55 protein-coding genes and 1 pseudogene (2 of these 56 cut by a window edge) are annotated in these 55,238 nt (G+C 71.1%); 12 read left to right on the forward strand and 44 right to left on the reverse strand.

From position 1 onward, the window contains the following. Positions 1-33, forward strand: the end of a protein-coding gene (locus ACFYRY_RS02610; protein WP_389139236.1) for a serine hydrolase domain-containing protein. The gene continues 1,134 nt to the left of window position 1, outside the view; 33 of the gene's 1,167 nt are visible here — the last part of the coding sequence; the start codon falls outside the window, past its left edge; it ends in the stop codon at positions 31-33. A 90-nt stretch (positions 34-123) separates the two neighbouring features. Here the strand turns inward: ACFYRY_RS02610 and ACFYRY_RS02615 are convergent, their stop codons facing one another. Then, positions 124-849, reverse strand: coding sequence for a class I SAM-dependent methyltransferase (locus tag ACFYRY_RS02615; protein ID WP_389139238.1), 726 nt, complete (start codon positions 847-849; stop codon positions 124-126). Positions 850-854: 5 nt separating this feature from the next. After that, on the reverse strand, positions 855-1,415 hold the full coding sequence (locus ACFYRY_RS02620; RefSeq protein WP_389139240.1) for a PadR family transcriptional regulator: 561 nt from the start codon (positions 1,413-1,415) through the stop codon (positions 855-857). A gap of 69 nt (positions 1,416-1,484) precedes the next feature. Here ACFYRY_RS02620 and ACFYRY_RS02625 point away from each other — a divergent pair, with 69 nt between their 5' ends. The 3 genes and pseudogenes from ACFYRY_RS02625 to ACFYRY_RS02635 form a co-directional block, all read left to right on the forward strand. Beyond that, positions 1,485-1,883, forward strand: coding sequence for a nuclear transport factor 2 family protein (locus tag ACFYRY_RS02625; protein WP_389139241.1), 399 nt, complete (start codon positions 1,485-1,487; stop codon positions 1,881-1,883). Positions 1,884-2,288: 405 nt separating this feature from the next. Continuing rightward, positions 2,289-3,470, forward strand: a complete 1,182-nt coding sequence (gene rho / locus ACFYRY_RS02630; protein ID WP_389139242.1) for a transcription termination factor Rho — start codon at positions 2,289-2,291, stop codon at positions 3,468-3,470. A gap of 325 nt (positions 3,471-3,795) precedes the next feature. After that, positions 3,796-4,428, forward strand: a pseudogene (locus tag ACFYRY_RS02635) (D-alanyl-D-alanine carboxypeptidase family protein); the annotation flags it as partial. 59 nt (positions 4,429-4,487) lie between these two features. Here the strand turns inward: ACFYRY_RS02635 and ACFYRY_RS02640 are convergent. Continuing rightward, on the reverse strand, positions 4,488-5,879 hold the full coding sequence (locus ACFYRY_RS02640; protein ID WP_389139244.1) for a glycosyltransferase 87 family protein: 1,392 nt from the start codon (positions 5,877-5,879) through the stop codon (positions 4,488-4,490). Further along, a complete protein-coding gene (gene mptB, locus ACFYRY_RS02645) occupies positions 5,876-7,270 on the reverse strand; it encodes a polyprenol phosphomannose-dependent alpha 1,6 mannosyltransferase MptB (RefSeq protein ID WP_389139246.1) in 1,395 nt (464 codons plus the stop codon). Before mptB ends, ACFYRY_RS02640 begins: the two co-directional genes overlap by 4 nt. 166 nt (positions 7,271-7,436) lie before the next feature. Here mptB and ACFYRY_RS02650 point away from each other — a divergent pair, with 166 nt between their 5' ends. Beyond that, entirely contained in the window at positions 7,437-8,201 is a 765-nt protein-coding gene (locus ACFYRY_RS02650; protein ID WP_389139247.1) for an alpha/beta fold hydrolase, read from the forward strand. 9 nt (positions 8,202-8,210) lie between these two features. Here the strand turns inward: ACFYRY_RS02650 and ACFYRY_RS02655 are convergent, their stop codons facing one another. The 11 genes from ACFYRY_RS02655 to ACFYRY_RS02705 all read right to left on the reverse strand — a co-directional run bounded on the left by ACFYRY_RS02655 (position 8,211) and on the right by ACFYRY_RS02705 (position 17,694). Next, positions 8,211-9,143, reverse strand: a complete 933-nt coding sequence (locus tag ACFYRY_RS02655; protein WP_389139249.1) for a glutaminase — start codon at positions 9,141-9,143, stop codon at positions 8,211-8,213. 37 nt (positions 9,144-9,180) lie between these two features. Beyond that, positions 9,181-10,593, reverse strand: coding sequence for an aspartate ammonia-lyase (gene aspA / locus ACFYRY_RS02660; RefSeq protein ID WP_389139251.1), 1,413 nt, complete (start codon positions 10,591-10,593; stop codon positions 9,181-9,183). Between the two features lie 157 nt (positions 10,594-10,750). Beyond that, complete coding sequence (locus ACFYRY_RS02665; RefSeq protein WP_389139252.1) at positions 10,751-11,767, reverse strand: asparaginase; 1,017 nt, start codon at positions 11,765-11,767, stop codon at positions 10,751-10,753. 32 nt (positions 11,768-11,799) lie between these two features. Beyond that, positions 11,800-13,239, reverse strand: coding sequence for an amino acid permease (locus ACFYRY_RS02670; protein WP_389139254.1), 1,440 nt, complete (start codon positions 13,237-13,239; stop codon positions 11,800-11,802). Continuing rightward, entirely contained in the window at positions 13,236-13,913 is a 678-nt protein-coding gene (locus tag ACFYRY_RS02675; protein ID WP_389141028.1) for a FadR/GntR family transcriptional regulator, read from the reverse strand. The genes ACFYRY_RS02670 and ACFYRY_RS02675 overlap by 4 nt, the downstream gene beginning before the upstream one ends. A 165-nt stretch (positions 13,914-14,078) precedes the next feature. Then, positions 14,079-14,915, reverse strand: a complete 837-nt coding sequence (locus ACFYRY_RS02680) for an undecaprenyl-diphosphate phosphatase (RefSeq protein ID WP_389139256.1) — start codon at positions 14,913-14,915, stop codon at positions 14,079-14,081. A gap of 92 nt (positions 14,916-15,007) precedes the next feature. Further along, positions 15,008-15,382: a fluoride efflux transporter CrcB gene (gene crcB, locus ACFYRY_RS02685; protein WP_389139258.1), complete on the reverse strand. Its 375-nt coding sequence runs from the start codon at positions 15,380-15,382 to the stop codon at positions 15,008-15,010. Next, a complete protein-coding gene (locus ACFYRY_RS02690; RefSeq protein WP_389139260.1) occupies positions 15,379-15,759 on the reverse strand; it encodes a DUF190 domain-containing protein in 381 nt (126 codons plus the stop codon). Before ACFYRY_RS02690 ends, crcB (ACFYRY_RS02685) begins: the two co-directional genes overlap by 4 nt. Then, complete coding sequence (crcB, locus tag ACFYRY_RS02695; protein WP_389139262.1) at positions 15,756-16,217, reverse strand: fluoride efflux transporter CrcB; 462 nt, start codon at positions 16,215-16,217, stop codon at positions 15,756-15,758. Before crcB (ACFYRY_RS02695) ends, ACFYRY_RS02690 begins: the two co-directional genes overlap by 4 nt. A 165-nt stretch (positions 16,218-16,382) precedes the next feature. Beyond that, positions 16,383-17,345 carry an SMP-30/gluconolactonase/LRE family protein gene (locus ACFYRY_RS02700; RefSeq protein WP_389139264.1) on the reverse strand — a complete coding sequence of 321 codons (963 nt, stop codon included), beginning with the start codon at positions 17,343-17,345 and terminating at the stop codon, positions 16,383-16,385. A gap of 61 nt (positions 17,346-17,406) precedes the next feature. Then, positions 17,407-17,694 carry an ArsR family transcriptional regulator gene (locus tag ACFYRY_RS02705; RefSeq protein ID WP_389139266.1) on the reverse strand — a complete coding sequence of 96 codons (288 nt, stop codon included), beginning with the start codon at positions 17,692-17,694 and terminating at the stop codon, positions 17,407-17,409. Between the two features lie 317 nt (positions 17,695-18,011). On the opposite strand from ACFYRY_RS02705, the gene ACFYRY_RS02710 reads away from it, so the two are divergent. Next, the gene (locus tag ACFYRY_RS02710; RefSeq protein WP_389139268.1) at positions 18,012-18,362 is read left to right on the forward strand and encodes a VOC family protein; all 351 of its coding nucleotides are present in this window, start codon (positions 18,012-18,014) and stop codon (positions 18,360-18,362) included. 155 nt (positions 18,363-18,517) lie between these two features. Further along, a complete protein-coding gene (locus ACFYRY_RS02715) occupies positions 18,518-18,934 on the forward strand; it encodes a MarR family winged helix-turn-helix transcriptional regulator (RefSeq protein ID WP_389139269.1) in 417 nt (138 codons plus the stop codon). Between the two features lie 74 nt (positions 18,935-19,008). On the opposite strand, the gene ACFYRY_RS02720 is transcribed toward ACFYRY_RS02715, so the two are convergent. Continuing rightward, entirely contained in the window at positions 19,009-19,458 is a 450-nt protein-coding gene (locus ACFYRY_RS02720; RefSeq protein ID WP_389139271.1) for an SRPBCC domain-containing protein, read from the reverse strand. 102 nt (positions 19,459-19,560) lie between these two features. Continuing rightward, entirely contained in the window at positions 19,561-19,962 is a 402-nt protein-coding gene (locus tag ACFYRY_RS02725) for an SseB family protein (RefSeq protein WP_356774539.1), read from the reverse strand. A 307-nt stretch (positions 19,963-20,269) separates the two neighbouring features. On the opposite strand from ACFYRY_RS02725, the gene ACFYRY_RS02730 reads away from it, so the two are divergent. Beyond that, the gene (locus tag ACFYRY_RS02730) at positions 20,270-21,730 is read left to right on the forward strand and encodes a glyceraldehyde-3-phosphate dehydrogenase (protein WP_389139272.1); all 1,461 of its coding nucleotides are present in this window, start codon (positions 20,270-20,272) and stop codon (positions 21,728-21,730) included. Positions 21,731-21,829: 99 nt separating this feature from the next. Here the strand turns inward: ACFYRY_RS02730 and ACFYRY_RS02735 are convergent, their stop codons facing one another. Continuing rightward, on the reverse strand, positions 21,830-22,777 hold the full coding sequence (locus ACFYRY_RS02735; RefSeq protein WP_389139273.1) for a zinc-binding alcohol dehydrogenase family protein: 948 nt from the start codon (positions 22,775-22,777) through the stop codon (positions 21,830-21,832). 105 nt (positions 22,778-22,882) lie between these two features. Then, complete coding sequence (locus ACFYRY_RS02740) at positions 22,883-24,055, reverse strand: epoxide hydrolase family protein (RefSeq protein WP_389139275.1); 1,173 nt, start codon at positions 24,053-24,055, stop codon at positions 22,883-22,885. A gap of 103 nt (positions 24,056-24,158) precedes the next feature. On the opposite strand from ACFYRY_RS02740, the gene ACFYRY_RS02745 reads away from it, so the two are divergent. Next, entirely contained in the window at positions 24,159-24,734 is a 576-nt protein-coding gene (locus tag ACFYRY_RS02745; RefSeq protein WP_389139276.1) for a CGNR zinc finger domain-containing protein, read from the forward strand. Positions 24,735-24,761: 27 nt separating this feature from the next. Here ACFYRY_RS02745 and ACFYRY_RS02750 read toward each other — a convergent pair whose 3' ends face one another. The 4 genes from ACFYRY_RS02750 to ACFYRY_RS02765 all read right to left on the reverse strand — a co-directional run bounded on the left by ACFYRY_RS02750 (position 24,762) and on the right by ACFYRY_RS02765 (position 28,414). Next, on the reverse strand, positions 24,762-25,712 hold the full coding sequence (locus ACFYRY_RS02750) for a YihY/virulence factor BrkB family protein (protein ID WP_389139277.1): 951 nt from the start codon (positions 25,710-25,712) through the stop codon (positions 24,762-24,764). Between the two features lie 82 nt (positions 25,713-25,794). Continuing rightward, positions 25,795-26,049: a hypothetical protein gene (locus ACFYRY_RS02755; protein WP_389141030.1), complete on the reverse strand. Its 255-nt coding sequence runs from the start codon at positions 26,047-26,049 to the stop codon at positions 25,795-25,797. Between the two features lie 188 nt (positions 26,050-26,237). Then, entirely contained in the window at positions 26,238-26,855 is a 618-nt protein-coding gene (locus ACFYRY_RS02760) for a SigE family RNA polymerase sigma factor (protein ID WP_389139279.1), read from the reverse strand. After that, on the reverse strand, positions 26,852-28,414 hold the full coding sequence (locus ACFYRY_RS02765) for a sodium:solute symporter (RefSeq protein ID WP_389139281.1): 1,563 nt from the start codon (positions 28,412-28,414) through the stop codon (positions 26,852-26,854). The genes ACFYRY_RS02760 and ACFYRY_RS02765 overlap by 4 nt, the downstream gene beginning before the upstream one ends. Positions 28,415-28,581: 167 nt before the next feature. Here ACFYRY_RS02765 and ACFYRY_RS02770 point away from each other — a divergent pair, with 167 nt between their 5' ends. The 3 genes from ACFYRY_RS02770 to ACFYRY_RS02780 all read left to right on the forward strand — a co-directional run bounded on the left by ACFYRY_RS02770 (position 28,582) and on the right by ACFYRY_RS02780 (position 31,231). Beyond that, positions 28,582-28,803 (forward strand): DUF3311 domain-containing protein, encoded by a 222-nt coding sequence (locus tag ACFYRY_RS02770; protein ID WP_389139282.1) that lies wholly within the window; start codon positions 28,582-28,584, stop codon positions 28,801-28,803. 74 nt (positions 28,804-28,877) lie between these two features. Continuing rightward, a complete protein-coding gene (locus tag ACFYRY_RS02775) occupies positions 28,878-31,046 on the forward strand; it encodes a carbon starvation CstA family protein (protein ID WP_389141032.1) in 2,169 nt (722 codons plus the stop codon). After that, positions 31,043-31,231, forward strand: coding sequence for a YbdD/YjiX family protein (locus ACFYRY_RS02780; protein ID WP_389139284.1), 189 nt, complete (start codon positions 31,043-31,045; stop codon positions 31,229-31,231). Before ACFYRY_RS02775 ends, ACFYRY_RS02780 begins: the two co-directional genes overlap by 4 nt. An 87-nt stretch (positions 31,232-31,318) precedes the next feature. Here ACFYRY_RS02780 and ACFYRY_RS02785 read toward each other — a convergent pair whose 3' ends face one another. From ACFYRY_RS02785 to solA, 21 genes are all read right to left on the reverse strand, one after another. Then, positions 31,319-32,200 carry an endo alpha-1,4 polygalactosaminidase gene (locus ACFYRY_RS02785; protein WP_389139285.1) on the reverse strand — a complete coding sequence of 294 codons (882 nt, stop codon included), beginning with the start codon at positions 32,198-32,200 and terminating at the stop codon, positions 31,319-31,321. Beyond that, positions 32,197-32,859, reverse strand: a complete 663-nt coding sequence (locus tag ACFYRY_RS02790) for a spherulation-specific family 4 protein (RefSeq protein WP_389139287.1) — start codon at positions 32,857-32,859, stop codon at positions 32,197-32,199. The genes ACFYRY_RS02785 and ACFYRY_RS02790 overlap by 4 nt, the downstream gene beginning before the upstream one ends. After that, a complete protein-coding gene (locus tag ACFYRY_RS02795; protein ID WP_389139289.1) occupies positions 32,856-33,749 on the reverse strand; it encodes an NAD-dependent epimerase/dehydratase family protein in 894 nt (297 codons plus the stop codon). The genes ACFYRY_RS02790 and ACFYRY_RS02795 overlap by 4 nt, the downstream gene beginning before the upstream one ends. Before the next feature lie 7 nt (positions 33,750-33,756). Continuing rightward, entirely contained in the window at positions 33,757-34,470 is a 714-nt protein-coding gene (locus tag ACFYRY_RS02800; protein WP_389139291.1) for an NDP-sugar synthase, read from the reverse strand. A 42-nt stretch (positions 34,471-34,512) separates the two neighbouring features. Beyond that, positions 34,513-35,514: a GDP-mannose 4,6-dehydratase gene (locus tag ACFYRY_RS02805; protein WP_389139293.1), complete on the reverse strand. Its 1,002-nt coding sequence runs from the start codon at positions 35,512-35,514 to the stop codon at positions 34,513-34,515. An 87-nt stretch (positions 35,515-35,601) separates the two neighbouring features. Next, positions 35,602-37,017, reverse strand: a complete 1,416-nt coding sequence (locus tag ACFYRY_RS02810) for a hypothetical protein (RefSeq protein ID WP_389139295.1) — start codon at positions 37,015-37,017, stop codon at positions 35,602-35,604. Continuing rightward, positions 37,014-38,522 carry a GT4 family glycosyltransferase PelF gene (gene pelF, locus ACFYRY_RS02815; protein ID WP_389139297.1) on the reverse strand — a complete coding sequence of 503 codons (1,509 nt, stop codon included), beginning with the start codon at positions 38,520-38,522 and terminating at the stop codon, positions 37,014-37,016. Before pelF ends, ACFYRY_RS02810 begins: the two co-directional genes overlap by 4 nt. Before the next feature lie 96 nt (positions 38,523-38,618). Then, on the reverse strand, positions 38,619-40,757 hold the full coding sequence (locus ACFYRY_RS02820) for a hypothetical protein (protein ID WP_389139299.1): 2,139 nt from the start codon (positions 40,755-40,757) through the stop codon (positions 38,619-38,621). Between the two features lie 408 nt (positions 40,758-41,165). After that, on the reverse strand, positions 41,166-41,693 hold the full coding sequence (locus ACFYRY_RS02825; RefSeq protein ID WP_389139301.1) for a hypothetical protein: 528 nt from the start codon (positions 41,691-41,693) through the stop codon (positions 41,166-41,168). 334 nt (positions 41,694-42,027) lie between these two features. Next, a complete protein-coding gene (locus ACFYRY_RS02830; protein WP_389139302.1) occupies positions 42,028-43,311 on the reverse strand; it encodes an NAD(P)/FAD-dependent oxidoreductase in 1,284 nt (427 codons plus the stop codon). 41 nt (positions 43,312-43,352) lie between these two features. Continuing rightward, positions 43,353-44,018 (reverse strand): haloacid dehalogenase type II, encoded by a 666-nt coding sequence (locus ACFYRY_RS02835; RefSeq protein WP_389139304.1) that lies wholly within the window; start codon positions 44,016-44,018, stop codon positions 43,353-43,355. 62 nt (positions 44,019-44,080) lie between these two features. Further along, positions 44,081-45,019 carry an aldo/keto reductase gene (locus ACFYRY_RS02840; protein WP_389139305.1) on the reverse strand — a complete coding sequence of 313 codons (939 nt, stop codon included), beginning with the start codon at positions 45,017-45,019 and terminating at the stop codon, positions 44,081-44,083. Then, positions 45,016-46,587 carry an aldehyde dehydrogenase family protein gene (locus tag ACFYRY_RS02845; RefSeq protein WP_389139307.1) on the reverse strand — a complete coding sequence of 524 codons (1,572 nt, stop codon included), beginning with the start codon at positions 46,585-46,587 and terminating at the stop codon, positions 45,016-45,018. The genes ACFYRY_RS02840 and ACFYRY_RS02845 overlap by 4 nt, the downstream gene beginning before the upstream one ends. Then, complete coding sequence (locus ACFYRY_RS02850) at positions 46,584-47,537, reverse strand: succinylglutamate desuccinylase/aspartoacylase family protein (protein WP_389139309.1); 954 nt, start codon at positions 47,535-47,537, stop codon at positions 46,584-46,586. Before ACFYRY_RS02850 ends, ACFYRY_RS02845 begins: the two co-directional genes overlap by 4 nt. Before the next feature lie 35 nt (positions 47,538-47,572). Then, a complete protein-coding gene (locus ACFYRY_RS02855) occupies positions 47,573-48,964 on the reverse strand; it encodes an aminotransferase class III-fold pyridoxal phosphate-dependent enzyme (RefSeq protein WP_389139311.1) in 1,392 nt (463 codons plus the stop codon). Beyond that, positions 48,961-49,830 carry an ABC transporter permease gene (locus tag ACFYRY_RS02860; RefSeq protein ID WP_389139313.1) on the reverse strand — a complete coding sequence of 290 codons (870 nt, stop codon included), beginning with the start codon at positions 49,828-49,830 and terminating at the stop codon, positions 48,961-48,963. Before ACFYRY_RS02860 ends, ACFYRY_RS02855 begins: the two co-directional genes overlap by 4 nt. After that, the gene (locus ACFYRY_RS02865) at positions 49,827-50,708 is read right to left on the reverse strand and encodes an ABC transporter permease (protein ID WP_389139314.1); all 882 of its coding nucleotides are present in this window, start codon (positions 50,706-50,708) and stop codon (positions 49,827-49,829) included. The genes ACFYRY_RS02860 and ACFYRY_RS02865 overlap by 4 nt, the downstream gene beginning before the upstream one ends. 44 nt (positions 50,709-50,752) lie before the next feature. Next, positions 50,753-51,892 carry an ABC transporter ATP-binding protein gene (locus ACFYRY_RS02870; RefSeq protein WP_389139316.1) on the reverse strand — a complete coding sequence of 380 codons (1,140 nt, stop codon included), beginning with the start codon at positions 51,890-51,892 and terminating at the stop codon, positions 50,753-50,755. Next, entirely contained in the window at positions 51,885-52,997 is a 1,113-nt protein-coding gene (locus ACFYRY_RS02875) for an ABC transporter substrate-binding protein (RefSeq protein ID WP_389139318.1), read from the reverse strand. Before ACFYRY_RS02875 ends, ACFYRY_RS02870 begins: the two co-directional genes overlap by 8 nt. 102 nt (positions 52,998-53,099) lie before the next feature. Continuing rightward, entirely contained in the window at positions 53,100-54,155 is a 1,056-nt protein-coding gene (locus ACFYRY_RS02880) for a succinylglutamate desuccinylase/aspartoacylase family protein (protein ID WP_389139320.1), read from the reverse strand. Positions 54,156-54,160: 5 nt separating this feature from the next. After that, on the reverse strand, positions 54,161-55,238 hold the 3' portion of the coding sequence (solA, locus tag ACFYRY_RS02885) for an N-methyl-L-tryptophan oxidase (RefSeq protein ID WP_389139322.1). Its footprint extends 59 nt past the window's final position; 1,078 of the gene's 1,137 nt are visible here — the last part of the coding sequence; the start codon falls outside the window, past its right edge — the gene reads right to left on this strand; its stop codon occupies positions 54,161-54,163.

Raw genomic sequence — 55,238 nt, forward strand, 5'->3', positions numbered from 1 at the left:
GCCCTCGTGGACGCCCTGTACAGCGCGTTGTGACCGGGCCCGGCACCGGACGGGGCACGCCCTCGGGAGCGCGGTTGCGGCACACAGTGCGCGCGGCCCGGACCCGACCGTCCGTCTGCTCGGCTACGGCAGCCGACGGGCCACGACCATCCGCAGGCGTGGGCTGCCGTCCCGTCGCCGCCCGAACTCGGGCAGCGGCTGGAGCTCGACCTGGAATCCCGCGCGCTCCAACTCCCGTCGTACGTCGGCCATCCGGAAGGCCCGGTAGTACATGACGAACGGCGGTCGCCACACCGCGTTGCGCACCCGCATCACCGCGTCGAAGGCGAGCAGCATCCAGTAGGCGCGGGAGGCCGGCCGGGGCGGGGCGACGACGGGGAAGGCGAAGGCGCCGCCCGGCCGGAGCACCGAGTGGACCTGCGCGAACAGGCCCGGCAGTTCGCGCGGCAGGAAGTGTCCGAACGCCCCGAAGCTCACGACGAGATCGAAGGCGGGCCCGAACGGCAGCGCCCGGGCGTCCGCACGCACCCAGGAGACACGCGGACCGGCGGGCCGCACCCGTTCCCGGGCCACCGCGAGCATGCCGGCGCTGAAGTCCACCCCGGTCACCCCGCGCCGGCACACCCGCGCCAGCACGCCGACCCCGGCGCCGGTCCCGCAGCACAGGTCGAGCCCGGTGTCGAAGGGCCCGAGACGGCGCAGTGCCGACGCGACGGCGTCGAGCACCGAGTCGGGGGTGCGGAACGGGGTGTGGTCGAACTTCGGGGCGAGCAGGTCGTAGCCGCGTTCGACGGACGACAGGGCCTGTACCGCGAGTTCGCGGAGCCGGGGGCCTTCGGGGCTGAACATCCGCGTCACCTCAGGGCGCGCTGGTCGAGGATCGTCAGCGCGCGCTCGCACCAGCGCACGTTCTCCGTCTCGAAGGCGATGCCCGCGGCGAGCGTGAGATACGGGCCGACGCGTTCGGCGTCCCGCAGGTGCTCCTCCTCGGTCCGTCCGGCGAGGAGGCGTTCGCGTAGCCGTTCGTAGCGGCCGAGCTTTCCGCGGGCCCATGCCATGCGCTCCTCGACCAGGGCGCGGGTCGCCCGCGGGTCGGTGCCGTCCATGGCCTGGATCTTGATCATCAGTTCGTCGCGAAGGGCCGTGGGGCGCCGGACCGGCTCCGCGGCGAACTCGGCCAGCTCCCGCCGGCCGGTCGCGGTCAGCGTGAACATCCGCTTGTTGGGCCGACGTTCCTGCCTAACCACCCGGGCCTCGACCAGCCCGTCCTGCGCCAGGCGCTCCAGTTCCCGGTAGAGCTGCTGGGGCGTGGCCGGCCAGAAGTTCGCCAGGGACACGTCGAACACCTTGGACAGCTCGTAGCCCGAGGCCTCGCCCTCCAGCAGGGCGGCGAGGACGGCGTACTTCAACGACATGTGGACACGCTAGCAGGAGGTGATTAATCTACTGCGCACTTACTCAACTATTTGACTATGGAGGTTTCGGTGCGCGCATTCCGCGAGGCGATCGAGGCGGGCGACCTCGATGCCGCCGAGGCACTGTTGGCCGAGAACGTGGTCTTCACCAGTCCCGTCGTGTTCAAGCCCTACGTCGGCAAGGCCATCACCGCGGCGATCCTGCGCGGTGTCGCACGGGTCTTCGCAGACTTCCGCTATGTGCGGGAGCTGAGCGGCCCGGACGGCCGCGACCACGCGTTGGTCTTCACGGCGACGGTGGACGGGCGAGAGCTCGACGGCTGCGACTTCATCCACCTCGACGAGAACGGCCTGATCGACGAGTTCACGGTCATGGTCCGACCGCTGTCGGGGGCCCAGGCCCTGTCCGCGGCCATGGGCGCCCAGTTCGAGCAGATCACCGAGGCGGCACGGGCGCGGCTCGGCTGAGTCGCCCAACCGCACTGCCCTGACGGCCCGTTGTACATCTCCGATTTCCCTCCAGGGCTCAACTCGCCGGGGTCGAACCCCGCCCCCGGCGAGGCACCCGGACCGCTGCCGACCGCGCTTCCGTGCTCCCCGCGGTACGGCCTGCCGTCCGCCCACTGAGCGCCATCTCACAGACGTAGCCGCGAATCGCGTGCTACGGTACCGCTAGCACTTGTGTACGCCCGTTGTCCGGGCGCCGGTGCCAGTTCTCCTCAGACAGTCGAACGGCCCGCCGATTCTCCGGTCGCCACATCGACTTCTCCACACCACCTCGTCGAGGCCCCACAGCCGTACCCGAGGTGCTGTTCTCCACCGCCGAGGCGTGTTCTCCATCCGCCTCCCTCGCGGTATCGCCCCTTCCTTCGCATGCCTCATGCACCTCCGTCCGTGAAAGGACCACCCCTCATGACCACCACACTCGAACACCCTCCCGCGGAGCGGCAGCTCCCGGCCCGGGTCGCCACCGGCGTCCTCGACATCGACGCGAACGGGAAGGGGCACCTGCGGTCCCCGGACCTGCTGCCCTCGCCCACCGACCTCCAGGTACCTCCCCCGCTGATCCGCCGGTACGGCCTGCGCAAGGGGGACCTCGTCGACGGCGTACGCGGCACCCAGCGCGCCCTGACCGAGGTCGCCCGGGTCAACGGGCGTACGCCCGACGAGCAGCGCGGCCGCCGCCACTTCCGTGACCTGACTCCGCTGCACCCCCGCGAGCGGCTCCGCCTCGAACACCCGGCGGCCGGGCTGACCGGTCGCGTCGCCGACCTGCTCGCCCCCGTCGGCAAGGGCCAGCGCGGGCTCGTCGTGGCGCCGCCCAAGACCGGCAAGACGGTCCTGCTCCAGCAGATCGCGGCCGCCGTGGCCGGCAACCACCCCGAGGCCCGGCTGATGGTGGTGCTGCTCGACGAACGACCCGAGGAAGTCACCGACATGCGGCGCTGCGTGCGCGGCGAGGTGTACGCCTCGACCTTCGACAAGGCGCCCAAGCAGCACATCGCCCTCGCCGAGCTGGTGATCGAGCGGGCCAAGCGGCTCGTCGAGGCGGGCGAGGACGTCGTCATCCTCCTCGACTCCCTCACCCGGCTGTGCAGGGCCCACAACAACGCGGCCGCCGCCGGTGGCCGCACCCTCAGCGGCGGCGTCGACGCGACCGCGCTCATCGGCCCCAAACGGTTCTTCGGCGCCGCCCGGCTGGCCGAGGAGGGCGGATCCCTCACCATCCTCGCCACCGCCCTGGTGGAGACCGGCTCCCGCGCCGACGACTTCTACTTCGAGGAGCTCAAGAGCACCGGCAACATGGAGCTGCGCCTCAGCCGTGACCTCGCCTCGCGTCGTGTCTTCCCGGCCGTCGACATCAACCCGTCCGGCACCCGCCGCGAGGAACTCCTCCTGTCCCCCGCCGAGTTGGCGACCGTGGGAGGCCTGCGCCGCGCCCTGCAGAGCCGCGACGGCCAGACCACCCTGGAGACCCTGCTGGAGCGGATGCGCGAGACCCCGGACAACGCGACGTTCCTGCGCAGGATCCAGCCGACCCTGCCGAACGGCTGACCATCCTGCCGAACGGCTGACCATGACGTGACGTCGCGTCGGTGTGCGGCATCCGGGTGCTCGCAGGCACCGCTCGGCCTGGCAGCGCCGGGTTCGGCGGGCGCATTCCTACGTTGGCAGTATGACGATCGCATTTACTTTCCGGACTCCTGTGTCCGCCTGCGCGATCTGCGTGGCGGGCCTGCTCGCGCTCGCGCCCGCCGCCGCGGCGACTCGCGGCGGCGCGAGTCCCGGCGCACCGGACGGCTCGCGCGCCGCGGCCCCGCCGCCCGCCCTGCTGTACCGCGCCGGCACCCATGTCCGGAGGCACGCCGGAGCCCCGAGGATGCCGAACGTCTCCGCGCTGGCGTGGCTGGTCGCCGACGTCCACACCGGCGAGGTGCTCGCCGCGCACGACGCGCACCGCGGGCTGCCGCCCGCCAGCACCCTGAAGACCCTGTTCGCGCTCACCGTGCTGCCGTCCCTCCCGCGCGACCAGCGGCACACGGTCCGCGCGCGGGAGCTGGCCGGGATCGGAGCCGGCAGCAGCCTGGTCGGGGTCGCCGCGGGGCACACCTACCGGGTGTCCGACCTGTGGCGCGGGGTCTTCCTCGACTCGGGCAACGACGCCGTGCACGTGCTGGCCGAGCTGAGCGGCGGCTGGCGTTCCGCGGCCGCCCGGATGCGGGCCACGGCCCGCGCCCTCGGGGCCCGTGACACCTGGGTGGTGTCGCCGGACGGGTACGACGCGCCGGGCCAGGTGTCCTCGGCGTACGACCTCGCCGTCTTCGGCCGGGCGGGGCTGCACGATCCGGATTTCGCGTGGTACTGCGGCACAGCCACGGCCCTTTTCCCGGCCGGTGGCGGACGGTCGTACCCGATCCGCAACACCAACCGGCTGCTGAGCGGCGCGGACGGGGTACGGCCGTACCGGGGGATCATCGGCGTCAAGAACGGCTACACCAGCCACGCCGGCAACACGCTCGTCGCCGCCGCCCGCCGCGGCGGGCGCACGCTGGTCGTGACGGTGCTGAACCCTCAGTCGGGCGGGCGCTTCGCCGTGTACGAGGAGGCCCGGGCGCTGCTCGACTGGGGTTTCACGGCCGCCGGACGGGTCGACCCGGTGGGCTCGCTCGACGCGCTCCGGGCGCGACCTCGCCCAGGGCCCACAGCGCTGCCCACCACCGCGCTGCCAGCCGCCGCCCCACCGGCCGGGGAGGGCGGAGCCGGATGGCCGGACAGGATGGCGATCGCGGGTGCCGTCGCCCTCGGTGTCGGTGCCGTCGTCCTGGTGCTGCGACTCGCGCTCGGCCGGACGGAGCGGAGCTGACCGACCGGGAGCCACAGCAGCAGTCCGAGCGTGATCCACGTGTAGGCGTTGCTGCCGAGGAACCCGTCGATGCCGGACGCGTCGTCGAACCACAGCCAGACCACGCTGGTGCACAGCACCGCGTACAGTGCGCCCGCGACCCGCGGGTGCCCGGCGCGGACCAGGACCACGAAGGACGGCAGCAGCCAGACCAGGTGGTGCACCCAGGTGATCGGGCTGACCAGGCACGCGGTGAGGCCGGTGAGCGCGAACGCCGTCGGCCACTCCCCCGCCGCCACCGCGCGCCGACTCCGGCTCGCCCACACGCACAGCACCAGCAGCACCGCCACCGCCCACACCGCGCGGTCCGTTACCCCGAGCCGGGCCAGGATCCCTTGCAGGGACTGGTTGGAGACGTAGTCCAGGCGGCCCACCCGGGTCGTGTCCCACATCGCGTCCGTCCAGTAGTAGCGGGAGGCGTCCGGGGCCACGCAGGCGGCGAACGCGGTCGCCGCGACGGCGACGGCCGTGGCCCGGGCTGCTTCCCGTCGCCGGCCGGCGAGCAGCAGCAGGACGATGAAGAGCGCGGGCGTCAGCTTGATCGCGGCGGCGAGACCGGTCCCGACCCCGGCCCACCGTCGCCGACCGGTGGCCAGCAGCCCGGAGTCGGTCAGCACGAGGGCCAGCAGCAGCAGGTTGACCTGGCCGAAACTGATGGTGTCGCGCAGCGGTTCGAAGAGCGCGAGCAGACAGGCGCCCAGGGCGCAGCCGTACCAGCCGTAGCGCCGCCAGGCCGGTCCGACGAGGATCCGCAGCACCACGGCCAGGGCCGCCAGATTGAGCAGCAGGGCCACGGCGATCGCCGTGTGCAGGCCGAGCAGCGCCATCGGCAGCATGGCCACCGCGGCGAACGGCGGATAGGTGAAGCCGTACGGTGTCCCGGGCACCCGGTAGTCGTAGATCCGGCCGCCATGGTGGATCCAGTGGTCGATGGCCCCGTGGTACACGCGCAGGTCGAACCAGTCGCGCAGCAGCGGCACCGTCGCGGTGAACACGGTCACGGTGACGGCGAGGGCCAGCAGGAGCAGCAGCCGTCCGCGGTCGGTACGGGGCGCTGTCATGCCGTACGCCCCGGCGTAGGCGCCGGTTCCGCCTGGTGGGCCTGGAACAGGACGATCACGGCGAGCACTCCGCCCAACACCGCGAGGGCCAGTTGCCCGGTGTCGGCCGGGCCGCCACTGGGCAGAGCGGCGAGCGCGAGCACCCCCGTCACGGCGGCCACCCGGTGCCGTACCGAGGAGCTGGGGGCGGCCGCGGCGATGAGGAAGAGCCCCCACAGGGCGTACCAGGGGCGGATCGCGGGCCCGAAGGCGGCCACGGCCGCCAGACTCAGGCCCAGCGCGTACACCGGGCGAGGCCGCAGCCGCAGCCATATGACGAGGACCGAGACGACGGCGGCCACCATGCCCACGGCGTGCCAGACGGGGACGGCCAGGGGTGCCAGGTCGCTGCCGAGGCGTTCCAGCAGCGCACCCGTGGCGCGTCCGAGCAGGCTGGTCAGGGCCCAGTTCTGCGAGGAGACGGGCGTGTCGAGGGCGCGCAGCCAGCCGTACCCCGTGCCGGCGACCGTGGTCGCGGCGACCGTGGTGACGGTCGCCGCGACCACGGTCGTGACCACCGCCCTCGTCCGGTCGGCGCCCGCACGTACCTGGAGGACCACGACCGCGACAAGCCCGAGTGCGGCGGGTGCCTTGACCAGCGCGGCGAGGGTGACCAGGACGGCGCCCAGGACCGGCCACCGGCCCAGGGCCGCGACCAGGCCGAAGCCGAGCAGGCCGAGCATGATGGCGTCGTTGTGGGCGCCGGCGACCAGGTGCAGCAGGACCAGCGGGTTGAGGGCGCCGAGCCAGAGCGCGGCGGCCGGGTCGGCGCCGCTGTGCCGGGCCAGCCGGGGCAGCGCGGCCGCCATCAGCCCGACGCCGAGCAGCGCGACCAGCCGCATCCCGAAGAGACCGGCGGGGAGTTCGCCCCGGGTCAGACCGGACAGGGCGGAGGCCACACCGAGGAAGACCGGGCCGTACGGGGCCCCGGTGTGCCGCCACAGCGGGGAGACCTCGTCGGCGAGCGGACCGCCGAGCATGGCGGGCCCGTGCGCGTAGACGTCCATGTGCGCGTCGACCATGGCGCCCTGCGCGAGGTAGCTGTACACATCCCGGCTGAACAGCGGCGGCGCGAGCAGCAGCGGCGCCGCCCAGATCACCAGGACCGCCATCAGGGCGCGCGGGCTCGGCGGGTCGGATCCCCGGATCAGCCGCCCCAGCAGGACCCAGGCCGCGATCAGCAGGACGACGCCGAAGTACGCGCCGACCAGGCCGAACGCGGCGTGCGCGGAGGACGGGGCGAGCAGCTCCCGCACGGGCAGCGCTCCCGCGCTCTCGCCTCCCGCCGCGAGGAAGGCGGTTCCGAGCAGGCCGAGCACCTGGCAGCGGCGGAGATCGACGGGAAAAGCCAAGGCCAACACTCGGGAAGCGTGTCAACGCCGGATGGCCGGAAAGCGACCTGTTGCTCTCCTGGCGGGGGCCTGCGTGTGACGGACACGTGAGGCACCGATGAGTTCCGCACGTGGGGCCGGTCTCACTGGACACGACACGGACTCAGACAGAACGGATGTGGTTTCTGTGCCGAGCAGTACCGGTTACGCGAAGGTCAACGGCGTGGAGATGTACTACGAGGAGCACGGCGGCGCGGAGGGGAACAGGCGTCCCCTCGTGCTGCTGCACGGCGGTGCCCTCACCGTGGACCTCACGTTCGGGGCCGTCCTGCCCGCCCTGACCGACAATCGGCGCATCGTGGCTCCCGAGCTCCAGGGCCACGGGCACACAGCCGACACGGACCGCGAGATCACCTTGCGGAACCTGGCCTCGGACGTGGTGGGACTGCTCGACGACATCGGCATCGAGGAGGTGGACCTCCTCGGCTTCAGCCTCGGCGGACTGACCGCCCTGGAAGTCGCCGTACGGCACCCCGAACGCGTGGGGCGTCTCGTGCTCGCCTCCACGCACTACCACCAGGACGGCTATCACGACGAGGTCCGCACGCCCGACTACAACTCGCCACTCCTGCCGAGCCAGGCCGACTTCCAGGAGATGGCCGACGCCTACGCGGCGGTCGCGCCGGACCCCGGACACTTCATGGACTTCCTCGCCAAGTGCTCGACCGCCGCGCACGCCCCGCTGCCCTGGACCGCCGACGACCTGCGCGCACTGGACACGCCCACTCTGCTGGTCATCGGCGACACGGACTTCGTCCGCGTCGAGCACGCGGCCGAGATGCGGCGGCTGATCCCCCGGGCCCGGCTGGCCGTCCTGCCCGAGACCACACATATGACGCTCATGCGGCGGACGTCTGTGCTGCTGCCGCTGCTGGACGAGTTCCTCGACTGAGCCGCCGCCTCAGAAGATCGACACCCCGGTCAGCGTCGTGAATCGGTCGAGGGCCGCCACGCCCGCCACCGAGTTCCCCCGCTCGTCCAGTCCCGGGCTCCACACGCACAGCGTGCAGCGGCCCGGGACGACCGCGATGATGCCGCCGCCCACCCCGCTCTTGCCGGGCAGGCCGACGCGGTAGGCGAAGTCGCCCGCCGCGTCGTACGTCCCGCAGGTCAGCATCACCGCGTTGACCTGCTTGGCCTGGCTCTGGGTGAGCAGCCGGGTGCCGTCGGCGCGCAGACCGTGCCGGGCCAGGAACGTGGTGGCCAGAGCGAGGTCGGCGCAGGACGCGGTGATCGAGCACTGCCGGAAGTACTGGTCGAGCAGGACCGGGATCGGGTTGCCGATGTTGCCGTACGCCGCCATGAAGTGGGACAGCGCCGCGTTGCGGTCGCCGTGCGCGGACTCGGAGGCGGCTACCTCCAGGTCGAAGTCCAGGGCCGGGTTGCCGGACTCCGAACGCAGGAAGGCCCGCAGTTCGCCGGCCGCGTCCCCGGTACGGGTGTGGAGGCGGTCGGTGACGACGAGGGCGCCCGCGTTGATGAACGGGTTGCGGGGGATGCCGTTCTCGTACTCCAGCTGGACAAGGGAGTTGAAGGGGTTGCCGGAGGGCTCGCGGCCCACGTGCTCCCAGAGTTCGTCGCCCTCGCGTGCCAGGTCGAGCGCGAGGGTGAAGACCTTGGTGAGGGACTGCGCGGAGAACGGTTCCCGCCAGTCCCCCACGCCGTACACCGTGCCGTCCAGCTCCGCCACGGCCATGCCGAAGCTGCGCGGGTCGCGTGCCGCGAGCGCCGGTATGTAGTCGGCGGGACGGCCGACGCCGGGGGTCCGTTCGATCTCGGCGGCGATGCGCTCCAGGACCGGCTGGAAGGTCATGGACGAAGTCATGATCGCCATTGTGCCTCCGTGCCGGTCCTGGTGCTCCTTCCCGGGCTCAGGCCTGCGGTGCGCCACTGCCCGCGAGGATCTCCGGGCGCAGCAGGTCGGCGAGGGTCGCGGCCGGCAACAGTCCCTTCTCCAGGACGAGTTCGGCGACTCCGCGGCCGGTTGCCAGGGCCTCCTTGGCGATGTCGGTGGCGGCCGTGTACCCGATGTGCGGGTTGAGGGCGGTCACCAGGCCGATGGAGTTCTCCACGCTCGCGCGCAGCGCCTCGGTGTTGGCGGTGATGCCGTCCACGCAGCGTTCGGCGAGGGTGAGGCAGGCCGCGCGGAGGTGGGTGAGGGACTCCGACAGGGAGTGCAGGATGATCGGCTCGAAGGCGTTGAGCTGGAGCTGTCCGGCCTCGGCCGCCATCGTGATGGTGACGTCGTTGCCGATCACCTCGAAGGCGACCTGGTTGACGACCTCGGGGATGACCGGGTTGACCTTGCCGGGCATGATGCTCGAACCGGCCTGCACCGGCGGCAGGTTGATCTCGCCGAGCCCCGCGCGGGGACCGGACGACAGCAGGCGCAGGTCGTTGCAGCTCTTGGAGAGCTTGACCGCGATCCGCTTGAGCACGCCGGACATCTGGACGAACGCGCCGCAGTCCTGGGTGGCTTCGACCAGGTTGGCCGCGGTGACCAGCGGGAGTCCGGTGATCTCCGAAAGGTGGCGGCGGGCCGACTCGGCGTATCCGGCGGGCGCGTTCAGTCCCGTCCCGATCGCGGTGGCGCCCAGGTTGATCTCATGGATCAGCTCGACGGCCTCGGCGAGACGGCTGCGGTCCTCGTCGATCATGACGGCGTACGCGGAGAACTCCTGGCCGAGCGTCATCGGCACCGCGTCCTGCAGCTGGGTGCGGCCCATCTTGAGCACGTCATGGAACTCGACGGCCTTACGGGCGAACGCGTCCTCGAGGACGGACATCGCGTCGAGCAGTCCACGTACCGCGAAGACCGTCGCGATCTTCACGGCGGTCGGGTAGACGTCATTGGTCGACTGACCGAGGTTGACGTCCTCGTTGGGGTGCAGGTGCTCGTACTCCCCCTTGGCGTGGCCGAGCAGCTCCAACGCCCGGTTGGCGACGACCTCGTTGGCGTTCATGTTGGTCGAGGTGCCGGCGCCGCCCTGGATGACGTCGACGACGAACTGGTCGTGCAGCTTGCCGTCGCGTATCTCCCGGCAGGCCTCCACGATGGCGGCGGTCTTCCTCGGGCCCAGCAGCCCGAGCTCCTCGTTGGCCCGTGCGGCGGCCTCCTTGACGGCGGCGAGGGCGTCGATCAGGTGCGGGTAGGCGGAGATCGGGGTGCCGGTGATGGGGAAGTTCTCGGTGGCACGCAGGGTGTGGATGCCCCAGTACGCCTCGGCGGGGACGTGACGGTCGCCGAGCAGGTCGTGTTCGCTGCGGGTGGCGGCGGTGTTCATGAGGGTGCAGGTCCTCTTTCTGAGAGGGTGAGGGGCGCCGTGCTGACAGGCGCTCAGGCCAACGCCCCGAAGGGGCGCGGGGAACTGCGCGACCAGCCACAGCGCCGCCGCAGCCGGTCGAACACAGAATCCCTTACGTCGCTCTGCCGGTCTGCCGTCAGGCGCACGCGGAGAGCGTGACCGGGTCGAGTGCGCGCACCGGCCGCACACAGCCGACCGCTTCGCCGCCCCCGAGCAGCGGCTCCCCCGCGAACTCGGTGAGTGCCGCGGGATCGACGCCGGCCCGGGCCAGGGCGGCCGCGGCGACCGGGACACGCGCCCGGTTCGCCCCGTCGGCTATCTTCACGGCGACGGCACGGCCGTCCGGGAGCGCGGCGACCTGGACACCTTCGAAGCCGTCCTTGGCGAGAAGCCCCGGTACCGCCCGCATCAGCGCGGCGACGTCCCGGCCGGATCCGGACGCCATCTCGGCGTGCTCGCGCATCGCGTCGGCCACCCGCGCCTCCGGGGTGCCGGGAGCGGCCGTGGTGATCCGGGCGGCGGCCCGGGCCAGGCCGTGCAGCGAGACGGAGAACAGGGGCGCGCCGCAGCCGTCCACGGTCACCCGGGCGATGCGCTGTCCGGTGAGGTCCTCGACGATCTCGGCGATGGCCTGCTGGAGCGGGTGCCCGGGGTCGAGGTAGTCGTCCAGGGACCAGCCGTTCAGCTCGCAGACATACAGCATGGCCGCGTGCTTGCCGGAGCAGTTCTGGGCGAGCCGGGAGGGAAGTCGGCCCGCCCGGATCCAGTCGTCGCGGACGACCGGGTCGAAGGGCAGGTCGCGCACGTTGCGCAGATCGGCCTCCGAGAGCCCGGCGAGCTCCAGGATGCGGCGGCTGCCGGCCAGGTGGCGTTCCTCGCCGGAGTGGCTGGCGGCGGCGAGCGAGAGCAGCTCACCGTCGAGCGGGAGCCCGGCCCGGACCATGGCGACGGCCTGGAGGGGTTTGAGGGCGGAGCGTGGGTAGAAGGCGGCCTCCACGTCGCCGAGTTGGAACCGGACCCCGCCGTCGGTGTCGAGAACGACGACGGAGCCGTAGTGGATGCCCTCGACGACCCCGCCGCGTACCAGGTGGGCGACGGGAGCGTGGAGGGGCTCGCGGATCAGGGGTGCGTCCGCGACGGAACTGCTGTACATCACTGCCTGCTTCTCAGGGAGCGGCGCGCGGGTCACGCGCCGGTTCCGGTAGTGGACGTGCGTGCGACCCGGCGCCGGACGGCGAACCATCCGACGACCAGGGCCCCGATGATCAGCGGCAGACACAGCACGGTGGTGCGTCCGGCGCCGCCGTCGGCGTACATGAGGACCAGGACGGAGGCGAGGAACGCCAGCGTCACCACTTCGGTCCAGGGGGAACCCGGCAGCCGGTAGCCGGGGCGGGAGAGCTCGCCCTTCTGGGCCTTCTGCCAGAACACCAGGTGGCAGACCATGATCATGCCCCAGGTGGAGAGGATGCCGATCGCCGCGAAGTTCAGCACGATCTCGAAGGCGTCGGCGGGGACGACGAAGTTGAGGCCGACGCCGAGGACGCAGATGCCGCTGGTGAGCAGGATGCCGCCGTAGGGGACCTGGCTGCGGCTCATCACGCCCGTGAACTTGGGGGCCGAACCCGACATCGCCATGGAGCGCAGGATGCGGCCGGTGGAGTACAGGCCGGAGTTGAGCGAGGACATGGCCGCGGTGAGCACGACGAGGTTCATCACGCCGCCGGCCGCCGGGATGCCGATGTTGGACAGCACGGTCACGAAGGGGCTCTCGCCGGCCGTGTAGCGGTTCCACGGCAGCAGCATCGACAGCAGGACGACCGAGCCGACGTAGAACAGGCCGACCCGCCACATGATCGAGTTGATCGCCTTCGGCATGATCTTCTCGGGGTTCTCGGTCTCACCGGCCGTGACGCCGACCAGTTCGACGGAGGCGTAGGCGAAGACGACGCCCTGGATGATCAGCAGCATCGGCAGCAGTCCGCTGGGGAAGAGGCCGCCGTTGTCGGTGATCAGGGACGGGCCGGGGGTGGCGCCGTCCACCGGGTGCTGCGTGACCAGCAGGAAGATGCCGATACACATGAAGATCACGAGCGCGCTGACCTTGACGATGGCGAACCAGAACTCCAGTTCACCGAAGATCTTCACGGAGATCAGGTTCACGGTGAGGACCACGGCGAGCGCGATCAGCGCGATCACCCACTGCGGGATGTCGGAGAACATGCCCCAGTAGTGGGTGTAGGTGGCCACCGCGGTGATGTCGGCGATGCCGGTGGTCGCCCAGTTCAGGAAGTACATCCAGCCCGCGGTGAAGGCGCCCTTCTCACCCAGGAACTCGCGGGCGTACGACACGAAGGCGCCGGACGAGGGCCGGTACAGGACGAGTTCGCCGAGGGCGCGGACGACCAGGAAGGCGAAGATCCCGCAGACCGCGTAGGCGATGAACAGGGAGGGGCCGGCGTCGGCGAGGCGGCCGCCGGCACCGAGGAAGAGGCCGGTGCCGATGGCGCCGCCGATGGCGATCATGTTGACGTGCCGGGACTTCAGGGACTTGCTGTAGCCGGCGTCTCCGGCGTCTACATGTGCGGCCGCTGTGCGCGTCTCTTCTTTGAGGTACTCGCTCACGCCTCGGGTCCGCCTTCCGTGGGGATGTCCGTGCGCGGGGAGCGCACGATGTCGGTGAGGGTGGTTTCGACGCGGTCGAGATGGTGGGCCATGGCGTCCACCGCGTCGGTCTCGGAACCGTCCATCAGCGCTTCGACGATCGCCCGGTGCTCGCGATTGGACTGCTCGCGGCGCCCGCCCAGTTCGTTGAGGAACGCCGACTGACGCGCCAGTGCGTCGCGGATCTCCTCGATGACCCGGCGGAAGACCGGGTTCTGGGCGGCCTCCGCCACGCCGAGATGGAACAGCGTGTCCATCGCGACCCAGGCGGTGGTGTCGGTCTCCTGCTCCATCCGGTCCAGAAGGTGGGCCAGGTGGTCGAGGTTCTCCGCGCTGCGCCGGCGCGCCGCGTACCCGGCGACCGGGATCTCCACGTGGCGGCGCACCTCCAGCAGGTCGCTGGCCGCGTAGTCGCCGAAGGTGGGGTCTTCGACGGCGTTGGCGAGGACGAAGGTGCCCTTGCCGGTCTTGGACACGGTCAGCCCCATGGTCTGCAGGGCCCTCAGGGCCTCCCGCAGCACGGGCCGGGAGACCTCGAGGGTGCGGCACAGCTCCGCCTCGGAGGGGAGCTTGTCGCCGATCGCGTACTCACCGCGCTCGATGGCCGCGCGCAGGTGCCCGAGCACCGCTTCCATGGCGCTGACGCGCCGCGGGCCCTGACTTGCTGTCTGGCTGTCTGACAGGTTCACGGGAGTGAATACTCCGGGTGGCGAGAGGGTGCTGTCAAGGGATCCGGACGGGGAGATTCGTGGGGCGTGAAGGCCTTGAAGCGCTCTCACACCCCACCGCGCACGATGACGTCAGCTGCTCAGCGCTCCCGTGGCCAGCAGTCCGAAGAGCAGCACGCCGACCAGGATCCGGTAGATCACGAAGGCGTTGAAGGAGTGCTTGGCCACGAACTTCAGCAGCCAGGCGATCGACCCGTAGGCGACGACGAAGGAGACCGCGGTGCCGACCGCGAGCGGGGCGGCGCCCACCCCCGCCCCCAGCGCGTCCTTGAGTTCGTACAGGCCGGCGCCGGTCAGGGCGGGGATGCCGAGGAAGAACGAGAGCCTCGTCGCGGCCACCCGGTCCAGGTCGAGGATGAGCGCGGTGGACATGGTGGCGCCGGAGCGGGAGAAACCGGGGAAGAGCAGGGCGAGGATCTGGGAGGCGCCGACCAGCATGGCGTCCTTGAAGGAGGTGTCGTCCTCCCCGCGCTTGTGCCTGCCCATCTGGTCCGCCGCCCACATCACACCACTGCCGACGATCAGCGAGCCGGCCACCACCCACAGCGAGGCGAGCGGCCCCTCGATCAGCGGCTTGGCCGCCAGACCGACGACGACGATCGGGATGGTGGCGTAGATGACCCACCAGGCGAACTTGTAGTCGTGGTGGTAGCGCTCCTCAGGGTTCCTGAGCCCTCGGCCCCAGGCGGAGACGATCCGCACGATGTCCTTGAAGAAGTACACGAGCACGGCCGCGATCGCTCCGACCTGGATGACGGCCGAGAACCCGACGACGGCGTCATCGTCCACGGGGATGTTCATCAGCCCCTCGACGATCTTCAGATGGCCGGTGGAGGACACGGGCAGGAACTCGGTCACCCCCTCCACGGCTCCGAGGACGACAGCCTGACCGACGCTGATGACGCTCATGGGATCCAGTTCTTCTCGGGGAGGGCCAGTGCGGCGGGGACAGTCTTACTACACGCGGGCGAGAACCGCGCCGAGCCCGCACCGCCGAACCCCTACGCCCACACCGCCTGCGCCAGGCTCACTCCAGCGAAGGCCGCGCCCAGGCCCGCGACCACACTGGCGGCCGCGTTGGCGGCGGCGTAGAACCCGGATCCCGTCTCGGTCAGACGGAGGGTCTCGTACGAGAAGGTCGAGTACGTCGTCAGCGCCCCGCACAGGCCGGTTCCCAGGAGCAGTTGGAGGTGGGAACCGGCGGCTCCGGCGGCCGCCGCGCCGGTCAGCAGGCCGAGGATCAGACAGCCGGTGACATTGACCGCGAAGGTGCCCCAGGGGAAGACCGAGTCGTGCCGGGACTGCACGGCCCGGTCCGTGAGGTAGCGGAGCGGAGCGCCGACCATGGCGCCCACGACGACCAGCAGCCAGTTCACAACGACCTCTTACCTTTCGTGCCCGGATTGCCCTGTTCGTCCTTCCGGCCGGTGTATCGGATGACCTCGCAGTCGTCGAGGGTCACCAGTCCCTCGGTGACGAGTTCGTCGAGCTGCGGCAGGAAGGCCCGTACGCGCCCCTCGTCGTCGACGATCACCACGGCGACGGGCAGGTCCTCGCTCAGGGAGAGCAGGCGCGAGGTGTGGATCAGCGCGGAGGCGCCGAAGCCCTCGACGCCCCGGAAGACACTGGCGCCCGCGAGGCCCGCCGCATGGGCCCGGTGCACGATCTCGCTGTACAGGGGCTTGTGGTGCCAGGTGTCGTGCTCGCCGACGAAGACGGTCAGGCGCAGGGCGCGGCCGGTCAGCCTCGTCATGTCTGCCTCCACTTCAGGACGCGGCGGGCGGCCGCGACCGCGAGCCACACCGCCGTGAGCGCCGCGAGCAGGGTCGCGGCGAGGTACGCCAGCCCGGTGCGGGGGTGGCCCGAGTCGACCAGTTTCTGGATGTCGACGGCGTACGTCGAGAAGGTGGTGAAGCCGCCGAGGACACCGGTGCCGAAGAAGGGGCGGACCAGGCGGTGGGCGGCCCACACATCGGTGATGACCACCATGAACACGCCGATCACGGCACAGCCGACGACGTTGGTCCAGAAGGTCGCCCAGGGGAACGCACCGGGCTCGGCGGGCCACGCCAGGGTGAGTGCGTAGCGGGCCGTGGCGCCGAGGGCGCCGCCGAGCGCGACCACCGCGACGACGGGCGCCTGACCACGCCGGTCGGGTCGCCGTGGGGTGCGCGCGGCGGTGGGATGGCTCTCGGTCTCCGGGGCTGTCATGGTCGTGCGTCTCCTACTCGCCGGGGCCCGGGCAGCCGGGCACGCGCCTTCGCAAGTAGGGACCGTTGGCGGCGGCCTGCCGCGGTTCGGGTACGGCGGGCCCCACCGCCGCGCCGCGAGGGTGGTCGCGGCCGCTCAACAGCGTAACCCCGGGCTGAGCCGGGGTCATGTCGTGACCGGTGCCTCGCAGACCGCGACGCCGCGCTCCCACACGCTGCCCAGGACCAGGTGGTTCTCGCTCTCGCAGACGCTGGTGACCATGCGGAAGCCGGAACGACGTCGGGTGAGGTGGTGGACCACCCGGCCGTCGTCGTCGACCGCCAGGACGCCGATCGTGCCGGTGGGGCGGAACGGAGCGCGGACGGCCAGGTGTGCGGCGGCGCGGCGGACGGGTGGGGTGCCGCGGTGCAGGCTCTCCAGCGCGGGGATGCGGGGGCCGGCCAGTGACACCCAGACCGGGCCCTTGGGCCCGGACCGCCAGATGTTGTCGGGCATCCCCGGAAGGCTGTCGGTGAAGGGCTCGCCATGTCCCGCGCGCGGTCCGGTGAGCCAGTAGCGGGTCAGCCGGCAGGCGCCCGTCTCGGCGACGACCAGGAAGGACTCGTCGCCGCTCGGGGCCAGTCCGTTGGCGAACTGCAGTCCCTCCAGGAGGACCTCGGGCGTGTCACTGCCGGGGGCCAGCCGCAGCAGGCGGCCGGTGCCGGTGTGCTCGACGATGTCGCCGATCCACTGCCGCAGGGGGTAGCGGCGACTGGAGACGGTGAAGTACACGCTTCCGTCGGACAGGGCGACCGCGTTGCTGCAGAACCGCAGCGGCTCCCCCGCCACCGAGTCGGCGAGGACCCGTACGCCTCCGTTCGCGAGGTCGATCCGCAGCAGACCGCGTTCCGCGTCGCACACCAGCAGGGTGCCGTCCGGATGGAGTTCGAGGCCGAGCGGCCTGCCGCCGGTCTCGGCGAGCACCTCGACGCGGGGCGCGGCGGGCCCCGTCAGCCCGTCCAGGCGCAGGATGCGCCCGTCCTCCACCCCCGTCAGGACACGTCCGCGGGGGTCGGCCACCACGTCCTCGGGGCCGCGTCCGCCGACGTCGAGGTAGCGGCGGGGGACGAGAGCTGTAGGCCGGACCATGTGTGCTTCTCCCTGCTGTCGGAGGCGGCCGGCCGAGGGGGTACCCGTGCCGGGCCGGGGTCTACCAGCCCTTGTCGAACATGCGCGCCACTTCGGCGATCCGCATCTCGTCGCGCCGGTAGTGGGTGCGGTGCCGGACTCTTCGGGTGCGCAGCAGGCCGAGGTCGGCGAGGAGGCCGAGGTGCGTCTCGGCGACCGAGCGGCTCACGCCGAGTTTGCGGGCCACGGCGTCCGCGGTGACACCGTCCTCGACGGGGTCGCCGTGCCGCTGCGGCGGGAAGTGGGCGGCGGGGTCCTTCAGCCATTCGAGGATGTGCAGGCGCCTTTGGCCGGTGGGAGCCCTCAGCATCGTGTCCCCTCCGTCCTAGCCTTTGGCCTACCGCGTCGTCCCACTGTCCCGCAGCGCGAGCCGCCCTGTCCGGCGACAGGGCAAGCTTGTCCGGTACCGAACTCCCTTGCACCGCGCGTCGGTTCGCGAGCAGTTCGGCGCAGTCCCCGTCAAGGCATGCGGCAAGCCGATCATTCGACGAATCTCCGGCCGCCCGGGATCCGGGCGCGTGCGTACGGCAACCGGTCAGGATCGAAGAAGCGGCCGCCCACTCCCCGGCCTAGCGTGAGAGGCACCGACACCATCCGTCGGGTCCACTCGGTACGGAGGAGTACGCCATGACCGCAGGCCTCAAGACGATCATCTACCCCGTCAGGGACCTCGCCCTGGCGAAGCCCCTGTTCGCGGCCCTGCTGGGGGTGGAACCGTACGCCGACGAGTCGTATTACGTCGGGTTCCGCGACGCCGGGCAGGATGTCGGCCTCGACCCCAACGGACACGCGCGGGGCATGACCGGCCCAGTCCCCTACTGGCACGTGACCGACCTCAGAGAGACCCTCGCGGCGCTGCTGGCCGCCGGTGCGGAGCTGCTCCAGGACACCCAGGACGTCGGGGGCGGCAAGCTGATCGCCTCGGTGAAGGACCCGGACGGGAACCTGATCGGGTTGACGCAGGAGCCGCCCGCCTGAGGCCTCGGTTCTTGTCCATCTACCAGGCGCGCTCATCGTGTATGCATGCCTTGCGCATGCACGCGCTGCTCATCGCACTCCTTGCCGCACTCCTTGCCGCACTCCTTGCACATGCACTAGTTGCGCGCTCAATAAATGGCCGGATCGGTGCTACCGTGCTGATATGGCGGCCGAAAACGGTCGGAGTCGGGGTCGGGGTCGGGGGCGGCCTCGAGGAGCGGTGGCGGGACATCCTGTCCGTGCATGCCCGCACGATGTGCGAGATCGACCGCGTGCTGCACCCGCACGGGCTGGGCGCGAGCGACTTCGAGGTGCTCGACATCCTGGCCGCGGAGTCGCCCGAGGAGGGCGACCAGTGCCGGGTCCAGAACCTCGTCGGACGAGTGCATCTCAGCCAGAGCGCGCTGTCCCGGCTGATCGGCCGTCTGGAGAAGGACGGCCTGGTGGAACGCTCCGTCTGTGCGGAGGACCGGCGGGGCGTGTGGGTGGCCCTGACCCGCGCGGGCCGAGACCTGCACGCACGGGTGCGGCCGCTGCAGCGGGACGTGCTGGCCCGGATGCTGGGCTCGTAGGGCAACCACCCGGCCTGCCGAGGCGTTTTCCGGTGGGATCCCCGGTTGAACACTCGCCCGGGCGGCCCATGACCCTAGATGCTGCTTATCAGCGCCGCCAGCTTGTCGAGCCCCTGCGTCCAGCCCTCGTCGTGCAGAACTCGGCGCCGCTCAGTGGCGAAGTCGCCCTGATCGAGGACCAGCTCGACCGACGTATCGCCGATGTCCCGAAGCGACAGGGTCACCACTGTCTCCCGATCCTCAGGATCGGGATCCTCCCAGCGGAAGGTGTAGGAAAGGCGCTCCGGAGGGACGACCTCGAGGAATTCCCCCACCAGGTGGAAGGAAGCGCCTTCCGGCGGCTGCATCGCGATTCGGTAAGCACCTCCTGGCCGCACATCGCTGTCCACACTCGGGATGGTGAACCCCTCAGGGCCCCACCACTTGGCCAATTCCTGCGGCTCGGTCACAAGCCGGAATACGACCGGGCGCGGTGCGCGGAGGACACGTTGCAGATGCAGCCTCAAACCGCCGTCACGCGTCATCTCGAACCTCCTCCCTGAATGCCGAACGCGGTGCAGGGGCGAGGATCGGGCCCGCCGGGCCCGGCCGCCGCATAGGTGCGGCCGGACCCGATGCGGTCGTCGTCAGGGCCTGGCGAGCAGGGTGCGCACGCCTTCCGACGTGAGGGTCAGCGGGTGCGCGGAGCTGGCGTCGATGGTCAGGGACAGCTCGTCGGCCGGCCACTGTGCGGCCAGCGCGCCCAGCGGGACCATGCGGTAGCGGGAGACGTACGGGAGGAGCTCGGCCATCTCCGGTTCGGAGGTGAACACGGGCACCACCGGGGCCCCGTCCCGCTGCTCGAGGACGGGCAGCGCGACCGTGCTCGGGTCGCTGACCTCGTCCTGTCCGGCGTCGTCGGGCACGGGCACGAGCACCTCGCTGCTCGCGAGCGTGGCCAGCGCCGCCGTGTCCTCGGTGTTCTCGGCCAGCGCGTCCAGCGCCCGCCGGGCCGGTGTGACGGTGTTGTCGTACGCGGGTGTGTCCATGGCTGATCCCTAGATAGCGGAGGTCTTGCGGCCCGCCCGGCGCAAGATCGCCCCGGGCGCGGTTCTGGTCGCGTACCCGACGTTCACCAGCGCAATCCTCCGGGACGCGGGGGTTCAGGGGTTTCACATGGGTTTCACGGAACCCGGCGCAGGTCAGGGGGCGGCCTGGCCGGTTCGGGAGAAACCGGATTCGGGAGAAACGGGATGTGGTCCGGCGCCCTCCTCGGCGGCCATGGCCGCCCCGGCCGCGGAACGGTTCGGGCGGCGGTTTAGCATATGAGCGCCACCTAGCTCGAAAGAGATACTCGTGACTGTCAAGGACGACTCGTTCACCAACTGGAAGACTCGCGAGGAGATCGCGGAGTCGATGATCCCCCTCATCGGGAAGCTGCACCGCGAGCGGGACGTGACCGTCCTGCTGCACAGCCGCTCCCTGGTGAACAAGTCGGTCGTGAGCATCCTCAAGACCCACCGCTTCGCCCGTCAGATAGCCGGCGAGGAGCTGTCGGTCACCGAGACGCTGCCGTTCCTCCAGACGCTCGCCGCCCTGGATCTCGGCCCGTCCCAGATCGACATCGGCATGCTCGCCGCGACCTACCGGACCGACGGCCGCGGCCTTTCCGTGGCGGAGTTCACCGCCGAGGCGGTCGCCGGTGCCACCGGCGCGGACCGGGTCGAGCGCCGTGAGCCGCGCGACGTCGTCCTCTACGGTTTCGGCCGCATCGGCCGCCTCGTCGCCCGCCTGCTGATCGAGAAGACGGGCTCCGGCAACGGCCTGCGGCTGCGCGCCATCGTCGTGCGCGGCACCGGCGGCCGGGCCGCCGAGGACCTCGTCAAGCGGGCCTCGTTGCTGCGCCGCGACTCCATCCACGGCCAGTTCCAGGGCACGATCACCGTCGACGAGGCGAACAGCACCATCGTCGCCAACGGCAACGAGATCAGGGTGATCTACGCCGACGACCCGGCGGAGGTCGACTACACGGCGTACGGCATCAAGGACGCCATCCTCATCGACAACACCGGCAAGTGGCGGGACCGCGAGGGCCTGTCGGAGCACCTGCGTCCCGGCATCGACAAGGTCGTACTGACCGCGCCGGGCAAGGGCGACGTCCCGAACATCGTGCACGGCGTCAACCACGACACCATCAAGCCGGACGAGCGGATCCTGTCCTGCGCGTCCTGCACCACCAACGCGATCGTGCCGCCGCTGAAGGCGATGGCGGACGAGTACGGCGTCCTGCGGGGGCACGTGGAGACCGTGCACTCCTTCACGAACGACCAGAACCTGCTGGACAACTACCACAAGGCCGATCGCCGGGGCCGCTCCGCGCCGCTCAACATGGTCATCACCGAGACGGGTGCCGCCTCCGCCGTCGCCAAGGCACTGCCCGGCCTCGAGGCGCCGATCACCGGCAGCTCGATCCGGGTCCCGGTGCCGGACGTCTCCATCGCGATCCTCAGCCTGCGGCTCGGCCGCGAGACCACTCGCGAGGAGGTCCTCGACCACCTCCGCGAGGTCTCGCTGACCTCGCCGCTGAAGCGTCAGATCGACTTCACCACTGCCCCCGACGCGGTCTCCAGCGACTTCATCGGCTCCCGCCACGCCTCGATCGTCGACGCCGGCGCGACCAAGGTCGACGGCGACAACGCGATCCTCTACCTCTGGTACGACAACGAGTTCGGCTACTCCTGCCAGGTCATCCGCGTGGTCCAGCACGTCTCCGGTGTGGAGTACCCCACCTACCCGGCGCCGGTGCCGGCGGTCTGACTGTGGGGTTCGAGGCGGCCGGGCCGTCTTGAGCGCGCGTACGGCGTCGGCGAGGGTGTGCGCCTCGGCCGGCCCGCCGCCCCTCGTCTCACGGCTGTCTCACGGCACCAGGACGATTTTGCCCGTGGTGTGGCCGGTCATGATCTGCCGGTGGGCGGCGGCGGCTTCCCGCAGCGGGTAACTGTCGGCGATCAGGACACGCAGTCGCCCGGCCCCCGCCGCTTCGGTGAGCTGCAGGCGGGCCGCGGCGCGGATCTCCGTGCCGGGGTCCGCGCCGGGCGCGCCACCCAGGACCTTGATGCCGGCCTGGGCCCCGCGCTGGAACGCCGCGATGGTGGCGATACGGGCCGGGTCGGCAACGAGTTCCACCGAGACGTCGACCGCTTCGTCGGTGCCGATCAGGTCGGCTGCCGCGTCGACACCATCGGGCGCTGCCGCGCGTACGCGGTCGGCCAGACCGGGCCCGTACGCGACCGGAATCGCTCCGAGGTCGCGCAACAGGTCGTGTTTGGCCGGGCTCGCCGTCGCCAGGACAGTGGCACCGCGCGCGACAGCCAGCTGCACGGCTGTCAGGCCGACTCCTCCCGCGGCGCCGTGGATCAGCACCGTTTCGCCCTTGAGCGGGCCGATGGCTTCGAGAACGTGCACGGCGGTGACGCCGGTGAGCATCAGGCCCCCGGCCTGCTCCCAGGAAAGGGCGGCGGGTTTCGGCACCACTGACGAGGCCGGTACGACGAGTTCGGCGGCGTACGCGCCGGGCGCACGATAGGCGATCACCTCGTCACCGACCGCGATCGGACCCGCGGGGCCGGTCGCGTGGGCACCCACCATGGTCACCACCCCGGCCGCTTCGGCACCGAGACGCATCGGCAGGTTCGCGGGATCTGTGCCGAAGACGCCGCTGTACATCTTGTGGTCGAACGGGTTGACGCCGACGGCGCGGACCGCGATGCGCACCTGGCCGGGTCCGGGATCCGGGACCGTCTCGTCGATCACCGACAACACCTCGGGACCGCCGTAGGCACCTGCTACCACTGCTTCGCTCATGTCATAAGGCAACACGGTTCCGGACGGGTGCATTCCCCTCCGGACGTCGAGAGCGTCGTATTCCCGGCACCGCACCCCTGACCCAGAAATTGTCTGCCGCCGCGTTCACCTGTTGGCGGCCAGCACAGCCGCGAGGCCCTCCCGCAGATCTTTGACGAAATACTCGGGCACCTCCAGCGACGGGAAATGCCCCCCGGTTTCGGGTGACCTCCATCGGACGATCTGCCGGTACCGCTCCTGTGCCCAGGGGCGGGGGCACTTCTCGATGTCGCGGGGATACATGGTGATTGCCGACGGGACGTCGACCCGCAGGTCGGGGTCCAGCGAGTTGTGGCTTTCGTAGTAGATGCGAGCGGCCGAGGCGCCGGTCCGCGTCAGCCAATACAGGGTGACGTTGTCGAGAACGCGGTCCCTGGAAATCGTCTCGAACGGGCTGTCCTCGGTGTCCGACCACTCGGCGAACTTGTCGAGGATCCAGGCAAGAAGCCCGACCGGTGAGTCGACGAGCGAGTAGCCGATGGTCTGCGGTCGGGTCGCCTGCTGCTTCGCGTACGCCGCGCGGTGGTGCCAGAAATCATGGGTCTCCTCGGTCCACTCGCGCTCGGCCGCCGTCAGCCCGTCCGTTGTCAATCCGGGCGGTCCCTCCGCGAATGTCGTGTGGATGCCGAGGACGTGCGCCGGGAACCTGCCGCCGAGAACCGTGGTGATATTGCCTCCCCAGTCGCCGCCGTGGGCTACGAACTTGCCGTAGCCGAGCCTTCCCATCAGTTCCACCCAGGCGGCCGCGATCTTTTCGGTCCCCCACCCGGTGGCGGCCGGCTTGTCGCTGTAACCAAAGCCTGGCAGCGACGGGACCACGACGTGGAATGCCGGCGCGTCCGCGTCTTTTGGATCCGCGAGCTCGTCCACTACATCGATGAACTCAGCAATGCTGCCTGGCCAGCCGTGCGTCACGAGGAGAGGAGTGGCGTCCGCGCGCGCGGATCGGCGGTGCAGGAAGTGGATTCCCAGATCGTCAATGGTCGTTCGGAACTGGCCGATCCGGTCAAGGCGCTCTTCGAACGAGTGCCAGTTGTACCCGGTACGCCAGTAGTTCACGACTTCGACGAGGTCGGCGAGAGGAACGCCCTGTTCCCATCGGCGAGGGTCGGGCGCGGCGCGATGGACCGTCTCCGCCTCCGGTAGTCGCGCCGCGGCCAGTCGCGCGCGCAGATCGTCGAGGTCAGCGTCCGTTGCGTGGGCTTCCCACGCGTGCACGTCGCTGGTGGGACGGGACATGAGACCTCCTGGCCGTCGAGGAACCGGCTACGACCTATCGCGAACCGGCTAAGGCGGTTCTAGCAGCCCTTCGAGCCATGCCGCAACCTGCTAAGGTGGTTCCATGCGTGCTGGGTTCCCCGAGTTCCGCCTCGGCAAGGTGTTGGCGACCAGCTTCACGGGGACCCTGTCGGAGCGTCATGGCGCCTCTGTGGAGCGCATTCCCACGCCGCACCGACTCGTCGACTGGCTGGCGGTGAACGGCCTCGCTGTCGACTCCTGCACCACTTCCCAGCTCGACCTCGCTCGGGAACTGAGGGAGTCGATTCACGCCGCCGCGACAGCGGCCGCGATCCAGGACGCTCTGCCCGCGTCCGCTGTCCACGTCATCAATGACCGCAGCGTTCAGGGGCGGGCCGCGGCGATCCTGACGCCCGAGGGTGAGCGGCGATGGCAGCTCAGCTCGGCTTCCTGCGTGGAAGATGCCCTCAGCGTGATCGCCACCGACGCGATCAGCATCATCGCGGGCGAACGTGACGGAAAACTGGCCTTGTGCGCCTCACCGACCTGCCAGGCCGCCTTCTTCGACACCAGCCAGAGCCGCACCCGCAGATGGTGCGACATGAACACCTGCGGGAATCGTCAGAAGAAAGCGCGCTTCATCGCCAACCAGCGCAAGAACCCCAGATCAACGGAGTGATCGTCGGCCCCACCGGGGCCCGCGGCCTCACTCCTCCGTACGGCAGTGATCCTCCATACGACGGTGGTCCTCCTCGCTCCAGGCGGCGGTGTCACGGGGCGGGACGTAGGGTTCCTCGTCGTCGGGCAGCCCGTCGGCGACGGCGCGCTGCCGGGCCGCTTCGGCGTCGAACTCCAGGCCCAGCAGGATCGCGATGTTGCTGATCCACAGCCACACCAGGAAGACGATCACGCCGGCGAGGGTGCCGTAGGTCTTGTTGTACGAGCCGAAGTTCGCCGCGTAGAACGCGAACCCCGCGGACGCGATCAGCCAGATCAGCAGGGCGAGGAGACAGCCCGGGGTGATCCACTTGAAGCCTTGGCCGCGCACGTTCGGCGCCGCCCAGTACAGGATCCCGATCATGACGGTGACCAGCACGATCAGCACCGGCCACTTCGCGATCGACCAGGCGGTCAGGGCGGTGTCCCCGATGCCGAGCGCCGCGCCGGCCTCCCGGGCGAGACTCCCCGTGAACACCACGATCAGCGCGCTGATCACCGCCAGCACCAGCAGCAGCACCGTCACTCCCACCCGGACAGGCAGCAGCTTCCACACCGGGCGGCCCTCGGGCATGTCGTACACCGCGTTCGCGCTGCGGATGAAGGCCCCGATGTAGCCGGACGCCGACCACACGGCCAGCACCAGGCCGACGACCGCCATCACCGAGCCGATACCGCCCCGCCCCTGGAGCTCCCGCACGGCGTCGCCGATGATGTCCCGGGCCGAGCCGGGTGCCAGTTTCTGCAGGTTGTCGAGGACCTGCTCGGTCGCGGCCCGCCCGGTGATGCCCAGCAGCGAGACCAGCACCAGGAGGGCCGGAAACAGCGACAGCACTCCGTAGTACGTCAACGCCGCTGCGCGGTCGGTGAGTTCGTCGTCCATGAACTCCTTCACCGTGCCCTTGAGCACCGCCGGCCAGGATGTCGATGTGCGCGCCATGACGCCCGGAGTACCCCGTGTGCCGGGTACATGCTTGGAGCAGCCGTTTTCGAGGAGCGACGGCCGTCCTGGGAGTCTGTCGTCACCTCCAGCCGGCCGTCGGCTCTCCCAGCGCGGTGGCCTGCCCGGCGCCCGAGAAGATGACGCCGTGGTCGGCCGGGGCGTGGTTGAGGACCCACAAGCCGATCAGGGTGGCCAGGGCGAAGACGACGGTGATCAGGACCGTGAGCACCAGTCGGCGGCGGCGCTCGCGGCGCAGCCACTCGCCCCGGGCCGTGCGGTACGCGTCGGGCGCGGCCCGTACTCCCCCGGCCAGCGTCTCCAGGGCCTCGCGCAGCTCCCGCTCGGTCCGGCCGACGTCAGCCGCCGCGCGACCCTTGTCGACACATGCGTGCTCAGTGCGTTCGTCATAGGTGCGCTCGTTGTCCGTGCGCTCGTTTTCCGTGCGCTCAAGGTCCGTGCGTTCGCCGCTGGTGCGTTCGCTCTTGGTGCGTTCGTTGTGGGTGCGCCCCCGACCGGTGTCCTTCATCGTCGGGCCTCCATCGCCTGACTCAGGGCGGCGATGCCGCGCGCGGTGTGGGTCTTGACCGATCCGCAGGAGATCCCCATCGCCGCGGCGATCTCGCTCTCCTTCAGCCCGAGCCAGTGCCGCAGCACCAGTGCCTCGCGCTGACGGTCCGGCAGGTGCTGGAGCGCCTCGATCAGTACCCGCTGGTCGTCGTGGAGCAGGGCGGTGCTCTCCGCGGAGTCGACGACCTCCTCGGGCGGTTTCTCCACGTGCCGACGGGCCACCTGGAGGTGACGTATCCGCATCCGGGTCAGATTGCAGACGGTGGAGCGCAGATACGCCACCGCCGCCTCGCTGTCCCGCAGCCGGCGCCACTTGCGGTAGATCTGGTAGTACGCCTCGGCGACCACGTTCTCCGGGTCGTCCGCGCCGAGCAGCACGGCCAGCCGCAGCATGGAGGCGTAGTGCAGCTCGAACAGGCGGGCGAGGGCAGCCTCCCGCTCCAGATCCGCCGCATCGCTCACCGTGGGGGTGAGGGGATCCGCCGCGGAGGCGGGCGGCGGCACGGGCGGCAGCGTGAGGGGAACGTTCGCGAGGGGGACGTTCGTGAGGGGGATGTTCTGTCTGCGTCTCACGGGTTGTTCGCTCCCGTCTCGGGGCGCCGCCTGACGGCCAGGCGGGTCGGCAGGTCGGTGAGGTCGGTGCCGCGTGGGACGCCCAGGCGTTCCAGGGCCCAGGTGGCGGCCACGGCGACGGTCAGATTCAGCAGGAGGGCGACCAGCCCGGCGTAGATCTCCAGGGGCGGGCCGCCGAGACCGATCGGGACGACGGAGGAGAACCCCTCCCGCACCACCAGGACGGTTCCGGCCGCCATGCCCACGGCCCAGCCGGCCAGCAGCGCCCGGGGGTGGAGCCGGCCGGTGAACAGCCCGACGGCCACGGCCGGGAAGATCTGCAGGATCCAGACCCCGCCCAGCAGTTGGAGATTGATCGCGTCCTGGTCGCGCAGCCCGAACACGAACGCGACCGCCCCCACCTTGGCGGTCAGCGACACCGCCTTGGCGACACGTACCTGCCGCTTGGGCGTGGCGGTCGGGTGGACGTACTCGACGTACACGTTCCGTACGAAACTGGTGGCGGCCGCGATGGACATCACGGCCGCCGGGACCAGCGCCCCCACGGTGATCGCGGCGAACACCAGCCCGGCCAGCGGCGCCGGCATCAGCCGGTCGACCAGCATCGGCACCGCGGCCTCGGCACCGCCCTTCGGCGCCCGGACGCCCACCGCGAGCGCGGCGATGCCGAGGAACCCGAAGAGCGCGAGCAGCCCGGTCCAGGCGGGCAGCGCCACGGAGACCTTGCGCAAGGTGCGGGGACCGTCGGCGGCGAAACCGGCGGTCAGGACGTGCGGGTACATCAGCAGGGCCAGCGCGGAGCCGAGGGCGAGGGTGGCGTAGGCGGGCTGCTGGGCGGGAGACAGCAGCAGCGCGGAGTGGGCCGAGTCCGTTCCGCCGAGCCGTCGGGCGGCCCCGTCGAAGACCGGGCCAGGGCGGCCGAGCCGGTCGAGGACCAGCCAGCAGACCGCGGTGAGCGAGACGAACACGGCCACCGCCTTGAGCGCGGAGATGACGGTCGGCGCGCGCAGCCCGTGCCGGTAGGTCGCCACCGCGAGTCCGGCGAAGAGCGCCACCATCACCAGGTCACCGCCCGCGCCGCGCGGGTAGACGCCTCCGGCTGTCAGCACCGCGCGGATGCCCAGCAGTTGCAGCGCCAGGTACGGCATCGTGGCGAGTATCCCGGTCAGCGCGACCACCAGGGCCAGCGGAGGCGACCCGTACCGTCCGCGCACGAAGTCGGCGGCGGTGATGTACCCGTTGCGGCGGGCCACGGTCCACAGGCGGCTCAGCAGCACGAAGGCGAGCGGGCAGACGATCACCGTGTAGGGCACCGCGAAGAAGGCGGGCGCGCCGTTTCCGTACGCCAGTCCGGGGACGGCGGTGAAGGTGTACGCGGTGAAGATCGTGCCGCCGAGCAGGAACCAGGTCCACACCGGGCCGAGGCTCCGGTCGGCCAGCGCCCAGCCCTCCAGGGAGGGCAGCCGGTCACTGGGGCGCAGACGGCGTGCGGTGACGGCGAGCAGCGACGCTCCGCCGATCACGGCGAGAAACGTCGCGGTCATGGCGCTGTCGGCCATGGGTCACCGTCCTTGGTGTGCCTGGATCTCACCCGTTGGTTGCGCGGACGGCTGGTTCGGTTGACGGGCCATCGGCGGAAATCTTCTGGACATCGGCTGTCAACCACTTCCGGCGGGTGGGCAACTCTTGCACAGACCCACAGCGAGCGGGAGAGGAGGCGCAGGTCATGGCGCGGACCAGTCATCGCCGGCTACGGCGCGTCGCCGTCGCCCTGCTGCTCCTCGCGCCCGCGGCGGGACTGCTGTGGGTGCCCTGGTACGCCGGTGCCGGTCCACGGCTGGCCGGCACGCCGTTCTTCTACTGGTACCAGCTCGCCTGGGTGCCGGGGTGCGGCCTGTGCCTGCTCGCCGCGTACGCCCTGACCAGGCACGACCATCGTGACCCCTGATCCGGGTCGCTGACCTTCTCGCACGTACCGTCACACCACCCTCAAGGTGAGGAGCCGCCATGCCTACGTCAGCCATGCCCGAATCCGCCCTCCCCGAGCCGTCCGAGCCGCCCTCCCGGGGGCGTTGCTCCCGGCGGCCCCGTATGTCACCCCGGTCGATCCTGCTGTGGGCCGCCGTCTCGCTGGTGGGCGCCGTCGCCTGGGGGGTTGTCGCGCTGACCCGGGGTGAGAAGATCTCCGCGGTCTGGCTGGTGGTGGCCGCGCTCGGTTCGTACGCCATCGCCTACCGCTTCTACTCCCGCTTCATCACCCGCCGCGTGCTGAAGCCGGACGACCGCAGGGCCACCCCCGCCGAACGGCTGGAGGACGGTGTCGACTTCCAGCCGACCGACCGCAGGGTGCTGCTCGGCCACCACTTCGCCGCGATCGCCGGCGCCGGCCCGCTGGTGGGTCCGGTGCTGGCGGCCCAGATGGGCTACCTGCCCGGCACCCTGTGGATCGTCGCCGGGGTGATCTTCGCCGGTGCGGTGCAGGACATGGTCGTGCTGTTCCTGTCGATGCGGCGGGACGGCAGGTCGCTGGGGCAGATGGCCCGCGACGAGATCGGCCGGGCCGGCGGCGCCGCCGCCCTGATCGCCGTCTTCGCCATCATGATCATCCTGCTGGGTGTGCTGGCGCTGGTCGTCGTCAACGCGCTCGCCCACTCCCCCTGGGGCACCTTCTCAGTCGCGATGACGATCCCCATCGCCCTGTTCATGGGTTTCTGGATGCACCGGATCCGCCCCGGCCGGGTCGTCGAGACCAGCCTGATCGGCGTGGCGCTGCTGCTGCTCGCGATCGCCGGTGGCAGCTGGGTCCAGAACTCCTCGCTGGCCGGCACCTTCACCCTGAGCCCGACGACCCTCGTGTTCTGCCTGATCGGATACGGCTTCGTCGCCTCCGTCCTGCCGGTGTGGATGCTGCTCGCGCCCCGGGACTACCTGTCCACCTTCATGAAGATCGGCACCATCGCGCTGCTCGCGGTCGGCGTCGTGGTCGCCGCGCCCGTGCTGCACGCGGACGCGGTCAGCTCGTTCGCGAGTTCGGGCGCCGGTCCGGTGTTCTCCGGCTCCCTCTTCCCCTTCCTCTTCATCACCATCGCCTGCGGCGCGCTGTCCGGCTTCCACGCCCTGGTCGCCTCCGGCACCACCCCGAAGCTGATCGAGAAGGAGTCCCAGGTCCGGCTGATCGGCTACGGCGCCATGCTGATGGAGTCGTTCGTCGCGATCATGGCGTTGATCGCCGCTGCCACCCTCGAACCCGGTCTGTACTACGCGATGAACGCCCCCGCGGGGCTTCTCGGTGCGACGGCCCAGTCGGCGTCCCACGCGGTGGCGGGCCTCGGCTTCACCATCACGCCCGACCAGCTCACCCAGGCCGCCAAGGCGGTCGAGGAACAGACACTGATCGCCCGGTCCGGCGGAGCGCCCACCCTCGCCGTCGGCATGTCGGAGATCTTCTCCGGGATCATCGGCGGCACCGCGATGAAGGCGTTCTGGTACCACTTCACCATCATGTTCGAGGCGTTGTTCATCCTGACGACGGTCGACGCGGGCACCCGGGTCGGGCGGTTCATGCTCCAGGACATGCTCGGCAACGTCTTCAAGCCCCTCGGCCGGGTCAACTGGAAGCCCGGTATCTGGCTGTGCAGCGGGCTCGTCGTCGGCGCCTGGGGCTACTTCCTGCACTCCGGCGCCACCGACCCGCTGGGCGGGATCAACCAGCTGTTCCCGCTCTTCGGCATCGCCAACCAGCTGCTCGCCGCCATCGCCCTCACCGTGTGCACCACGGTCCTGGTCAAGTCCGGGCGGCTGCGCTGGGCCTGGGTGACGGGCCTGCCGCTGGCCTGGGTGGTCGCGGTGACGTTCACCGCGGGCTGGCAGAAGATCTTCTCCGACGACCCCAAGGTCGGCTTCTTCGCCCAGCGGGGACGCTACGCCGACGCCCTGGACGCCGGCCAGGTCCTGCCGCCCGCCAAGGACCTGGACGACATGCACACCGTGGTCACCAACTCCACCGTCGACGGTGTGCTGATCGCCCTCTTCCTGCTGCTGGTCGCCGTCGTGATCGTCAACGCCGCGGTGGTGTGTGTCCGGGCCGTCCGGTCGCCCGGGGTGTCGCCGACCACCGAGACGCCGTACGTCGAGTCCCGCATCGACGTGCCCGCCCAGGGGGCCGAGCCGCTGGCCGTGGCCCGCTCGTGAGGGCCGTACGCTGGGCCCGGGCCGTGCGCTGGTACCTGCGGGAGCTGACCGGCGAGGCGGAGTACGACCGCCACTGCGAGCGGCACCGACGCCACCATCCGCTCGCCCCGGTACCGACCCGTCGGGAGTACGCGGCGCAGCGCGCCCGGCACCGGGAGACCCACCCGCAGAGCCGCTGCTGCTGACGGGCGGCCGGTGGTGCCGGGCGCTTAGGGCTTCCCGGTTACCCGGGGCGGGTTCTCCGACGAGTGGGCAGCCGCGTCCGTCCCGTGTCAGCACGGCTGACGCCATACCCCCAGTTCCGGCTTCTTCACCATGGAGGACAGCCTGAGTCGGCGGGACTCGGCGCAGAAGTCGCTTCTCGGTTCCGTGTACTCCACGTGGAACACCGCCTTGCCGGCCGCGATGAAGGGGGCGAGTTCGGCGCACTCGTCGTACTGGGCGCACTCCTCGTTGACGGCGAAGTCGAAGTGGGCGAGGAGTTGGGGGATCTGGGGGAGGTCGTTCTTCAGTCCGACCGACAGTCCGCGCTCGTGGGCGACGGCCGCGATCATGCGGTTGTAGCCGAGCTGGTCGCGTGCGGTGAGGGGGAAGCCGGTGTCGTTGCCGTAGCCCTCCACCAGGTCGGGCTCCACCGCGTCGAAGCCCTTGTCGCGGCACATGTCGAAGCGGCGTTCCATGATCGGTTTCAGGACGGCGAGCTGCCGGATGTCCAACCAGCGTTCGCCCGCCCAGCCGTTGGTCCCACCGAGCACCGAGCGCGGGAAGGCGTCCTTGTCGGGCCGGAAGTTCTCCCAGGCGCCCACGTTGACATAGCAGATGACCTTGCGGCCGTCGCGGTGCAGGCGGGCCACGTCGGCCGCGGAGTTCTCGAAGCCGTCGATGTCGTAGACGGGTACGTCGGCCGAGGGGGTGACCTTCCCGTCCAGTTGCCACTGCCAGGCGAGCCCGGGCCGGGGTTTCCAGCGCGCCCCCGCGGGGCGCGTCGTGGGCCGGGGGGGCGTGGTGCCCGGGGTGCCGGATGCCGGACCGCGGGCGTCGGTGGTCCGGTGGGCTCCGGGGGTCGTCGTCCCGTCCGCGCCGGAGCAGCCCGCCGATGCCAGGGCTCCCAGCACGGCCAGCAGCGCCGCGTACGCCGGTGCCCTGTTCCTCATCGCTCCGTCCCGGTCAGCGCGGGCGTCAACTGGGCCCAGGGATTGGGGGGTTCGCCCGTCACGGGGCCGCAGACCGCCGCGCCCCGGTCGTGCGCGGTACGGACGGCGAGGGGGACGAGGGCCTCGGGCACGCCGTAGACGAGGTGGCACATGCGCTCGGGTGGGTGGCGCGCGGTCCAGGCCGGTCTGCTGAACGCCGACACGTACGTCGACCAGTGGCCCTCGAAGGTGACGGTGAGGTCGGCGAGGCGGACGTACCCCGGCGCCGGATAAACCCCGGGATTGAGGACGACCGTCGCCGCGCCGAGCCGGCGTACGGTCCGCACCAGTCGGCGGCACGCCGACAGACCGTCCGGCGTCGCCGTCACCCGGTCGAGGAAGCAGCCGTCGGCCGCGTACCACTCCCGGTGCCGGCGCACGTCGTCGGTGATCTCGGCGAGGTCGCGGACCCCGTAGTCGGTGTCGACGTAACCGAGCAGCCGTGCCCCGGCCGCGCGCAGCGCCCCGGCGGCGGCGGTGAACGCGGGATCGGGGCCGTCGCCCGGGCCGTTCGCGGGGTTGAGGACGACCCCGTAGGTGCGGGTGGCCGCGGCGATCAGGCGGTGCCAGGCACCCGGATCCTCGGCCGGGTGGACGTAGAGCGGAATCAGCAGGCTCACGGCGTACCGTCGCCTTCCCACAGCGCGGTCAGCGCCTCGTCGAGGGTGTGGTCCGGGCGCCAGCCCAGGGCCTTCTCGGCGGCGGTGATGTCGGAGCACTGCCAGGACACCTCCGCCGCGCGGGCGGACCCGGCGGCGTTCTCCTCGATCCGCCCGCGAAAGCCCGCCTTGTCGGCCAGACCCCGCACCAGGTCGCGCACCGGGACGGCCCGGCCGCCGCCGATGTTGAGGACGGGCGGCAGCGGGCCGGGTGCGGTGACCGCGAGGACCACCGCCCGGGTCAGGTCCCGTACGTCGACGAAGTCGCGGTACGCGGACAGGTCGCCGAGCCGCAGCACCGCGTCCGGGTCCGGGCCGGCCGCGTGCAGCAGTGCGGCGATCCGGCCGGGCAGCCCGGCGGCCGGCGCCCCGGGCCCCACCGGATTGCCCACCCGCAGCACCACCGCGTCCAGCCCTGAGCAGGTCACCGCGACCGTGCCCGCCAGCTTGGTCGCGCCGTACGGGCCGACCGGGCGGGTGGCCGCCGACTCCGGCACCCGGACGTCCGGGGCGCCGGGACCGTACTCGGCGGCCGAACCCAGGTGCACCAGACGCGCCGCGGGTGCCCCCTCGCGCAGCGCGGCGCACAGCACGGCGGGGCCGCGGGCGTTGACCTCGGCGAGGGTCACGGCGTCCCCGCCGGTCGCGCCCGCGCAGTTGATCACGGTGTCGGGCGCGGCGGCCGCGAGGGTCTCGGCCAGCCGCTCCGGGCGGACGATGGCAAGGTCGACGGGGATCTCGGCGGCGGACGAGCGGCCGCCGCCGAGGACCAGCGCGCCCGGCAGGGCGCGCAGCCGCTCGGCGACATGGGCACCCAGATAGCCGGTGTGCCCCAGCACGAGAATACGCATGTGGTGCTCAGGCTCCCTTGAGCAGATGCGACTTGCGGGTGGTGAACTCGGCGTTGGCCCGGTCGTAGTCGTCCGGGCGTCCGATGTCCAGCCAGTATCCGTCGAACTCGTAGGCGTGCGGCTGATTCTGAGTGGCCAACAGGTCCAGCACCAACTCGTCGAAGCCCAGCGGGAGTCCGGGGGTGTAGCCGTCGAGGGTGGAGCGGGACAGGCCGTAGACACCCATGGAGACGCGGTAGTCCATGCTCGGTTTCTCGGTGAATCCCACGACCCGGCTCGAATCCGTGGTCAGCACCCCGAAGTCGATCTGCACCTTGCGGGCGTAGGTGGCGATGGTCAGTGGTGCGCCCGAGTCGCGGTGGGTGCGCAGGACGTCGGCGTAGTCGAGGTCGGTCAGGACGTCGCCGTTCATCACCAGGAAGTGCTCGGGCAGGCTGTCGCGCAGGGTGAGCAGCGGGCCCATGGTGCCCAGCGGGCTCTCCTCAGTGGCGTAGTCGATGGTCAGGCCCCACTGTGAGCCGTCGCCGACGTAGGCACGGATGATCTCGCCGAGGTGGCCTATGGCGATGGTGCAGCTGGTGAAGCCGGCCGTGCAGAGCTGCCGCAGCACGATCTCCAGGATCGCGTGCTGGTCACCGATGGGGACGAGCGGCTTGGGCAGCGCGGTGGTGTAGGGCCGCAGCCGAACGCCCTTGCCTCCCGCCAGGATCACTGCGTGCATGGGCTCCTCCTTCGTGTACGTGCGCAGACGTGCCGGGCGAGGTCAGATGTTGTAGATGCCGGTTTTGTAGCGGGCCAGGTTGGCCGGGTCGCCGAAGAACTCCACCGTGTGCGCGAGCCCTTCCTCCAGGGTGTGGGCGGGCTGCCAGCCGGTGGCGGCGGTGAGCCGGCTCGCGTCCGCGACCAGCCGCATCACCTCGGAGTTGGCGGGCCGGATGCGCCGGGGGTCCGCGCGGACGTCGAGGGCGGTGTCCATCACCTTGCCGATCAGCGCGACCAGGTCGCCGACGGAGATCTCGCCGCCCGTACCGGCGTTGAGGGTGCGGCCCACGACCTGCTCGGCGGGCGCGGTGCCCACGGCGAGGAAGGCCCGCGCGGTGTCCTTGACGAAGGTGAAGTCCCGGGTGGGACGCAGGTCTCCGAGGGTGATGGTGCGTTCCCCCGCGGCCACCTGGCCGATCACGGTGGGGATGACCGCGCGCATCGACTGGCGGGGCCCGAAGGTGTTGAACGGCCGCAGTGTCACCACCGGAGTGTCGAAGCTGGCGTGGTAGCTGTCGGCCAACCGGTCCCCGCCCGCCTTCGAAGCGGCGTACGGCGACTGCGTGTTGATGGGGTGGTCCTCGGTGATGGGCACGGTCTGCGCGGTGCCGTACGTCTCGCTGGTGGAGGTGTGCACCAGCCGGGGCGTGCCGAGCGCGCGTACCGCCTCCAGCACGTTGAGGGTGCCGGTGACGTTGGTGTCCACGTAGCTGTGCGGCGCCTGGTACGAGTACGGGATCGCGATCAGGGCGGCCAGGTGGTAGGCGACGTCGGCCCCTTCGAGCAGGCCGCGGACCGAGCCGGGGTCCCGGACGTCGCCGAGGACGATCTCCACCTGGTCGAGGACGTCCGGGTGCAGGGTCTCCAGCCAGCCGTAGGAGGAGAAGGAGTTGTACTGGGCCATGGCTCTGACCCGGTGTCCGGAGGCGACCAGCGCCTCGGTGAGGTGGGAGCCGATGAAACCCTCGGCTCCGGTGACGGCGGCGAGCGGTGCGGAGGTCAACTGACGAGTCCTTCCCATTGGTTGCGCGTGAGTGGAGCCGAGGGATCGGGCGGGGATCGGCCGGGACTTCGGGCCTGTCCACGGGGGTCAGAGGTGTGGGGCGGGCCGTCCGAGGAACCACAGGGCGCACCCCGACAGACCGAGTGCCGCCGCACCGCAGGCCAGCGGCAGCGCCGTGGGGCCCGGTGGGAGGTGCAGCAGGGTGACCGCGCCGGCGCCTCCGGCAGCGGCGAGGGAGATCACGGCCGAGGGCCAGGCCACCCCGAACGCCTGGAGCAGCAGCGCGGTCCACAGGGTGGCGGCGAGCAGCAGCAGAGGAACTGGTTCGGCGCCGGTGAGCAGGGCCGCCGCGAGCAGCGGCAGGAGATAGCCGAGGAGACACCGGGCGAGGACGCCGGCCGAACGGAGCAGGAACCCGGCGGGCGTCGCGGTGGCGCGCAGGGCGGCGACCGACAGGCCGCGGTAGCGGTACAGCAGCCACTCCGCCGGCCCCATGCTCACCGTCAGCACGATCACCGCGTACGGCTCCTGTCGCCCCTCAAGTAGGACCAGCACCCCCGCCGCCAGCCCGAACAGGCCGTACGGCAGGGACCGCAGCAGGCGTGGCCGGGTGGCGCCGGACACCGCCGGGAGGGCGAGAACGGTCCGCAGGGCCCGGCCGGTGACGGCGAGTGTGGCGAACAGCGCGAGCAGCGGCAGCCCGGCTCGCAGCAGGGGGCCCGGCTCCCACCACGGCAGGACGGCGGTGCCGGCGACCAGTGGGCTGAGTGCGGCCAGCAGCAGCCGTTCTCGGCCCAGCACCAGCAGGATGCCGGCCGCGGCGAGGTACGCCGACTGGGCGGCCGCCATCAGCGTCACCGGGGCGCCCCCGGCGGACAGCGCGGCGACGGCTGTGGCCACCGCCGCCCCCGCGGGCGCGCCGGCCAGGAGCGTACGGCCCGCCTCCCGTTTGCCGGTGGCCATCCGCAGGTGGGCCCGGTGGCCGAGGGCCTGCCCCCAGGCCCAGGAGACGAGAACGGCCACGATCAGGGCCGAGGCGTGTGCTGTGGCGTTCCAGAGCGGCGCGGTCAGCAGGTAGGCGAGGCCGGGCAGCGCGAACAGCACTCCGCGCAGGAGGCAGCGCACGGTGTCCGGGCGCCAGGGGTCGGCCGTCGGCGCGGGCTCCGGGAAGGTGCGCGGTACCCGTTCGTAGAGGGCGGAGGCCAGCGAGAACAGGTTCGGGTGGCCGTAGCGCTCCTTGATGACGGAGGCGGACAGGCCCTCCGCCTCCAGTAGTGCGGCGACCTCGTAGGGGTGGACGGCGGGGCCGACACGGTCGGCGAGTTCGGCGGCCAGGGCGCTGACCGCCTCCTCGTCGGGGCCGCGCGACGGCAGCCGGATGGCGAGGGTGCTGTCGTCGAGGGCCCAGCGGGGGCGGCGGCGTGGCGGGCGGGTGTGGGCCAACCGCAGTGCCAGGGTGTCCTGTTCGGTGCCGCCGGGTTCGAGGGATATCGGGCCGCTCATCCGGCCACCGTGCTCACCGGCGCGAGTGCCTCCGGGGTGGCCGCCGCGGGCTTCGACCGTCGTTGCAGTGTGGGGAGTTCGAGGTAGATGGCGCGGAAGGTGTCGATGGTCTGCCGCAGGGTGAACTGCTCGATCACCCGCAGCCGCGCCGCCTCCCCCATCGCCCGGCGCCGTGCGGGATCGCGGAGCAGTTCCAGCGCGGCGGCCGCCATCGCCGCCGGATCACGCGGCGGTACGACGAGCCCGGTGTCGCCGACTGCCTCCCGTACTCCGCCCACGTCGGTGGAGACGGTGGCCCGTCCGCACGACATGGCCTCGATCAGGGTGAACGGGAAACCCTCGCTGATGCTGGAGAGCATCACCACGTTGCCGGCCGCGTAGGCGTCCTTGATGTCGTCGACGCGGCCTTCGAAGGTGACCGCGTCCGCGTGCCCGAGTTCGGCGGCCAGCGCCTCGCAGCGTTCCCGGTAGGCCTCTCCGCCGCGCGGTGTTCCGCCGAACAACCGCAGGCGGGTGTCGGGGAGTTGGGCCCGTACGTGGGAGAAGGCCCGGATGAGGGTCTCCAGGTCCTTGATGGGGTCGACCCGGCCCGCCCAGCTGAGGGTGAGGGCCTGTGGCTCGGGCCCGGCGGGCGGGAACGCGGCCGGGTCCACGCCGTTGTAGACCGTGCGGATCTTCTCCGGGTCGGCACCACCCTGTTCCTCCCACAGCCGGTTGTAACGGTTGCCGGGCGTGATCAGGGCCGCCCGGCGGTAGCTCTCCTCCGCGAGCAGCCGGAAGAAACCGAGAACGACGGCCTTCACGGGCCAGCGGTAGGGGGCGGTGCGGTAGCCGAGGTAGCGCTCGCGCAGATAGACGCCGTGCTCCGTCAACAGCAGGGGTACACCGTGCTGGTGCAGCGCGGCGAGGCCGGGCAGGGCAGCGACCCCGCCACTGACGGCGTGCGCGACCCCGCTCCGCGGCAGCGGTGCGGCCAGCGGGCGCAGGGCGTGCTCCAACAGGGCGGTCGCGGTGAGCGCGTCGTGCAGGGTGGGACCGGCCTCGCGCACCGCCAGGCCCGGCCGGTTCCACACGTCGGCCAGGATCGTGACGGCCAGGTCGCCGCGCAGGAACGGGCTCAGCGTGCCGTCCGCCGCGGCCCGCGCCATGGCGTACAGGGCGGGCGGGAACCCGCCCTCGGCGCACGGGTCGAGCAACGCGGTCAGGAACTGTTCGTAGGCGGCGGCGAGTTGGGAGCGGGCGCGGCCCCGGGGCGCGCGGCCCTCGGGTGGGGCTGCCCACATGGGGACGGACAGGACCCGCGTCACCTGGGCGGGCAGGTCCCAGACGACGGGTTCGCGTCCGGTGCCGGTGACGGCGATGACGTCGAAGTCGATGTCGGGCATGCCCTGGACGAGTTGGTCGCACCAGACGCTCACGCCGCCATGGCTGTGTGGGTAGGTGCCTTCGGTGAGCAGGGTGACGCGCGTCGCGCGGGGGCGTCGCGCGCCGTGGGGAACGTGCATCGATGTGCTCCACGGCCGAGGTGTGGGGTGGTTCGTACCGGTCCCGGTCGCGGATGGCGGCCGGGACCGCGGTCGGTCCTTGGGTGGGTGCGCCGTTCAGTTGTCCGCGGGGTACGGAACCTGTTCGGTCACGCCGGCCGGGACGCGGGTGTCCGGCGCGGGGCCGGTGGCCGGGGCGGGGTGGACGAGCTCGGTGGGCTCGGCGGCCGATGCCGTGGCGGACGCCGGCAGGGTGAGGTCGAGCGGGGTACCGGCGGAGGGCGTCCAGCCGGATGTCCGGCCCGCGTACGCCGAGCCGAAGGCGGCGCCGCCCAGGGTGGTGCCGGTGGGCGCGGTCGCGGTCACGGTGAGCCCGTCCGGTGCCTCGACGGTCACCGTGTCACCGATGCGGTACGCGGTGACCTGGCCTGCCTTGAGGGCGGACTGCCAGGCGGCTCTGCGCTGGAGTTCGGTGCCGATGTCCTTCATCCGCAGGTTCACCACGGGGGTGTTGTCCGCGAACACGGCGTCGTAGTCGTCGAGGACGCCGTTCAGCACAGGGTAGGCGATGCGGTCCTCGGCCAGGTTGGACTGGTGGATGAAGTGCGGCTTGGGATCGTTGGACAGGACGTGTCCGAGGGCGATTCGTTTCTCCAGGGGCACGATGTGATCGGCGTAGCCCGTGGCCGTGTCCAGCGGTGCCGGCAGGCAGGTGGTGGTGTCCGGGTTGTCCTCGCAGATGCCGCTGCCGCCCTGGGCGCGGCTGGTGTAGATCCAGTTGTACTCGTCGACCTGGTCGGCGGCCCGGCCCGCGTTGTAGAAGACGTTCATCGGGTAGCGGGGGACGGTGGTGGCCGGACCGACCTGACGCTGGTCGGGGTCACGGGAGTTGTCCGAGCCGAGCCAGGTGATGTCGTTGTCGTCGAGGGCGAGCGCCAGGTTGGGGTTGTCCTTGGCCTGCTGCGGCAGCACCTTCATGCCGGAGTGCTCGCCGGTGACCAACTCGTCGTTGTCCAGCGGGAGTCCGGCGGCCTGACCCCACACCCGGTTGGTGGCGATCTCGTCGGAGATCTCCGCGCGGCTGACCCACCGGGTGCTGCCGTCGGCGTTGGTGGCGCACTTCCAGGGCACCACCGTGGTGTCCTGCACGCAGCCCAGGAAGGGGTGCGAGTAGGTGTGGTTGATCCAGCGGAACGCGTCGCGGTCCGCGATCAGTTTGTCGGCGAGTGCGTCGACGCCGTTGTTGTCGTCGCGCTGGTCGACGCTGCCGGCCGCGTTGTAGGCGAAGTCGAGGGTCAGGCCACGGCTGTTCTGCCAGGAGATGGCGTGGTCGACGTCCGCGGGCGTCATGCGGATCGGGTCGGGCGTGGCGTCGGGGTCGGAGCAGTCGACGTCACCGGGTGTGCAGTTGAGGGTGCTGTCCCAGCGGTCGTCGGCGGCGAACACGTCGTCGACGTGCACGGCGAAGTAGTTGCGGGAGGCGCCGAGGTGGACGCCGCCGGTCATCCACTCGACGATGCCGCGGGCCAGCAGCCTGAACTGCTGCTGGTACTGGTTGTAGACGAACGTGACGACGAGTTCGCGTCGCCCGTCGTGCCGGTACTCGCCCACCAGCGAGCCGCGCGTCGGTCGCCCGGGGATCGGAGCGTCGACGTACGAGGTGAAGTCGGCGCCCGCCACGGGGGTCGACAGGTAGGCGTAACTCTCGCCCACGGCTGGGTCGTTGTCCTCGAAGGGCACCGTGCCGTCGAGGTAGCCGAAGGGGCCCGCCCGGCCGGCGGAGGTCACCGAGGCCCGCACGCCGTCGACGCTGCCGGAGTAGCCGCCGTTGACCGGGTACTGCAGGCCCGCTTCCGGACGCGCGTAGGTGTAGGCGTCGACCTGGGGGACGGCGTACGTCCGCTCATAGGCCGCGAGCGCCGCCATCTCGGTCGAACCGGCGGTGAACGGGTTGTCGTTGGGCAGCACGACGGCCTGGAATTTGGCGCGCGGCCGGCCGTCCACGGTGTCCGCGAGGAAGCCGGCGTCGATCACGGGCCGACCGGACCGTGTGAGGTCGATCTCGGTGTAGGGCGTCCCGGCCGTGTCCAGTTCCTCCGCGATGGCGTCGGTGGACGGGCCGCCGTCGCTCACCACCAGCACCCGCAGATCGATGCGGGGTGTGGTGTCGGCGGCCTGGGCCGCACCGGTCGGCAGGCCGACCGCTGCGACGAGCGCGCCCACCGTGAGCACGGTCGTCCGTATGCTCCGCTTCATGCGGTGAAGTCCCCTCCCCGGGCAGGGGTGAGCACGGCTCCCGTGGAGCGGACGCACCCCCTCGCGTGACGCCGGCATCCCCCTCAGAAGCCGGTCGCCAACACATCCGTCGCGTCACATGGTGATACAGGTGTGCAGCTTTCGTGGTCGCGCTGCGAAACATGACGGAAAAGCGCAGGTGTCCAACGGGTCACTCGAGCAACCAAGTTGAGCGTTTTTCCATCAGGGGGGCAGGTGTGGCCCGCTGGGCGGGAGAGCTCCGAGTGCTGGTCCTGCAAGGCTCGGCGCACCGGCGGACCACTGGGGCCCGCCGGGCGGAAGCTCAATGGTCCGTACCGGAGCACGCACCTGGCCACAGGCCGGTTTCAGGTCACACTGGCTACGGTCGAAAACGCTCTCGCCGAGCTGTCAGGCGCACAGCACTCGGGTCTCGGGCGTGTAGACCGGACCGCCACTGGCGTTGGTGCTGTCGCTGAACTCGGCGTAGTAGTACGAGTAGAAGCCGATGTTGCCGTTGCAGCCGGAGTCGGCGGCGACCTGGAGCGTCAGCGTGACCGTGCGGCTCTGGCCGGGCGGGATGGTGGCGCCGTAGTTGGTGCCGAGGTTGGCGGGGCCGGTTCCGGAGCACGGGGCGGGGCCGGCGGTCGTGGCCAGACTGCAGCCCGTGAAGCGGTACTTCAGGTCGGGTCGCTGGGTGGTCAGCCAGGTCGGTTCGATGGTCTGGTACACGAACCAGATGTCGTAGGTCTTGTTGTTGGTGATCGTCATCGACAGGTTCACCGTGCCGCCGGGCGTGGCGGTGGCGCTGTCGGTGGCGAACGTCAGCTCGGCCGGCGCCGGGTCGGCCGCGCTCGCGTTCGGGGCCAGGCCGAACATGGCGAGGGCCAGGGCGAGGACGGCACCGAGGCCGAAGCGCCTCATCAGTGGTGATCGCATGGCCTGGGAGGCTAGGCATCCCGCGAGCGCACCGTCTGCCCCGGCGGCGGTCCGCTCGACGCCGCACGGCCGAAAGCGTGCGTGCCGTGAAGGTGAGGCGAGGGAGCCGTGTGACTGTCGGTGTGCTTGTGAAGTCGCACGGTAGCGAGGGTGTGACCCGGTGGTCCGGCGGAGCAGCCGATACCGGCAGGTCCGGTGGTGCGGGCCGATGACATTGGCGCGTATGTGATCAGGTGGCTCGCCGGCCGGGAAGGGCGACGCACGCGCCATCAGCGACGCGACGTTGGACAGCGGCCTGCCGGTCGTTCGCCCGGCAGGCCCTTTCCGCGTGCACTCAGCGCAGCCGGTCCTTGGCCTTGTAATAGGCGCCACCGAACGGCAGGAACCAGGGGGTGCCGTTGTAGAAGGGGACGGGGACCTTCGGGAAGCCGAGACCCCGCAGGGGGTTGGCCTGAGGGCGACCGTCCATCATCTCGGCGACCGCGCGGCCCATGTAGGTGGCCATCTGCACGCCGTGGCCGCAGTAACCCATGGAGTAGTACAGGCCGTCGGCCTCGCCCGCGTGCGGCAGGCGGTCCCAGGAGAAACCCACCATGCCGCCCCACACGTAGTCGACCCGGACGCCCGCCAGTTGCGGGAAGATCTCCGTCATCTCCCGCTTGAGGACGTCGCCGCTCTTGACGTCGGAGGCGGGGTTGGACGGCGCGAAGCGGGCCCGGCCGCCGAAGGCGAGGCGATGGTCGGGCGTGAGACGGATGTAGTGGCCGATGTTCTTCGAGTCGACCACCAGCCGGCCGTTGGGGATGAGTTCCTTGGCGCGCGCCTCGCCGAGCGGTTCGGTGACGATGATGAAGCTGCCGACGTTGATCAGCCGCTTGCGGAACCACGGCATCGCCTTGTCGGTGTAGGCGTCGGTGGCGGCCATGACCTGCTTGGCGCGGATGATGCCGTTGAGGGTCTCGACCAGGAAGCCGCCGTCGGGGAGGCGGGTGAGGCCGGTGGCCGCGTTGCGTTCGTGGATCTCCGCGCCGGCCCGCTCGGCGGCGTCCGCCAGTCCGTGGACGTACTTGCCCACGTGCAGGGCGGCGCTGAGCGGGTCGAGCAGGGCGCCGTGGTAGTAGTCCGAGTTCAGCTCGGACTTCAGCTCGCCGCGCGTCAGGAGTTGCATCTCGTGGCCGAAGTTCTCCGCCAGGTCACGCTGCTTGGCGTGCATCGCCTCGAAGTGCTGGGGTTTGAAGGCGACGCCGAGGCGGCCGGCGCGGTGGAAGTCGCAGTCGATCCGCTCCTCGCGCGTGAGGTTCTCGACGACGTCGACCGCCTCGCGGAACGCGTTGTAGAGCTCGACGGCACGCTCCTGGCCGTAGCGCTTGCGGGCCTCGGCGGGGCTGATGGTGATGCCCTGGGTGCACATGCTGCCGTTGCGCCCGGAGGCGCCCGAGCCGACCTTGTCCTTCTCGACGAGGACGACCCGGGCGCCCTTGCGGGCGGTGTGGTAGGCGGTGGACAGGCCGGTGAGGCCGCCGCCGATGACCACCACGTCCGCCTCGTCGGGCAGGTCCTTTCCGGATCGGTCGGCGAAGGCGGGGGCTGTGTCGAGCCAGTAGGGGATCTGCTTCATGGCGTGCGTCCTCTGTGTTCTCTGTCCTGTGTCGCCCTGGGTCAGCAGCCGAGCAGCGCCGGCAGGCCCGACAGGTCGGGCAGCTCGTCGTAGGGCTGGTAGTCGGCGCTGCCGGGGTGGCCGTAGCGGTTGATCCACACCCGGCGCCGCAGGCCGAGGTCGCGGGTCGGGATGTGGTCGTACTCCCAGCCCTGGGCGGTGTGGATGACCTGGGAGGGCTCGACACCCATCGCTTTGAAGGCGTGCTCGAAGGTCTGGCGGTCCGGCTTGTACGCGCCCGCCTGCTGGGCCGTGATGACGTGGTCGAACTCGACACCGATGTTCTCGACGTTCCGGGCGATCAGGTTGTCGTCGGTGTTGGAGATGATGGCGATCTCGTACCTGCTCTTCAGCGCGCGCAGGGCGTCCGGGACCTCCGGGAAGGGGCCGAAGGTGGGGACGGCCTCGACGAGGGCGTCGCCGTCGGACTCGCGGTACTCCAGGCCGTGCAGGCGCATCGCCATCCTCAGGCTGGAGTGCAGGATCTCGTGGTAGGGGCGGTAGGCCTCCAGGACGGCCTGGAAGCGCATGACGCGGAAGTCGTCGAGGAACTCGTCGACGTCCAGGTTGTCCAGGTCCAGCCGGTCGGAGATGACCTTCAGGGTGGTGGGGCCGAGTTGGAAGTCGACCAGGGTTCCGTAGGCGTCGAAGGTGACGATCTCTCGCATGGTGTTCTGCCTCGTTTTCCGGGTGCCGGTAAGGGAGTTGGCCTGTAAGGGAGTCGGGTGGGTCAGACGACTTGCTCGCCGGGGGCCACGATGGCGTCGAGGGCGGCCAGGTCGGTCGCGTCGGGTATCCAGTCGGCCGCCGCCGCGTTGGCGATGACCTGTTCCGGCCTCATGGCGCCGCAGATCACGGACCCGACGGCGGGCAGGGCGGCCAGTGCGCCCACGGCGACCTCGAGGAGGGTCAGACCGCGTTCGGTGCCGTACGCGGTGAGCGCCTCGACACGGTCGAGGGCGGCGTCGGTGAGCCAGCCCTGCCGCCAGGACAGCCGACTGCCGGGCGGAGGCTGTTCGCCGCGCCGGTACTTGCCGCTGAGCAGGCCGTTGGCCAGCGGGTAGTACGGAAGCAGTCCGATGCCGTGACGCAGGCAGGCGGGGATGAGGTCCTTTTCCACGCCGCGGTCGAGGAGATGGTAGGGGGCCTGCGTGGACACGAACGCGTCGGTGAGCTGCTCGGCCGGGAGGTTCGAGCAGCCGATGTGTCCGATCGTGCCCTCGTCGACCAGCTCGCGCAGGGCCGCGGCCGTCTCGTCGAGCGGCGTGACGCCGTCCGGCTCGTGGTACTGGTACAGGTCGATCCGGTCGGTGCCCAGGCGGCGGAGTGATGACTCCACGGCGTGGCGGATGTAGGCGCGGGCGCCGCGTCGGCCGTACCGGTCGTCCTGCGGGCCCATCTCCATGCCGAACTTGGTGGCCAGGACGACACCGTCACGATGTCCCTTGAGCGCCGCGCCGAGCAGGCGTTCGCCGTCACCGCGCCCGCTGCCGCCCTCGCCGAAACCGCCGTACATGTCGGCCGTGTCGAACAGGGTGATCCCGGCGTCGAGGGCCGCGTGCACGACCGCCTTCGTGCCCTCCTCGTCGAGGCGGGAGCCGAAGTTGTTGCCGCCGACGCCGACGACCGAGACGGTCGGGCCGCGTTCGCCCAGCGTGCGGTACCTCATGACCGGTCGCCGAACCCTATGCAGACGTTCTTGGTCTGCGTGTAGCCGGCCAGGGCTTCGAGGCCCTTCTCCCGGCCCCATCCGCTGTGCTTGTAGCCGCCGAAGGGGAGTTCGACTCCGGTGCCGACGCCGGTGGCGTTGACGGAGACCTGACCGGCCCGGATGCCCTCGGCCAGGCGCATCGCCTGGCCGATGTCACGGGTCCAGACGTAGGAGGACAGGCCGTACGGGCTGTCGTTGGCGATCCGGAGGGCCTCGTCGGCGTCGTCGAACTCGATGACCGTGATGACGGGGCCGAAGATCTCCTCGCGGGCGCAACGCGCCTGGTTGGTGAGGCCGGTGAGGACCGTCGGCTCGATGTAGTAGCCGTCGGCCAGGGCGGGGTCCGACGGGGCTCCGCCGCCCACGCGGACCGTCGCGCCCTCCTTGCGTGCCAGGTCCAGGTAGCTCAGTACCCGGTCGCGCTGCCGGGCGGCGACCAGGGGGCCGATGTCCGGGTCCGTGGAGCCGGGGCCGACGCGGAGGGTGGCGCCCTCCTTGCGTGCCAGGTCCAGGTAGCTCAGTACCCGGTCGCGCTGCCGGGCGGCGACCAGGGGGCCGATGTCCGGGTCCGTGGAGCCGGGGCCGACGCGGAGGGTGGCGATCCTCTCGACCAGCCGGTCCAGGAACTCCTCGGCGCCGCGCTGGAGCAGCAGCCGGGTGCCGGCCGAGCACATCTGTCCGGCGTTGCTGAACGAGGCGCCCATGATCGCCTTCAGCGCCAGGTCGAAGTCGGCGTCGGCGAAGACGACGAACGGCGACTTGCCGCCCAGCTCCGTGACCGACGGCACCACGTTGGCGGCGGCCGCCTGGGCGACCTTGATGCCGGTGGGCACCGAGCCGGTGAAGGTGACCTGGTCGATGTCCGGGTGCCCGGCGAGGGCCGCACCGGTCTCGCCGTCGCCAGGGACGACGTTCAGCACGCCCGGCGGGAGACCGCACTCCAGGGCGATCCTGCCGATCTCCAGCGGGGTGAGCGGCGCCTCCGGGGAGGGCTTGAGGACCACCGTGCAGCCCGCGGCCAGGGCCGCGGCGGAGCCCCGTGCGGTGTTCTGCAGCGGGTAGTTGAACGGGATGATCTGGCCGGAGACGCCGATCGCCTCACGGACGGTGTAGTCGATCAGACCGGGCCCGAGGGGGATCGTGGATCCGCCGAGCTTGTCGGCGACGCCCGCGTAGAACTCGAAGTAGCGGGCGGCGGCCTCGACATCGGCCCTGGCCTGGCCGAGCGGTTTGCCGACGTCCTGGCTCTCCAGGCAGGCAAGCCGTTCACCCTGGTCGCGGATGGCCTCGGCGATCCGGTACAGGACACGGCCCCGGTCGGCGGCGCGCATCCGGGCCCACTCGGGTGCCGTGAACGCCGCGCGGGCGGCGGCCACCGCCTGGTCCACGTCCGCCTTGCCGGCCAGCGCCACCTGGGCGATGGCCGTCCCGTCGGACGGGTCGAGGACGGTGAAGGAGCGTCCGTCGGCGGCCGGGACCTGTGTGCCGTCGATCAGCAGCTCGGTCAGCTGAAGTGCGGCGGTCATGGCCGGATCTCCCCCTGGACCTCGCCGAAGATGACGACCTCGTCGCCCGGACGGACCGTGCGGATCCGGCGCACCCAGAGCACGATGCCGTCCTGCGGGGCGCGGACCTCCTCCAGCGTGTTGCCGTAGTGGTCGCTGATGGCGGCGATCAGGTCGCCTTCCTTGCAGTTGTCCCCCGGCTCGACGTGAGCGACGAAGAAGCCGCCGGCGTCCGAGCGGGCGAAGGTGCCGGAGACGGCGGTGTAGGTGTCCCGCAGCTCCGCCTCGCCGTCGATCATCTCGAGCTGCCGCATGATGTTGCGGATCGAGTGCATGTGCAGGGCGACGTTCTCCTCGCGGTACGTGCCGCCGCCGACCTCGATGGTGATGGCCGGCTTGCCCGCGGCGAGGGTGGGGTGGCGGACCGTGCCGCCCCACTTGCCGCCCTTCCAGACCAGCTCGTGCCCCGCGGCCAGGGCGAGGTCCGTCGCCAGGTCCTCGTAGCCGCCCTGGAGGATGACCAGCGGGGCTATCTCCCCGAAGGTGCCGCCGGTGTGGAGGTCCACGAGGGCGTCGACGGCGGGGACGACCTGCTCGACGAACGTGGCGGCCAGGCGCAGGGAGTACGAGCCGTCCGCGTCGCCGGGGAAGATGCGGTTGAGGTTGAGGTGGTCCAGGCCGCTCGTGCGGGCCGCCGCCTCGAACGCCGGGGTGTTCATGCAGGGGATGGCCACGAGGGTGCCGCGCAGGGTGGCCGGGTCGACCTCGGCGAGGACACGGCGGACGGCTTCCTGACCGTCGTACTCGTCGCCGTGCACGCCCGCGTCCACGCACAGGACCGGACCGTCCAGCGTGCCGTTGACGACGACCAGCGGGATGCCGAGTTCCACGCCGTAGGTGCTGGTGCCGACCGGGATGAGGCCCTGGGCGCGGGTACCCGGGGCGACGGTCAGGGGACCGATGGAGTACATGTCGTTCCTTTCAGAAACATGGTCGAGAGCGGGCGTCACAGGCGGGCGGACGCCTCGTCGAGGGTGTCGGCGACAACCTCGGCGATACGGTCGAGAAGGGCGCGGTCGCTGATCAGCGGAGGTGCGATCTGCACCAGCGGCGCGGCGCGGTTGTAGACGCGGGCGAGGAGCCCCGCTTCGCGCAGCCGGCGCGGGATCAGGTCGACGATCAGATCGGCCCGGGCGGTGTCGCTGAAGCCGCCGCCTTCGAGGTCACCGACGAGTTCGCAGGCGTAGAAGAAGCCCGCGCCGCGGACGTCACCGACGATCGGCAGGTCCGTGAGGGACGTCATGCGGTCCGCGAGGCGGCCCTGGAGGCCGCGGACGTTGTCCAGGATCCGGTCCCGCTCCATGATCTCCAGGCTGCGCAGGGCGATGGCCGCGCTCAGCGGGTGTCCGGCGAAGGTGTAGCCGTGGTTGAGGACGGCGCCGGGCCGGTTGATGACCTCGGTGACCCGGTTGCTGACCAGCGTCGCGCCCATGGGGGCGTATCCGGCCGTGATGCCCTTGGCGACGGTGACGATGTCCGGACGGGCGCCGTAGCGGTCGCCACCGAACCACTCCCCCAGCCGTCCGAAGGCGGTGATCACCTCGTCGGCGACGAGCAGGAAGCCGTACCGGTCCGCCAGGACCCGAAGTCCCTGCCAGTAGCCCTCGGGCGGGGTGATGCAGCCGCCGCGGTTCTGCACCGGCTCGGCGATGAGCATGGCGACGGTCTCCGGGCCCTCGGCCAGGATCGCGGCCTCCAGCTCGGCGAGGAGGCGGGAGGTGAACGTCTCGTCGTCGACGAACTCGGGTGCGAGGCCGAAGCGGTTGGTGTTGGACACGAACCGGGTCTCGATGGCACCCGGGCCGTACGGCTCCCGCAGCCCCGGGTCGTCGGTGAACGACAGGGCACCGACGGTCAGCCCGTGGTAGGCGCCGCGCCGGGAGATCGCCTTGGTGCGGCCCGCCTCGCCACGCAGGGCGTGGTACCGGCGGGCGATCTTCCAGGCGGTCTCGACGGCTTCGGCGCCACCGCCCGAGAAGAAGGTGTGCTCGATGTCCACCGGGGCGAGCCGGGACAGCCGCTCGGCGAGTTCGATGCCCGTCCGGTGCGCCGAGCCGGACCACAGCGGACTGAAGCACAGCTCACGCAGCTGCTTGTCCGCAGCCTCGGCGAACTCGGGGCCGTAGGAGTAGCCGAGCTGGCAGCAGTACAGGCCCGACAGGCCGTCGATGTAGCGCCTGCCGTCGGCGTCCTCGACGTAGGGGCCCTCGCCGCGCCGGACGACGAAGACGTCCTCGCCGCCCGGGCCGAGCGAGCCGTTGGGGGTCATGTTGAGGAGCAGGTGTCTGGCCGCGGTGGCGGACAGTTCACCGGCGGGGGTGCGGGTGCTGGTGGTCATGGGGCGGTCTCACTTCCGGCGGCGAGGCCCACGCCGGGCTCGGTCGGCAGGATGCCCTCGTGCTTGCCGGTGCCGCTCAGCCGGCGCACCACGGCGACCAGGGCGAGGGCCACCACGGCGACCCCGATGAGGATCGCGCTGACGGCCGTCACCGACGGGTCGACGTCGTACTGGAGGACGTTGAACACCTGGACCGGCAGGGTCACGGTGTTCACGGAGGACAGGAACTGCGAGATGAAGAACTCGTCGAAGCTGGTGATGAAGGAGAAGGTCGCGGCGGCGACCAGTCCGGGCATGGCCAGCGGGAAGGTGATGCGCCGGGCGACGGTGACGCGGCTGGCGCCCATGCTGGCGGCGGCGTCCTCCAGCCGTTCGTCGATGCCCTGCAGCGTGGCCATGAGGATCATCACCGCGATCGGTGCGGCCAGCACCGTGTGGCCGAGGGAGATGGCGATCGGGCTGCCGAGCATGGCGGCCGGCTCGAAGAGCAGGAACAGGCCGAGCGCGAGGACCACTTGGGGGATCACCAGCGGAGCCAGGACGAGACCGTAGACGGCGGAGCGGAGCGGCAGCTTGCTGCGGACCAGGGCCGTGGCCGCCGTCATGCCCAGGATCAGGGAGAAGACGGTGGTCAGGGAGGCGACCAGGGCGCTGAGCGACAGCGCCGCCGGCCACTTGCTGCCGTCCGCGAACAGCGCCTTGTACCAGTCGATCGTCCAGGAGGACGGCGGGAAGGCTCCGAAGGCGTCCTTTCCGAACGAGGTCACGACGATGACGACGATCGGCAGCACCAGGAACAGCAGGATCAGCGTGGACAGGACGGCCAGGGTGACGCGTCCGGCCAGCGTGGAGCGGAGCTCGGTCATGACGCCGTGCCTCGATTCCGGTACGCCTCGCCCGCCGACTTCAGCACCCTGAGCAGCAGCAGTCCGGCGAAGGTGAACAGCAGCAGGATGATGCCGAGGGCCGCGGCACCGTTCCACTGGTCCTCTTTCATCACCTGTTCGTTGATGAGCGAGGCGACCATGGTCTGCTTCGCGCCGCCCATGAGGGCGGGGGTGAGGTAGTAGCCGAGGCAGAGGATGAAGCACAGCACACCGGCGTTGACGAGGCCCGGGGCCACCAGCGGGACGTAGACCCGACGGAAGATCGTCAGCCGTCCCGCGCCCATGCTGGCCGCGGCGGCCATCAACCGGCGGTCGATGCCCTTCATGACCGCGTACAGCAGCAGCACGGTGTACGGCAGCATCACGGAGGTGGTGCCGATGACGACCCCCAGCTCGTTGTAGAGCAGGTCGAAGGGAGCACCCGGCACGTGAAGGCCGGTCAGCGCGTTGTTGATGACGCCGTGTTCACCGAGCAGGATGATCCAGCCGTAGGTGCGCACCAGCGCGCTGATGAAGTGCGGGACGACCACGACCACCATCACCAGCCCCGCGAGCAGGGGCTTGAGCCGGGACACCGCGGCGGCCAGGACGAACCCGATGACCAGGCTGAGCAGCGAGGTCTCGGCGGAGATCCGGAGGGTGGTGAAGAGGATCTCCAGGTTGGCGCCCTGGAAGGCGTCGGTGTACCAGTGGAGGGTGAAGCCGCCCCGCTCGCCCTTCAGACTCAGCAGCAGGGTGCTGAAGATCGGATAGACGAAGAGAACCAGCAGGTACACGACGACAGGGGCGGCGTTGAGCAGCCCGAAGCGGGTGCGGCGGTCGGACAGCGCGCGGTTCAGTCGATTCTTGTGGGGCACCGGAGGGGCGGAACCCGTTACGGGAGCCAGCACGGCCATGCCTGTCACCCCCCGCTTTCCGCGTCGGGGAACACGCTGACGTTGGCGGGGTCCACGCTGAGGCCGACGCGCTCGCCCAGGACTGGGGCGCGGCCGGCCGGCAGTTCCAGTCGTACGAGTTCGGTGTCCGCGCCGCCGGCGGGGCGGACGGTGGCGCGGACGAGCGTGCCGACGTAGGTGACCGTCTCGACGGTCCCCGTACAGAACCCGTCGTCGGCGGGACACAGGACGAGCCGGCCGGGCTGCACCGCGGCGCGTACCCGTGCGCCGTCCGGGGCCGCCTGCGGACGGGCCTGGAGCAGGCCGCCGGTGTCCAGCCGTACCAGGGTGTGTTCCGGCGTCTGTTCCTCCAGCCGGCCCGGGAGGAAGTTGGCCGCGCCGAGGAAGTCGGCGACGAACGGGGTACGGGGGCGCTCGAAGAGTTCTCGCGGGGTGTCGAACTGGTCGATCAGCCCGTCCCGCATGACCGCGATACGGTCGGAGAGGACGAGGGCCTCCTCCTGATCGTGCGTCACATAGATGACGGTCAGGCCGAGTTCCTGCTGAATGCGTTTGATCTCGGTCTGGAGCTGATCGCGCAGCTTCTTGTCGAGGGCGCCGAGCGGCTCGTCCATGAGGATCACCGGCGGGCGGTAGACCAGGGCCCGGCACAGGGCGACGCGCTGCTGCTGTCCGCCGGACAGTTCCCGCGGGCGGCGTCGGGCCATGGCCGACAGGCCGGCCATCTCCAGGGTCTCGCCGACCCGGCGCCGCAGCTCCGTCTTCGGCACGCCGCGCAGTTGCAGCGGGAAGGCGACGTTCTCCCACACGGTCATGTGCGGGAAGAGCAGGTACTGCTGGAAGACGAAGCCGAGACCACGCTTCTGCGGGGCCAGTCGGGTCACGTCGTTGCCGCCGACGACGATGCTGCCGGAGTCGGGTTCGCAGAACCCGGCGATCATCATCAGGGTGGTGGTCTTGCCGGAGCCGGAGGACCCCAGGAAGGTGACGAACTCGCCCGCCGCGATCTCCATGGAGACCTCGTCGACGGCCGTCACTCCCCCGTAGGTCTTGCGCAGTCGCCGCGCGGACAGCGGCTTTCCGCTGCCGGCCAGTTCCGCCGGGGCGACCAGCGACGGCTCGGGCATCACGTCGGTCTCAGGCATGCGTCCACTCCTGCCAGCGCTTGGCCACCGCCTCCTGGTTCTGGTCCCACCACTGGACGTCCAGGTCGAAGCCGGTCTTGAGGTGCTCCGGGGAGCTGCCCAGGTTCGCGGCGACGGTCGGGGAGAGCTTCTTGTAGGCGGCGGGCACCGACGGGGCCATCGGGTACAGCTCGGCGTAGGCGGCCTGTACGTCGGGCCGCAGCGCGAAGTCGATGAGCTGGTAGGCGGCGTCGAGGTTGGCGGCGCCCTTGGGAATTCCGAGGGCGTTGCTCTGCCGGCGGGCGCCGTTCCACTGGTACGCGAGCGGCGAGCCCTGCTTGATCAGGGCGTCGAGGCGGCCGTGCCAGACGCTGGAGGCCACGACCTCCTTGCGACCCAGGAGCACGCCGGGGAGGGCGCCGGTGTCCCAGAACTTCTTGACGTGCCCCTTGATGTTGTCCAGGGACTTGAAGGCGCGGTCCACGTCGAGGGGGTACAGCTTGTCCAGGGGCACGCCGTCGGCGAGGAGGGCGAACTCCAGCTCGGGCAGGTCGGCGTCCAGGCCCTGGAGGGCACGGTCACCGGAGAACGCCTTGGTGTCCCAGAAGTCGGCCCAGGAGGAAGGTTTCTTCCCCCCGAAGGCGTCCGTACGGTACGCCATCACGCTGGCCCAGTAGTTCTTGCCGACGGCGTTGGAGGTGACCAGGGTCTTGGCGATGCCGGCGTTCTTGAAGTTCTTCAGCCGGTCGTAGTCCAGGTCCTGGGTCGCGCCCGCCTTCTTGAAGCGCAGGAAGTCGGCCATCGAGTCGTCGATGACGTCGAACTGCGGGCGGCCCTGCTGGACCTGGGCGAGCATCTGCGCGTACTGGATGTTCACCACCTCGACCCGGATCCCGGTCTCCTTGGTGAACGCGTCGTAGACGGCCTTCTGGTTGGCGTCGCCGTACGTGCCGCCGCTGTCGCGGACGACCAACGTCTTGGAGCTCTTGCCACCGCCACCGCCACCGGCCACGGACCGGCTGGTGCCGGTGCCGCAGGCGCTGAGGGTGGTCGCGGCGGCAATGCCCGCCGTGGCTCCGCCGATTCCGCGCAGGAACAGTCTGCGGTCGATCCGGGAGTCTTTCATCGTGTGCCTCCTGGTGGGGCTGGCCGTAGGAAGGGAAGCGGCTGGGGCGTGCGTGGGGGGCGGCTGGACAGGGAGTGTCGTGCGGGGCTTTCGAAACACCCCCTAGGCCCGGGGGTCCGCCTCGGCGGGGGCGACACCGACGCCGGGGGTCCGGAAGCCGGCCGGTCGGGTCGCCGGGTCGGGGTCCCACGGGGCGGCGATGGCGGCGAGTTCGTGGCCGGGGGCGACGGTCAGGCCGTGCATGCCGTAGAAGAGCCGTCCGCCGACCGGGGTGTGGACCTGGTGCTCCGCTCCGTCGGCCGGGTCGACGATGCGGCCGATGAGGTCGCCTTCCGCCACGTCGTCACCGGCGGTGAACTCCGGGTACCACAGGCCGGTGGCCTCGGCCGTGACACCCGCGGCCCAGACCCATTCCCGGACGGTCGCCGGGGCGGGGCCGTCGATGCCGGTCGGGGCGAGCACGCTCAGGTGGCGCAGTGCCTGGAGGAGACCGTCGACGCGGCGGTGGGCCGTGGCGCCGTCTCGCTGCCCGAGTTCGCCGACCTCGACGAGTACCGCCGAGATGCCCCGGCGGGCGGCGGCCGCGTGGCTGTTGCCGCCGTCGGCCTCCAGTCCGAGGATGACGTCCTCGATGCCGAAGGAGCCTGCCAGTTGGGCCGTCGCCCCGTCGAGGTCCGGGGCTCCGGTGAGGCGGTAGCCGACGAAGTCGCGCAGGACCTGGTCGATGCCGCCGCAGTGCAGGTCGATGTAGACGTCGGCGCCGTCGACGAGGTGGGCGAAGAGCCAGGAGGCGAGCCGCTCGGTGGGGCTGCCGTCCGGGTCACCGGGGAAGACGCGGTTGATGTTCACGCCGTCGACCGGTGAGACGTTGAGCCGGCCGTCGTACACGGCGGGCGGGTTGGCGACCGGGCAGATGATCACCTGGCCGTGCACCTCGTCGGGGTCCAGCAGGGTCGCCAGGCGCGCGGCGGCGTCGACGGGGGTGAACTCGCCCCCGTGCACGCCCGCGGTGATGGTGACACGGGGGCCGGGGCGGGCGCCGTTGACCAGGGTCAGCGGGAGGTCGACGGTGAGGGTGCCGAGGTCGGCGCGGACGCTGCCGCGGGCCTTGGTCCCGGGCTCGGCCCGCAGGGCACCGACGGAGAGGGCTTTGGTCACGGTGGTCACGCCTTCGCTCGGTCGAGGGTGGAGATGAAGTCGATGGGCCGGGGCGAGGAGCCGTCCAGGGCCAGGTCCGCGGCGATGTCGCCGAAGGCGGGCGAGAGTTTGAAGCCGTGGCCGGAGAAGCCGGCGAGCAGCACGACGTTCTCGGCGCCGGGGAGCGGGCCGACCAGGGGGCGGCTGCTCTCGGTGTAGCCCTCCATATAGACGGAGAGCCGGGTCGGGTCGGGGTGCAGGTCCGGCAGGTGACGCCCGATCAGCTCGGAGAAGATCTCCAGTTCGTCCGGCTGTACGGTCCGGTCCAGCTGGTTGGGGTCGCCGGCCGGGCGGTGCAGGGCTCGGGACAGGCCGAGCTTGACCGACACCCCGTCCGGGGAGGGCAGGCCGTAGCAGTGGGTGGGCGCCGTACGGATGAACGCCGGGCGCTCCTCGCCGAACCAGGCGTCGGTGGTGGGCACGTACCAGGCGCTGACGAGGCGGCGGATGTCCACCTCCCACGGCAGGTCGGGCAGCAGGTCGTTCACCCACGGGCCCGGGGTCACCACGGCCGTGTCGAAACGCTCACTGCTCGCGTCGGTCCGGATCTCGACACCGCCGGCGACGGGCACGATCTCGCGGACCGTGGTGTAGCGGTGGATACGGGCGCCCAGCTGCTCGGCGCGGCGAGCGGCGGTCTGGATCGTCAGCTCGGGGCGGATGAAACCGGCGCGGCGGTCGAGCACGGCCGCGTCGCCGTTCTCGACGCGGTACTGCGGGAAGCGCTTGGCGAGGGCCTCGGCGTCGAGGACCTCGTGGTCCAGGTCGTGCTCCGCGATGGACTGGAGGACCGTGGCCATCTGCTGGTGCTCGGCCGGCCCCATCAGCAGGCACCCGGTCAGGCGGCGAAGCTCACGGCCGGTCTCCTGCTGGAGCTGCTCCCACAGGATGTCGGCGTGCTTGAGCAGGGGCACGTACCGGGAGTCCTCGAAGTGGGCACTGCGGAAGATGCGGGTCTCGCCGCCGGCGGCGCTGCGGTCGTGGCCGGGGGCGTACCGGTCGTATCCGACGACCTCGGCACCACGGGCCGCCAGCCGCCAGGCG

Origin of the sequence: Streptomyces sp. NPDC005263, assembly GCF_042872365.1 — a bacterium.
Taxonomy (GTDB): domain Bacteria; phylum Actinomycetota; class Actinomycetes; order Streptomycetales; family Streptomycetaceae; genus Streptomyces.

Coding starts and splice junctions, on each gene's coding strand:
- ACFYRY_RS02615 (WP_389139238.1), bottom strand. CDS start 849: ATGTTCAGCCCCGAAGGCCCCCGGCTCCGCGAACTCGCGGTACAGGCC.
- ACFYRY_RS02620 (WP_389139240.1), bottom strand. CDS start 1,415: ATGTCGTTGAAGTACGCCGTCCTCGCCGCCCTGCTGGAGGGCGAGGCC.
- rho (WP_389139242.1), top strand. CDS start 2,289: ATGCCTCATGCACCTCCGTCCGTGAAAGGACCACCCCTCATGACCACC.
- ACFYRY_RS02640 (WP_389139244.1), bottom strand. CDS start 5,879: ATGACAGCGCCCCGTACCGACCGCGGACGGCTGCTGCTCCTGCTGGCC.
- ACFYRY_RS02655 (WP_389139249.1), bottom strand. CDS start 9,143: ATGGCGATCATGACTTCGTCCATGACCTTCCAGCCGGTCCTGGAGCGC.
- aspA (WP_389139251.1), bottom strand. CDS start 10,593: ATGAACACCGCCGCCACCCGCAGCGAACACGACCTGCTCGGCGACCGT.
- ACFYRY_RS02665 (WP_389139252.1), bottom strand. CDS start 11,767: ATGTACAGCAGTTCCGTCGCGGACGCACCCCTGATCCGCGAGCCCCTC.
- ACFYRY_RS02675 (WP_389141028.1), bottom strand. CDS start 13,913: ATGGAAGCGGTGCTCGGGCACCTGCGCGCGGCCATCGAGCGCGGTGAG.
- ACFYRY_RS02680 (WP_389139256.1), bottom strand. CDS start 14,915: ATGAGCGTCATCAGCGTCGGTCAGGCTGTCGTCCTCGGAGCCGTGGAG.
- ACFYRY_RS02690 (WP_389139260.1), bottom strand. CDS start 15,759: ATGACGAGGCTGACCGGCCGCGCCCTGCGCCTGACCGTCTTCGTCGGC.
- crcB (WP_389139262.1), bottom strand. CDS start 16,217: ATGACAGCCCCGGAGACCGAGAGCCATCCCACCGCCGCGCGCACCCCA.
- ACFYRY_RS02700 (WP_389139264.1), bottom strand. CDS start 17,345: ATGGTCCGGCCTACAGCTCTCGTCCCCCGCCGCTACCTCGACGTCGGC.
- ACFYRY_RS02705 (WP_389139266.1), bottom strand. CDS start 17,694: ATGCTGAGGGCTCCCACCGGCCAAAGGCGCCTGCACATCCTCGAATGG.
- ACFYRY_RS02710 (WP_389139268.1), top strand. CDS start 18,012: ATGACCGCAGGCCTCAAGACGATCATCTACCCCGTCAGGGACCTCGCC.
- ACFYRY_RS02720 (WP_389139271.1), bottom strand. CDS start 19,458: ATGACGCGTGACGGCGGTTTGAGGCTGCATCTGCAACGTGTCCTCCGC.
- ACFYRY_RS02725 (WP_356774539.1), bottom strand. CDS start 19,962: ATGGACACACCCGCGTACGACAACACCGTCACACCGGCCCGGCGGGCG.
- ACFYRY_RS02735 (WP_389139273.1), bottom strand. CDS start 22,777: ATGAGCGAAGCAGTGGTAGCAGGTGCCTACGGCGGTCCCGAGGTGTTG.
- ACFYRY_RS02740 (WP_389139275.1), bottom strand. CDS start 24,055: ATGTCCCGTCCCACCAGCGACGTGCACGCGTGGGAAGCCCACGCAACG.
- ACFYRY_RS02745 (WP_389139276.1), top strand. CDS start 24,159: ATGCGTGCTGGGTTCCCCGAGTTCCGCCTCGGCAAGGTGTTGGCGACC.
- ACFYRY_RS02750 (WP_389139277.1), bottom strand. CDS start 25,712: ATGGCGCGCACATCGACATCCTGGCCGGCGGTGCTCAAGGGCACGGTG.
- ACFYRY_RS02765 (WP_389139281.1), bottom strand. CDS start 28,414: ATGGCCGACAGCGCCATGACCGCGACGTTTCTCGCCGTGATCGGCGGA.
- ACFYRY_RS02770 (WP_389139282.1), top strand. CDS start 28,582: ATGGCGCGGACCAGTCATCGCCGGCTACGGCGCGTCGCCGTCGCCCTG.
- ACFYRY_RS02775 (WP_389141032.1), top strand. CDS start 28,878: ATGCCCGAATCCGCCCTCCCCGAGCCGTCCGAGCCGCCCTCCCGGGGG.
- ACFYRY_RS02785 (WP_389139285.1), bottom strand. CDS start 32,200: ATGAGGAACAGGGCACCGGCGTACGCGGCGCTGCTGGCCGTGCTGGGA.
- ACFYRY_RS02795 (WP_389139289.1), bottom strand. CDS start 33,749: ATGCGTATTCTCGTGCTGGGGCACACCGGCTATCTGGGTGCCCATGTC.
- ACFYRY_RS02800 (WP_389139291.1), bottom strand. CDS start 34,470: ATGCACGCAGTGATCCTGGCGGGAGGCAAGGGCGTTCGGCTGCGGCCC.
- ACFYRY_RS02810 (WP_389139295.1), bottom strand. CDS start 37,017: ATGAGCGGCCCGATATCCCTCGAACCCGGCGGCACCGAACAGGACACC.
- pelF (WP_389139297.1), bottom strand. CDS start 38,522: ATGCACGTTCCCCACGGCGCGCGACGCCCCCGCGCGACGCGCGTCACC.
- ACFYRY_RS02820 (WP_389139299.1), bottom strand. CDS start 40,757: ATGAAGCGGAGCATACGGACGACCGTGCTCACGGTGGGCGCGCTCGTC.
- ACFYRY_RS02825 (WP_389139301.1), bottom strand. CDS start 41,693: ATGCGATCACCACTGATGAGGCGCTTCGGCCTCGGTGCCGTCCTCGCC.
- ACFYRY_RS02830 (WP_389139302.1), bottom strand. CDS start 43,311: ATGAAGCAGATCCCCTACTGGCTCGACACAGCCCCCGCCTTCGCCGAC.
- ACFYRY_RS02835 (WP_389139304.1), bottom strand. CDS start 44,018: ATGCGAGAGATCGTCACCTTCGACGCCTACGGAACCCTGGTCGACTTC.
- ACFYRY_RS02840 (WP_389139305.1), bottom strand. CDS start 45,019: ATGAGGTACCGCACGCTGGGCGAACGCGGCCCGACCGTCTCGGTCGTC.
- ACFYRY_RS02845 (WP_389139307.1), bottom strand. CDS start 46,587: ATGACCGCCGCACTTCAGCTGACCGAGCTGCTGATCGACGGCACACAG.
- ACFYRY_RS02850 (WP_389139309.1), bottom strand. CDS start 47,537: ATGTACTCCATCGGTCCCCTGACCGTCGCCCCGGGTACCCGCGCCCAG.
- ACFYRY_RS02855 (WP_389139311.1), bottom strand. CDS start 48,964: ATGACCACCAGCACCCGCACCCCCGCCGGTGAACTGTCCGCCACCGCG.
- ACFYRY_RS02860 (WP_389139313.1), bottom strand. CDS start 49,830: ATGACCGAGCTCCGCTCCACGCTGGCCGGACGCGTCACCCTGGCCGTC.
- ACFYRY_RS02870 (WP_389139316.1), bottom strand. CDS start 51,892: ATGCCTGAGACCGACGTGATGCCCGAGCCGTCGCTGGTCGCCCCGGCG.
- ACFYRY_RS02875 (WP_389139318.1), bottom strand. CDS start 52,997: ATGAAAGACTCCCGGATCGACCGCAGACTGTTCCTGCGCGGAATCGGC.